We start from the raw sequence: 57,671 nt of genomic DNA, 5'->3' as shown, positions 1-57,671 counted from the left end.
TTTTTCAACATTGATTTCATCTGATGAATAAATTAAGACGACCATTTTTCCGGGATAGGTTTTCGCCCGGATCAAGATTGGCTGGCTATGTTTGTTTTTAAAAGTAAAATCCGGGCCATACCAGCTGACAGTCGCGTCTCTTCCAGGGGGTACATAAGGGACCTGCTTGCTGTGTGAGTATCGCTCAAGGATTTTCAAACCTGAGCGGTCCGCAGCATTGAATAAAGTCGAAGACACTTGGCAGATGCCTCCGCCAATTCCTTCCGATAGTTCTCCTCTCACAATAATCGGTGCAGGTTGATAACCACGGGAAGCTGTTCGTTTTCCGACAACTTTATTAAAGGAGAATATTTCACCAGGAAAAACGACATGGTTATTGATTGCTTCGGCAGCAAGGGAAATATTATGGGTTCTTTCTTTATTGGCACTGTTGAAATAGGTTATGTAATGGCCAATTAGTTTAGTCCTGATGTTGGCGATTATTTCACTGTCGACCTTTGGATACACGCGACGTGTTGGAACAAGGATCTGTGAGGGCCCGTGATCAAAAAAACTTTCTGCGAACTTTTCTTTGAATTTTTTTTCGTCAAGAGTGTAGCCAACCTTTTCAGGTATGATATTTCCATAATCATCAAGTCCTGCATTCTTCGGTTCTTTTTTTATTTGATTGGAAAGTTGCATATTCAAGGTGTGAAGCAATGTATGGTTAAGAATCGGAAATCCGAACCATGGTATGGAAAAATCCGTTCGATGGACTTCCGCAACCGGCTCATCTTCCCAAATAATAGATATATCATCATGGCTGTCCGAGGTACTGCTCGATAGTATAAGTCCAAATGCCAGCAACCATTTCATAGAAATTCACCTCCCGTAATATTATGGTTTAATAAATTGGGTTTAATGTATTATGGGATTGATGGTGTTTAATGGAAAATGGAAAAGGAGTTTATTGAATTTGTCGAGATACAAACATCAGCGTCAAGTTTTTTCCGAATAGCACGCACGATAGATAAATACATTTTTCGTTATCACTCCAGCTCAATGCTAGGGTGGTTTTTTTGAAAAAGTAAGGAATTCCAAAAATTTCTAAAAAAACTATTGAGACGTATGTTAATAATCGTGTAAAATTACACCTGAGTAAGTAGCGTTTAAAAACACCTTCCTCGCATTTCTTAATTTTTCTTAAGAAATTATTAAGAAAATTCCCCCTATCTTTCTGGAAGAGGTTGGCATATAATTTAACTGTATTAATAATAATAGTACACTTAGTACAGATTGGGGGTCATTATGTTTGAGCTTGACCTGAGGAGCCGAAAACCGATATACGAACAGCTGGTTGATAAGATGAAAGAGTTGATTATCAATGAAGTGCTCAAACCTGATGAACAATTGCCTTCCGTACGACAGATGGCACAGCAGTTGACTATAAACCCGAACACAATCCAGAAGGCATATAGAGAACTTGAAACACAGGGGTTCATTTATTCATTAAAAGGCAAGGGGAGTTTCGTCAACCCCATGGACACTGGTAAAGATTTCGATAAAATACTGCAGGTAAAGCAGGAGTTGGAAAAACTCCTGAATGAGGCATTATACCTTGGTGTATCTGCAGAGGAACTCCATGAATTGGTCAAAAGCGTGGAAGGTACGAAAGGGGGACACGGGCAGGATGATTCAAATGATCGAAATAAATAAAGCATTTGAAAAACAAGAAGCTGTAAAAAATGTCAATATGACCATCAATAAAGGTTCAATCTATGGGCTGATCGGTTCCAACGGTGCAGGTAAGACCACCATCATTAAATTGCTTGCCGGCATTTACAAACAGGATTCGGGGAAAGTGATGCTTGAAGGAAATTCCATATATGAAAACCAGGCATTGAAGCAAAAAATCTTTTACATATCAGATCAGCCGTATTTTTTTCCTCAATATACAGTCAGGCAGATGGCCAATTTTTATAAAAGCATTTTTCCATCCTGGAATGAGGAAAGATTTGTAAAATTAGCTGAGGTCTTTGATTTCAGCATAAAAAAGAAATTGCACACTTTTTCAAAAGGAATTCAGCGGCAGGCAGCATTCTGGCTTGCATTATCGACGATGCCAGAAGTCTTGATTCTTGATGAACCAATGGACGGGCTCGACCCTGTAGCAAGGAAAAAAGTTAAAAACCTATTGATTCAGGATGTAGCAGATCGGGAAATGACCATTTTGATTTCTTCTCATAATTTGCGTGAAATCGAGGATATCTGTGACCATATTGGAATTTTGCATCAAGGCTCACTGCTTTTGGAAAAAGACCTTGATGACCTCAAGTCTGATATTCATAAAGTACAGGTGGCCTATAAGGGGGAAGCACCAGGATATCTTGGACAACGCCTGACAATGCTCCATTGCGAAAAAAGAGGAAGTGTAATGGTATGTATTATCCGGGGGAAAGAAGAAGAAATCGTAAAGGTCTTCAGTCAAACCCAGCCTGTTATCTTCGACCTGCTTCCATTGACATTAGAAGAAATCTTCATTTATGAGATGGGGGATATCGGTTATGCCATCAAGAATATCATTGTTTAATAATAAGGAAATGATCCTCCAGGTTGGAAGGAATATCGGCTGGATATCCGTCATCTATTTTCTTGCGTTATTCTTTGCCATACCATTAAGAATCATGATGAACTATTCCGGTGATGACTACCGCTATTTTACACCTGTAGAAGGATTATTCGACTTCGACTTTGCGATCCAGTTTATCATGATCATCACGGTACCTGTGGTGATGGCAATCTTTCTTTACCGTTTCTTACATGTTAAACAGGCAGCTGATTTAATGCATAGTCTGCCTTTGAAACGGGAACATATTTTCCACTTCTATACACTGACAGGGTTTGTGTTTCTGATTATCCCCGTTGTATTGAATGCTTTGATTGCGGTCATTATCCACAGTGCATTTGGGTTGGGTTTGTATTTCCAGCTTGGGGACATTCTCAGTTGGACTGGAATTGTCATTTTATACAATGCTGTATTTTTCCTATCCGGAGTATTAATGGCAATGGTTACTGGGATATCAGTGGTACAGGGAGTTTTAACATATATCATGCTGTTGTTCCCGGCAGGCTTTACCTTGTTGATTATCTATAATCTTGGTCTGTTGTTATATGGTTTTCCTAGTGATTATTTCCAAATCAGGAATATTGAATATCTTTCACCTATTTCGCATCTCGCTTTGCTTGAGAGTAAATCTATATCTGCTAAGGCCGTTCTCCTTTATCTAGTCATAGTGATAGCAGCTTACATATTGTCACTATTAATCTATAAAAAGAGGAATATAGAATCCGCGTCAGAAGCCATAGCTTTTAAAGGCTTAAAAAAGGTCTTTAAGTTCGGAGTTGTTTTTTGCATGACACTGCTGGGCGGCATGTATTTCGATGCCATGCAAAATGAATTCGCCTGGCTGATCTTCGGTTATGCTGCCGGAGCGACAATCGGTTATTTCGCTGCCGAGATGGTTCTGCAGAAAACATGGAGGGTATTTGGCAGCGGAAGGGGTCTGGTGGCCTATGCAGTCGTACTGGCAATCTTAATCATGATTACCCAGGCATTTGCTCCTTATGAGAAAAAGGTACCTGCACTTAATGACATCAAAAGTGTCATCTATGGGAACGGTATTTATTCCGATCCAAATGACCCTTATGCTCCAAAACCAATGTTCGAGCGGGAAAACATAGTGGCTGTAAGGGAATTCCATAAAAGTATCATTCATAATGAAAAAACAAATGAACAAGGAATGAAATCTCAAGAGTATTCTCTTTTTATCTATGAATTAGAAAACGGAGACAGGTTGGTCCGCCAGTATAGAATCAATCCGAACGACTATGTACCGCAATTAAAAAAGATCTATGAATCATCCGAGTATAAACATGCTCATAATCCAGTATTCAACATTAAAACCGAAGATGTTAATTCCATCCAGATCAATAAGAATATTACAGATGTGCCGTTGACGATTACAGATAAAGAGAAAATCAAACAGGCTATCTCCATCCTGAGGAAAGAAATTGAGCGGGAACCTTATACCGTGAACAATTATCCAGTCGGAAATACGTCATCGATTGAAATCATGTCCGGTATCAATAGCTATGAAAATGTAGAACTAAAACAGTCTTATTCAAGCTTCATCAAGTGGCTGGAGGATAACGGCATGCTTGAGGAAGCCATAGTGACTCCCAAGGACTTAGACTATATTGTCGTAACAAATGAATCTATAAAATCAGATCAATTCAAAGAATATCAAGAAGAAGAATTATTAAATCGAATATTGAATGATGGAAATACGCTTAAAATAACGAACGATGACCAGCTGCGTGCCGCAATAGAGAAAGCAGGTTATGGGTGGTTTAATGAGGAACCTTATACCGCTGTTTTTGTCTACAAGAAAGGAAACCACAAAGAAATACGGACATTCAGCAGTAAAGATGTTCCAACGTTCATTAAGCAGTACTTTAAATAGGGTACTGTAAAGGCACAATGTTGATATTTTATTGGATAGCAAATCGCCAGTAACGAAATCAACAGCCTTGCTTTACAGCTTTAATAATAGACAAATAGAGACAGGAAAGGTTGAAGTTGAAATGAATTTCAGCTTCTGGGCAAGGGGGATCGATATGGCTTATATTGATTTTGATGAACTCTATAGGATACATGGCAAAAAACTTCAGCAAATCGCTTTCAGGATTACTAAAGATCGACATTTAGCTGAAGACGTGGTCCAGGAAACTTTTATAAAGGCATATAAAAAAGCTGATACCATTGTTGACGAGTATAAGATTGGTTCCTGGTTAGCGGCAATCGCAGCCAGGACCGCCATTGATTATTTGCGGGCAGAGAAGCGGAGAAGATGGCTACCATCCGATCAAAGCATCATGGAACAGATTTTTAGCGATCACGACGTTGAACAATCACTAGAGAAGGAAGTAGAAATACTTCTGTTCAAGGAGCAAATCCAGCATCTTCTATATCTTTTGACCCAAGAATATCAGCAGGTGCTTGTACTTAAACTCCAGTACGGCTTAAAGGAAAATGAGATCGCCAGTAAGTTGAACATCAAATCCGGGACAGTCAAAACAAGGCTGCATAGAGCCAGGAAACAATTGAAAAAAGTCATGTCAGAGAAATATCCAGCTTGATACAGGATTTAGGCGATGAAAGTAATCGCCTATGTTTTTCATCGTAGGTACTGGCATTTAATTACTAATATTCAATAAAATGTATGAGGAGTAGAGTTATGATTTCAATAAACCATTTGAGTCATGAATTTGAAATTGGTAAAAAAGGGCGGAAGACAGTCATCCCTGTTTTAAAGGATGTTTCTTTGCAAGTTGGGAAAGGGGAAATCGTCACCATTGTAGGCAGAAGCGGTTCGGGAAAATCAACACTACTCAATCTAGTCAGTGGCTTCATTCGCCCAAAACATGGGGAAATAACCATCAATGGGATCAAAACATCGACCTTGACCGAGGCGAAGTTTGCAGATTTCCGAATTCACCATCTCGGTTTCATCTTTCAAAGCTTTCAGTTGATTCCAAGTATGACTGCCTATCAAAATATTGAGCTGCCTTTGATTTTAAAGGGCGTGAAAGAGCAAGAAAGAAAACTGCGGACAAGCGAAATTCTGGATATGGTTGGATTGGCAGACTTTCAGGATCATTACCCCGGAGAACTATCGGGTGGTCAACAGCAAAGAGTGAGTATTGCCCGCGCTTTGATTGTCAATCCGCCGATCATATTGGCGGATGAACCGACTGGAAGTCTGGATTCAGAAACGGAAGAGGATTTGCTTAGGTTCATAAAAAAATTAAATAGTGAACTTGGCATAACCTTTTTAATCATTACCCATGATGACAAGGTTGCAAGGATTGGCCATCGGACCATTGAATTAAAAGATGGAAGAGTAGTTGAAGAGGTGATTGCAAATGAGGCTTAAAGATCAATTTCGTTTCGTCAGGCAAAACATGAAGAAGAACAGGACAAGGCTGTTCATGACCATCCTGGCCACAGCGATGAGTGTTGCATTCCTCATTGTCCTTGCTTCTGTAGGATTTGGGCTTCATAAATCGATTGTGAAAGAAACGCTGGAAAGAAGGATTGTGACAGAGATAGAAGTACCAGGAAAAGAAGATCCTCAAAATGGATTTAAACAGCTGAGCGAAAAGGATATTGCATTTTTTGAAAAAATTAAGGATGTTAAAGCTGTTACCAGAAGGAAAAACCTCCAGGATTATCAGTTTGAAGTTGGTGAACACCAGACCTTTGCGCGGGCAGTGGTTGCCGATATGCCTTCCGAAATGAAGTCCGGGCTTGAATTATCAGATGGGCATCTGCCGAAATCAGACAATGAGGTGCTTGTTGGCTACCATTTTGTTGAAGATTTGCGACCTAACGGAGGTGCAACAGAAGACATATATAATGAAAACGGCCAGATAAAAGAAGAATATCAATACAAAGGTGAACTTGTAGGAAAGAAAATCATCATGAACGTAATCAAGTTTGAAGATGGCAAAGAAATAAAAGAGAAGCTGGAAGTTACCATTGCAGGAATCCGTAAGAAGCCCACGAAGGAATGGGTCTATGACAATGTGGTATTTGTTTCCGAAGGGGTCCTTAAGCAAGTAGAGGAGTTTACAGGAACACCGCGGGGAATGATGAAGGACCCGAACAACCCAGACATGGAACTGCCAGCAATAGCGGCTGACCAGTTTGACGAGGTTAAAATATACGCTGAAGATATGGAAGCAGTAAAAGATATTACAGTTAAGCTTGAAGAAAACAATTTTCCATCCTATTCGGTCATTAATGAATTGCAGGATGTGAATGTAATGTTCACGATCGTGAAGGCTGGACTTATTTTCATCGGAACGATTGCCATCATCATTGCCTCGATAGGAATTTATAACACAATGACTATGGCCGTTACAGAAAGGGCACCAGATATCGGAATCATGAAAGCGATTGGTGCCAATCCAAAGACAATCAAAAAGATCTTCATACTGGAAAGCAGTTATATCGGCTTGATCGGAGCAGCGATCGGCACGCTCGTAGCCTATGTTATAAGTATAATTGTTAATTTTGGATTGCCGATCATCATAAAGCAGGCATTTGGTGAAGAACCGCCCGAGGGCTTGATATTTAGCCATATTCCCTTTACACTGCCAATAATCAGCTTCATAATTTGTTACCTTGTCACAATCCTTTCTGGTTTGCGTCCAGCACAGAGAGCTACAAAAGTAGATGTGCTCCAGGCTTTGAGAAGAGAAGTATAACAGGATGCGCTACATCTTTATAACTCCTGACTAGGAATGAATAGATTTGTTGCCTTTGGAAAAATCTAAACCTATCGACCATTTTACAGGGGGATAGGATATGTCAGTCATTGTTATTCAAACATTTGAATTGAAACAAGATAAGTTCCCGGACGGGATCAAGAATCTGCGCTTGATTCAAAATTTCCGGAACGAACAGTATGACCATAGGGTGGAGCTTTTGTCGCCAATATCAGGAGAAGATCATACCTATGCATTAGTTTCCACCTATGAAGGGTTAGCGGAAATGGAGCTTCAAAATAAGAAAATGTTTGAAGATGAGGAGTATAAAGAGCTAGTTGGTGAATTCTTTCTTGAAAATATCGTGCAAGGAAGCATGTATACACAGTTGTATCGCACAATGACTGGATTGAGCAAGGAATCGGATACCGATAAAGGCAAGAATTAACTCTAAAAAAGTCATTCCTTAGGGAATTGGCTTTTTTTTTTGCCTTATCACTCAATACATAATATCAGGTGGATTCTCTAATGATAATACTTATCGAGAAAGGGGAGAAAGGAATGGATTTTTTTCTGCCATCTGTAAAATCCAAAGGCGGGGATCACTCAAATGAAGGAGATTTAAAATGGTGGCAATTATCCCTTATCGGTGTGGGATGTACGATCGGCACAGGTTTTTTCCTGGGTTCAGCCATTGGAATCAAAATCACCGGGCCATCAATCGTCATCTCATTTATCCTTGCGGCTATTGGTACTTACCTGGTCTATAATTTATTGGCAAAAATGACAGCCGAAGACCCACAGGATGGTTCTTTTTGCTTTTATGCCAAAAAGGCTTACGGAAAATGGGCTGGGTTCAGCTGCGGCTGGAATTATTGGAGTTCCAATATCCTGATTATGGGAAGCCAGCTAACCGCTCTTTCGATCTTATCCCAATTCTGGTTTCCCCATATCCCTTTATGGATTTTTGCAACTGGTTACGCAGTTCTCTCAATCGGCGTTGTCCTAACCGGAAATAAAGGCTTTGATAAGGTTGAAGATTTGCTTGCGGTTATTAAAACGGCAGCCATCATCATGTTCATCCTTATTGCTGCAGCAGCTCTTTTCGGATTGTTCAATCTTGAAACGCAGGAAGTTTATATGCCGAACTCAGTAGATAAACTTTTTCCTGGCGGACTAAAAGGCTTTTGGTCATCGCTGATTTATGCTTTTTACGCATATGGAGGAATAGAGGTAATCGGATTGATGGCGACAAGATTGAAAAATAAAGAAGATGCCCCAAAAGCGGGTGTGATCATGCTGATTTTACTGGTCATTGTGTACGTGCTTTCATTGGGCTTTGCTGTCATTCTGGCTGCACACGGAGCTTTTAACGATAAGGAAAGTCCATTTGTAACTGCCATGGGTCAGTTCAAGTTGGATTTCTTTCCGCATGTATTCAATGCTGCAATCATTCTCGCAGGTTTTTCGACTATGACAGCTTCTTTATTTGGTGTTACAACCTTGCTCGTCACACTGGCCGAGGATGGGGATGCTCCGAAGATTTTCTCCAAGAAAATTGAAAAGTGGAAGCAATTGCCGCTTCCATCTCTGGGACTTGCAGTAGTAGGACTGATCGCTTCCATAATTACCGCGTTGCTGCTTCCGGGAAAAATATATGAGTATATTACTACTGCCGCAGGAATCCTGATTCTATTCAATTGGGCTTTCATTATCCTGTCGGGGCTTAAATTAGTTGAAATGAAGGTATGGGGGAAAACACTCTCCACATTGGGCATATTCCTTATTCTTGCTGCAGTTACAGGAACTCTGGCTGAGAAGAGCATACGAATGGGTTTCTTTATCAGCATTATTGTTGTTTTGTTAATTGGATTGATCTCTGTTGTTTTGCAGAAAAAAGTATGGAATAAATAGAATGGAGAAAAATAATATAAATCTTAAATATTGGTGGAGATGGAGTGGGAACACCTTAGAGCCTGGCCTTGCTGTATACCATCCTTGGGGTAATATATGAAATGCCATTTACTAACGTACTATTGATTTCTCTGATCCTTATTATTGCTTCATACTTAATAGGGGACTTATTCCTTCTGTCAAAGACTAATAATACGATCGCAACATTAGCAGATTTCGGACTTGTCTTTATGATCATTTGAATAATAGGAGAAAGCTTGACCTATGGAGAGCGCCTATTGCTCCCATCCTTAATAGAAGCTGGCGGAATTGCCGTTACTGAATACTTTTTCCATAAATACGTATCCCGAAGTGTTTTGGAAGTTGGCGAAAAGTATAACAATGGAAATTACCGATACAAAACAGAGGCATCTGAAGAATTATACCCTGTCAAACCGGATGTCAGAAGCGATGAGGATACAGGTAAATAAAGAGGTAAATAAAAAAGGCCGCAAAAAGCTGTGCTTTTCAGCTCTTTTGTGGCCTTGTTGTTTCTTCAATCTTTTACATATACGGTTTCCGAGCTTTTAGCGACCTTGAATTCCAGTACATCAAAAACAATGCCATAGATGAATGAAGTCAAGAACATGGAACCAAACATATCCAGGATATAATGCTGTTTTACAAAAAGCGTCGAGATGATGATCAAAGATCCCATTAAAGGTATGAAAATCCTGTGGATGATATGCTTGTTTTGAATGTGAAGACTGCCAAGAATGATTGTGAATGTAGTCAACACATGGATACTAGGGAAAGCATTAAAGGGTTGATCGTGGCTATAGATCATTCCGACAAGGTCAATGAGGATCCCATCTCCTGTCAATTCCGGTCTTGGAACGGTTGTTTGAAAGAAGAAATAAATCAGGAAACAAATCAATTCTCCCACAACAATCAGAGTCAATGTCTTTAAATAAACTCGTGTATCCTTATACCAAAAATACACCAAATAACCCAAAATAAAACCGTACCAAATGATATAGGGTATAATAAAAACCGGAAGGAAGGGAATCATTTTATCGAAGTCAGTTGAAAGGATTACTGCCTCCCTTGGATTGTTGTTTATTAATTTGTAAATCATGCCTAATACTGGCATGACCAGTAAAAATAATAGATAAGGCAGATCTTTCTTTTTATTTTTCATGTCCTATCCCCTTTGCTGAATTGCTGATGGTGTATAAATACCACAAACAGTCCATTTTAATCCCCATTCAATTTTTACCTTTTCTGTAATCACTTATATAGACGATTTTCATAGGCTTTAGTTCCACAATTCTTAACCAAATCTATTTTTTATCTACAAGCGTGATTTTTCATAACGGTAATGGAAAGTTCCCCTCAACTGCTCAACCAGTTAAATAAAAACTCTAAGAAAATTATTCTCTAAAAAAAAGAAGCTTATAAAAAGAAGGGAGACAGAGAAAAGAGAGAATAAGTGATTGGATATCGTAAATTTCGTATGGAAATATTAATACTATCTGAAAAAATAAAAAAACCTTGATATATTATCAAGGTTTTTAAGCGTCCCAGAAGAGATTCGAACTCCCGACCTACAGTTTAGGAAACTGTTGCTCTATCCTGCTGAGCTACTGGGACAAGATTAGAAATAAAGTTGAAATTTGAGAAAGTAACTAGATTAGTGTGATATCCCGTCCACATCTCAGAATGAATTCCAAGAAGCGGCTCGATGTGGACGCTGAAGCCGTTTCGATGAAGCGGATTCGAACGTACTGAGCTACTGGGACAAGGTATATTGGTTTTGAATTTCAGCGACTTAATTATTATATGATGAATCCAGAAAAATTTCAAGATGATTTTTCCTGTAAATTTTCAGAGGGCAATCAAGAAGCAGATGATCTGGCTTCTTGATTGCTGTTCAATGTTGTTGTTTTCGATGAAACAGGCCCATTACTTCCAGGGTTTCTGTTATATTCACAAATGCCACAGGGTCTATTTCTTCTATGAGTGTTTTGACTTCGGTAAGTTCATACCGGGATATGACCGTAATGATGACATTGCTTTGCTCATTGGAGTATCCGCCAATAGAGTCGATAACCGTCACACCGCGATAGACATTTTTAAGAAGATGCTGTTTCACTTCCTCGCCTTTTCTGGTAATGATCATTAAAGTAAGCTTCACATGATGTGTATGAACTTTATCAATCACTTTTCCCAGAACGAAAATAGAAACAAGGGTATTCAGTGCTGCATCCCAGCTGAATAAGAAGCCTGATAACAAAATGACGATAGAATTCATCGCAAACAATAATGTTCCCATTGGAAAGTCCTTTCGTCTGGCAAGGAGCATTCCAATGATATCAAATCCGCCTGATGAACCTGATGAGCGAAAGATAATACCTATTCCCAGTCCGACAATAGCCCCTCCGAAAATGGATGAAAGAATCGGGTCCTTAGCGAGTTTAAATACAGGTATAAAATAAAGTGCAATTGAGATGGTAATGACTGAAAGGATTGTATAAATGATGAATTTTCTCCCTAATTTCAAATAACCAATAACAAGCAGGGGGAAGTTCAACAGGAAATTGTAAATGCCCGTATTTATAGATGTGAGCATCGATAAAATGATGGAAAGACCACTGATTCCACTGCTCATGATTCCATGTGGAATCAGGAAGAGGTTGAATGCAAATGAAACGATGAGTGAGCCAATAATAATTCCAGCTGTCTTCAAGTAGGACGCCTCCAATAAATAGTGTGTGAGAAATATTATATCGGTGAAAATAAAGAAATGGATTTAAAAGTTTATTTTAAATTCATATATTATTTTGATTTAGAAGTGCTATTTTCAACCAAAAATCGAATGATGAAAATTATATATCTGCCAGAGAAGGGAAAAATAAGATGATTTAATGTTGGAGGTGAGCAGCTATGGACAATGATTCAGTCAGGGACCTGGTAACCGTAAGAGATGAGATGGGAAATGAGAGACAGTTCGAAGTAGAAGCATTGTTTGAAATGAATGGACTATCTTATGCGATGTTGAGAGAAGGGGAAGAAACTGTGGTAATGAAAGTAGAGGACCAAGGTGAGGACCAATTTCTCGTAGGACTTGAAAGTGAAGGTGAAAAATCCAACTTGCTAGATGCCTATCAAATTGCTGTTGATGCAGCACCAGCGGAAGAGTGATGGGGCTAACAAATTACTTGATGATAAACGAAAAGCCCAGATGTTCTCTGGGCTGCACTTTTTTCCCTGCGGTTAAAATAATCACTAGTGGATATTTCGTTTCTTGAACCTTCCTCCTCGTACTTCAGCAATGTTACCTACAGCAAGGAAGGCAGTTTCATCCAGCTCTTCGACAATTGATTTTAGTTTCGCTTCTTCCAGACGGGTAATGACACAGAAAATTACTTTCTTGTCATCCCCGGTGTATGCTCCTTCACCTGTTAAATAGGTTACACCCCGGCCAAGCCGAGCAAGAATCGCTTCGCCGATTTCCTTATGCTGGTCACTGATGATCCACGCTGCTTTTGATTCATCCAGTCCAGCAATCACAATATCAATTGTTTTAAAAGCGATGAAGTACGCGAGAATCGAATACATTGCACGATCCCAGCCAAACACAAATCCTGCGGTTCCAAAAATGAAGATGTTAAAAAACATGATGACTTCACCGACTGAAAATGGGAGTCTTCGATTTGCGAGGATTGCCAGAATCTCAGTACCGTCCAGAGATCCGCCGTAACGGATGACTATGCCTACACCAGCCCCGAGAACGATCCCTCCGAATACGGTGGCAAGCAGCAAATCTTCTGTAAAAACAGGTACTTCATGAAGAAAGCTGGTTGTTAATGAAAGAACAGTAATCCCCAAAAGGGTGGAAAGTGCGAATGTTTTTCCAATTTGTTTATAACCAATGAAAAAGAAAGGAATGTTTAATACAAAAATAAAGAGGCCGAGGCGCCAGCCTGTTAAATGAGAGAGGATAATTGAAATGCCAACAATTCCGCCATCCAAAATTCTGTTTGGGACGAGGAATTCCTCAATTCCTACACCCATCAGGACAGCTCCCAAAATGATGAAAAAGATTCTTTTAGCTAGTTTTGTTTTTGTAATGCCCTTATGCTGCTGCCGGGCAAGAACTGCTTCTTGACTGCTGTTCATTTGTTCCCCCTTAGTAGAATCAACCGTTTGAATATATAATCTATTTTATCATAAAAGATGTAAATGTACTGTTTGAAAGTATGTTTCTATTTAATGTGTGAATCTTCAATAGTTCTTATCCAGACAGTAAGTAAGCCAGTAAGTAGTTCAATTTTCCAGGGTTGAAATGTCATGAATTGGGTACAAAATAGGAAGGTAAATGCTTTTTTAAAAAACGAAAAGGTGATGTATTGAATTGAATTTGACTTTATTCATTGGAATATTTCTGTTGGTGCTTTTTCTGATCGGCATGGTTGGCATCAAATTGATTAAAATTCCAGATATATTATTATATATTTTACTTGGACTGGTATTATCATTAGTTATTAAAGAATCCAAAGTAATTGAAGTGGTAGGGGAGATTGGATTAGTCCTGCTGTTTTTTATTCTTGGAATGAAATTCCCTGTAAACAGGTTAATATCGAACAGTTCCAGGGTTTGGAAGGGCGGCTTGCTGGATGTGGTGCTGGGGGTTTTGGTAACTGCTGTGATCAGCTCGCTGTTCGGACTGGATTGGGTATCATCCTTGATTGTAGGTGGAATTGTCTATGCTACCAGTTCGTCTATTACGGCAAAACTGTTGGAGGACAAGAACAGGACTGAGAATAAAGAATCCGAGTTCATGCTTCTGATCCTGGTTTTTGAGGATTTGATTGCTCCCGTCCTTGTAACAGTACTTATTGGACTCTCTGGAAAAGGATTGACGGTTACTGATTTTTTAATAATTTTAGCGAAGATAGGCATTCTCGCCGGGATTGCCGTGTTCTTTGCAAAGGTTGTCTTTAAAAAGGCGGAATCAATTCTAAAAGAAATCAACCAGGACGATATATTCATCGTTTTGATTACCGGCATTGCCCTCACCTACGGAGGAATTGCCATAATGCTGGAGCTATCAGAGGTAATCGGTGCCTTTCTCGCTGGTATGATGCTATCTGAGTTAACAATAAAGGACAAGGTTGAAAAAGCAGCATTGCCAGTAAGGAATATATTCCTTCCATTCTTTTTCCTGAATTTTGGTCTTCACATTGAATTGACTAGCGATATTCCTTATTTAGGACTGCTTGTCGTGCTCGTTCTGTGGTCGTTGATCCATAAATTGATTGTTGGGTATATGGGAGGGCAATGGTTTGGCCTGTCAAGAAGCGATTCGCTAAAAGCGGGGCTATCGCTTACTCAGCGGGGTGAGTTTTCCGTAATCATAGCTGCACTTGCAACTGGAGAGTTAAAGGTTTTCGCCAGTATATATATCTTGGTTATTGCTTTTATAGGAACAATTTTGTTCCAGTTGGCACCGAGGTTAAATACATTGATCGTTGATAAAGTTAAAGAAAAAAGAAGTTAAGCATTAAAGGGTCATCCCTTTAATGCTTTTTTATGTGGCCGGTACTTGGCAGGAATAATCCCTTATTCCAGGATTTCTTTTACACGCCCAACCTGACCGTCCTCAAGCCTAACCTTAATTCCGTGTGGATGTGTGCCCGAATTGGTAAGGAGATCTTTAACGACTCCCTGAGTGAGTTTTCCTGTTTTCTGGTCTGCCTTGAGAACTATATTTACTTTTAAACCAGGTTTGATGTCATTTCGATTTTTTCCATCTTTACTCTTTGTCATCAATCTTCACCTCACTTCATTTCAAGTATTCTATTCTACCATCTTTTGCTTTATTATATAGGAAAAAAGCAAAGAGGGATTGCCTTGAAGGTTGGGAGATTGCCATGGTTGATTTTTTTTGTTCTTTTGTTTGCCGCCATACTGATTTATTTTCAACAAAATCAAAAAGAAAAATACGAAGGGTTTGATCTGATTCCTGAACGCACTGAGGATATTCCGCTATATAAAGGGCTGGAGGCAGATAGCCCAGTCTATAAAATAGAGGGAAATCATTGGAGTGAGGTCATGAAGTTTTACGAGGAGGAGCTCCCGAAAAATGGTTGGAGTTTAATTATGCAGCAGGCCTCGTCAGATTCCAATGAGGATGGAGCTGGCTTCACATCAAGCTGGGAAAAGAAAGGGACAGATTGGGCATTGTCAATCAGCGGGTCATATTTCATAAATATGGACCAGACGGAGGTCACATTCGATAGAACAGTACCAATAAAAGCTGCAAAATGGGTCGAATCTGAAGTGCCTGAGGTCTGTATAAATGAGCAGCCAGACCGAAGTGGTGATTGCTTCAAGATGACTGACAAAAAAATAATCAGTCAAATTGGAGAAATGATCAATGAAGCACCAGAAGCAGGAAATCAGCAACTTTTATATAAAGAGAAAAGCACTATTATGTTTGGAACTTTGACTATTACTGTCTATTATGACTTGGATAACGGGATTTATTTAGTTTCAGATAAGGGAACAAAATGGATGAAACCAGAAAAAGAGTTTTTTGAATTGACCCGAATTTCAAAAGAATATTAAACGTGTGATTAAATGGAAGTTGAATCTTGTTTGTTACTATTTAACTAGGCCGACCCGATTATTTTCTATTCCCTGTTCAAAATAACGATTTAAAAAGAGATTATTTTTCGCTTAAAGTGTATCCTATTGATAGTAAGTAATAGACTTTTATTAATATGAAGAAAAGGGAAGTGACCTTTGTGAATCCAACAGCTGCGGTGGCAAATGAATTACAACTAAAAGCCGAAACTATCGCAAAGGAAATGGTAGATTCAATAGTTGAAATTGTTGGTGTCGAAATCCCAAAGAAGGAAATTGACCAGGCAATTGTTGTTTATACTGAGTATCTTGGGTTTCTTGGTGACTCAATCAGGAATGCAGATGAAACCACTCCACATGGGTTGATTGAATGGAGCAAGGACAATGGAGAGAGGGAAGCTGCAAGAGGAGGACAAATTTCTGACATACTTCTCAGATATCCGCCAACAAGAATAGTGTTTATCGATAAAATGGCAGATATAAGTCTCAAACATGGTGTAGACACTGAAGATTTAATTTGGATCAATAAAAAAGTAAACAATATGCTTGATATCAGCATTAATGAAACTGTATTTGCCTTTGAAAGGAAAGCTTCGAAACTGATGAAGGAAGTCCAGGACGAAGTGGATATCTTGTCGGCCCCTGTGGTTCCAGTCCAGGAGAATATAGCCGTCTTGCCTTTAGTCGGAAAAATGGACCATGATCGGGCGAGACTAATCATGGAACGGGCGATTCCACAGGTTGCTCAGCAAAAGGTTCAATCGTTGATCATTGACTTTTCAGGAATTGTCACGATAGATGCAGCGATTGCCAAGCATATTTTTGATATTCATAATGTCCTGCGGTTGTTGGGAGTGGAATCGTTCGCAACTGGGATGCGCCCCGAACTAGCACAGGCTGCGGTAGAAGGTGGAGTTGATTTCTCGAGGATCAATACATTCGCAACTGTAAAACAGGCAATTGACAGCATCAATAACCAAAATTAATGGTTTATAGGAGGATGGATTTGAATAAAAAAGGATCAAATATTAAATTAATTGCACTCGATATGGACGGAACTCTCCTCAATGAAAACCATGAGGTTACAGATGAAAATAGACAGGCAATCAAGGAAGCTGAACGAAGAGGGGTATTTGTGGTACTCAGTACCGGACGCAGTCTCAAAACAGCGCGAGATTATGTTATATCCCTCGAATTATCTTCTTATCTTGTGACAGTTAATGGTGGAGAAATATGGGGACCAGATGGGGAGCTCGTTGAAGTTAATCCGGTCGATACAGAACATATCCAATGGATGTTTGAGCTGTCTAGGAAGCACAAAACGGGATTTTGGGCTACAAGCAGTGAAGACGTTTGGAGGAATAACATGCCAGAGGACTTATTTTCACAAAAGTGGCTCAAGTTTGGCTTCCATATTGAAGAGGATGAAATCAGGAAAAGTGTATTAACAGAGTTAAAAGAAAAAGGTTTATTTGAAATAAGCAATTCCAGTCTGAAAAATATTGAAGTCAACGCATTAGGAATCAATAAGGCCAAGGGCTTGCAGAAGGTCTGTGAATTATTAGGGATTTCAATGGAAAACGTGATGGCCGTTGGAGACAGCCTGAATGACATTGCAATGATCACTGAGGCTGGATTGGGAATCGCGATGGGAAATGCCCAGGATGTTGTCAAGGAAGCTGCGGATGATGTTACAGGTACGAATCGTGAAAGCGGAGTCGCTCAGTCAATTCATAAATGGGTGCTCGTTTGAAGAGAGGAAGCAGTTGCACTGCTTCCTCTCTCTGTTTCATACCGTCACACCTTAATCTCACTTCCGAAGTGTCTCGATATATTTTGCCTGAAGCCTTTTGATTGAATATCCTTTACCATGGCCTTATTTTCAGATATTTGTACAACTGTCCTGCCATTGATTGCCTCAGCGAAAACCTTCTCAACTGATGATTCTGTTACGCCCTTCCCGATTTCTATTGTTTTAGGAGCAGAATGTGTTGTGACCACATTTCTAATTTTTACATTGTCAGCATGATTATTGCCTCCGAAAACCTTGATGTCTGAACCAGCGTTTGAAAAACCCCTTAGTTCTATATTTTTTAGCATGACATTTCGGGCTCTGTACTGGATGGCCAAGACAGGTTCGCCATTATAGTCATAGGATGGATCGCCAATTGCCGTGAAATGGTTGACGGCAACGTTTTTGTACGCAGATACAACCATGGCTCTAGGTGCTGAATGGGCATATAGTTCAGTGTAAACCGGATGGATGGAGATGATGTTGGCTGCTGTTATGTTAATGGCTGTTTTTGATTCAGGATCATTCTCCTTGTGATGGCCAATATGCCGAAAATTATAAGATCGATTATCGTTCACTGATAAATGGCCTATAATGACAACATTATTTGCTGCAGAAGATGTATGGTGGGCCTTAATTTCAATACCGCCGAAGCATCTGGTGGTAGAGTTGTTCAATAGCCATACATTTCTTGAACCATCATCTATTTCTATTCCGTTGGAGTTTGAAAATCCTTTTTTATGTGCTTTTCCGCTTGGATCACTCATATGGCAATTTGAAATGAAAATGTTATCGCTATGATGAGTGGTAATCCCATCATCGCCAAAACCGTAGCCTGTCAGATTGTCCAGCCAGATAAATTCACTTCCGCCCCTTGCCCGGTACCCATCTCCATAGTAATTGTAGAGAGGTGACGAAATGTCGAAGCAATGAAGCCCGGGGTTGATTCCTTCAACATCCTTTACCCAGCCGTATTTTACATTGGCATACAGCAGGCAGCTGGAGTGGTTTCCCCAGGTGCTTGTTTTTTCAACATTTCCGAGCCGTTCAACATTCCAGTCCAGGGTCATTCCGCTGACATAAATGTTGCGATTTCCCGTTCGGTGATGTTTATTCGTTACTAGCCTTTTTCCTTTTGGGGAAGAGTCATGAAGCTTGATGACTGTTTTTCCCTTTCCTGCGCCGACAAGACTGGTATAGGATGGCAGTTTTATCTCCTTCACGATAAATATACCTTCTGGTACATATACCTTTACATGTCCACGTCCAACAGCCATCCTGAAAGCTTCGGTATTATCTGTCTTACCATCTCCGACCGCTCCGAAGTCTTCAATATGAACCTCCCGATTAATTTCTTTTACGAGGTGTTTATACTCTTCATTCAATTTTCCTATCCAATCGGGAAAGACATTTCCATTTCTGTCAACAATCGTGTCATATTGAACAGCGTCATCAAAGGCTGATTTAGTCTGGAAAACTCTTCTTAGGCTAGTCTGGAAATTAGTGAAAATAGACGATATTTTTTTATTTGAATTCATTAATAGAGGCTTGTAATCCTCGCTGACTTCTCTGAATAACTGGTTAGTTTCACTGATCAATTGAACCATCGATAATTTTTTCCCGGAGATGCGTGAGATCATTTCAGCATTTTTCCTGGGGTCATGATTTCTTTCTAATTTCAGCATCTTATTCCCACCTTTTAAAAAAGCTGCTAGAATATTATTCCCGATGGAGGGAAAGATAACCTCTTTGTATGTTAAAAACATGATATTTAAGAGAGTATTAAGACCCAATGAGTTTTTATCCTGCCTATTAAGGTAATCATAGAATAGATAGATTTTCTTTTAAAAGAAAGTGGGTTTTCCATGATTACTTTAGGTCCAAGAGTGCTGAAAACTGGAATCGCAGTGGCCCTGGCCCTCTACTTAACAAAATGGATTGGATTAGAGCCGCCGGTTTTCGCGGCAATTGCAGCTTCGTTTACAATCCAGCCATCGATTTATCGCTCCTGGAAACAAGTTTTAGAACAATTCCAGGCTAATTTGGTCGGTGCGCTCATCGCCGTTGCCTCCATATATTTATTCGGAAACAACCCTGTTGTCATCGGCCTGGTAACAATGATTGTCATCATATTAAGTCTTAAGCTTAAAATGGAAAGTTCAATATCCTTAACAGTTATCACGGTCTTAATCATGATGAGTTCACAGGAATTTGAAGGTATCATTACAGCTGCCAACAAGTTCCTGATTGTCCTTGTAGGAATGGGATCGGCATTTCTCGTGAATCTCATCGTTTATCCGCCTAATTTCAATAAAAATTTCACAGGTAAAATGGATAGCAGCTTTAAAACATTGTCATTGCTGATCAGGACGGCAATATCCAATGAACTTACCGAAAAAACTTTTCAAACACAGTGGGTCCAATTGCGAAAAGATATCGCTAAATTGGAAGAACTATATAAAATACTCGACGAAGAGAGAGAGAAAATATCAAAGTTCAAACGCCTTGATGTTAGGGAACTGGTCGTGTTTAAACAAATGCTGGCTTGTCTTCATCACGGCTTGAGACTCCTTGATATTGTCGAGGGCCATTTCTTTCAGAGCCGGCCACAGCAGGAGGAGAGCAGAGAGTTTGATGATCATCTTGAAGAACTAATCCAATACCATGAACTGATTCTCCTGAAATACTCTGGCAAAATCAAGGAATTTAATGTAGATCCGATTGTCGAGGAAAGCGGGAATTTCCTTGAAACAATCATGGAGGATAAAGCAATGGACCGAGATGACAGACTGCGTCTGACGATAATAGGTTCAGCTATTTATGATTATGCCTTTCAACTCAAAAGGCTCGATGATTTGATTGATCAGTACCAAAAAAGAAAAATATGAATGGATTGAAGGAAATAAGCAAATAGACCGGCAGAGCCTAAAACAAAAATAAGAATAAATAATCCTTATTTGTATTAAGTATTAATATGTATGACCACAAGAATGCACTCATTGCATTCTCACGTGTAAATACAGGGAATTCATTTTACTTCTAGGAGGGAATGCATTGGGCAGACCAGCAGGTTTTTGGGTGAGACTAGGTGCAGCAATTTTGGATGGATTAATTATCGGTGTACCACTTTCAATCATTAGTTACCTGATAACAGGCAACGCGGAAGACAACATATTTACTTCCACAATGAACTTGATATACACTGTTCTTGTGCCAGTAATATGGTCTGGGTATACCGTTGGAAAGAAAATTGTAGGGGTAAGGATCGCGAAAGTCAATGGCGAAAAACTTGGTTTTGGGACGATGCTCATGCGTACAGTAGTCGCTGGGCTTGTTTATCTATTGACTTTAGGGATTGGTGTAATTGTCAGTGCCTTCATGGTAGGTTTGCGCCAGGATAAAAGAGCGATTCATGATTTTATTGCTGGAACTTATGTAACCTATGAAAAACCTGATGAAATAAATTATGAACAGTAATACCATTAGCGGCTTTAGGCACCTGGGATACCAGGTGTCTGTTTTTGTGTGGAAAAGCCTGGATTATGGTAGTATGATAGATTGAAATAGATTCCGAATAAAGAATGGGAAGTGAACCAATGGGTCCAATTATGTTAGGTGTTTTAGCTGCCTTCTTTTTTGCTTTTACCTTCGTCCTTAATCAGTCAATGGAATTATCAGGTGGAAGCTGGATATGGAGTGCTTCATTAAGATACATATTCATGGTCCCGTTCCTATTGGCAATAGTAGCTGCAAGGAAGAATTTAAAGTCATTAATCCAGCATATGAAACAAAATCTATTCCCGTGGTTTTTATGGAGTTTTATTGGATTTGTCCTTTTTTATGCACCACTGACATATGCGGCTGCCTATTCTCCAGGATGGCTGATCGCAGGTACATGGCAAATCACGATTATATCAGGCGCTTTTCTCAGTCCCTTGTTTTATGAAATAAAACAGACAAACGATGGTTTAGTAGCTGTCAGAGGAAAAATCCCTTTTAAGGGACTGGGGATGTCCGTTGTCATCATATTGGGCATCATGTTGATGCAAATCGAACATGCACGGCAGATTCCTCTCCAAATGGTATTGCTTGGAGTGATTCCAGTCTTGATTGCATCTTTTGCTTATCCACTTGGCAATCGAAAAATGATGGAAGTTATTAATGGAAGTCTCGACGCCTATCAGCGAGTGCTTGGAATGACTTTGGCCAGTCTGCCATTCTGGCTCGTTCTTGCTGTTTTTGGTTATGTTACAGAGGGAGCTCCATCCATGAGCCAAAGCCTGCAATCCCTTCTTGTTGCCATTGCCTCAGGAGTAATCGCAACCGTATTGTTTTTCAGGGCAACAGATTTAGTTAGGGGGAATATGGCCCAACTTGCTGCTGTCGAAGCAACCCAGTCAATGGAGGTTCTCTTTGCGTTAGCTGGTGAATATTTAATCCTTTCGATGCCGCTGCCTTCTCCTTTATCCTGGGCAGGTAGTGGACTTGTCATGCTTGGAATGGCATTGCACAGCTACTCTACGCTTAGCAGAAAAGAAGAAAAGCTGAAAATAAGTGCTTAATCTGAGAACAAGTTATTAGTAATTTAGCACTCTTTAAAAGAGGTGGATGCGGGATGCAGTACAAACTTACTGAACAAATGGAAAAGGCATTGGAAATCGCGGAAAAAGAGCGCAAAGGTTCTTTAAGTCCCTGCATTTTGCCCGGTCATCTATTGCTCGGCTGCCTGAACGACGGTTCGTTCCCAGTCTGGGAGGCAAAGCAAAAAAGCTTAATTGACCCTTCGTTCGTGAGGGAATCTTTAATTCCTCATGAAGAGACGATGTCGTATGAGTTTTGCCAACCATTTAATCTGCCAGTCTGTCTATCAACAAAACTGGTACTCAAGCAAGCGGTCAACTATATGAAAAACTACAATCAAATTTTTCTCAATGAGGGACATGTCCTGAAAGCACTGATCAAGACAGGGCAAACAAAAGGATTATTAACCAGGGATCAGGAAAATGCCCTTTTGAATATAGCAACTATTTCAAGGGACATGATACTATCTTTAAAAAGATATAACTCAACCGGAGGAGAATACAAATATATCAGGATGTTAAGTAATCAGGACGGGGAAAAACTGATTCGTTTCATCCAAGAAGAATTCGGGTCCCGATGGACGGACTCGATTCAGCAATCCATAGTACAGCAGAAATCATCTATATGTGTTGCCCTGGATCAGGATGGGGAAGAGATTGTAGGGTTTGCAGCCTTTGACATTCAAAAACCAGGCTTTTTTGGACCGATGGGCGTTGTAAAGAACAGAAGATCGAAGGGCATTGGAGAGTCATTATTGCATTTTTGCCTGAAAGAAATGAGCAAGATGGGCTACAAGGAAATCATCATTGATCAAGCCGGACCGATTGAATTTTATGAAAAAACCTGTAACGCTAAAGTGATTCCTTCAATCGACTTAGACTGCTATTGAGACCATTATATGGTCTTTTATTTATGACCAGCTGTTACTTATTTACTATATATTCCAGCATAGTTATAATGCTTTTTAATCATTTTAATCTGAAAAGTATAAATATTCAAAATAATTAAAGGTTTTTACAAAATTTTGCAGTATTTCTTCGGTAATTAAATTTTCAGGGGGTGCAAGAAACTTGGGAAGATTATCGAAGCAAAAGACTGCTAGAAAGCTCTGGGCGGTAATACTGGCATTCATAATGGTATTTTCGACTTTTTCATCACAGCTAGCCATTGCTGCATCACAGAAGCCAGCTAGTTTTTCAAAAGAAGAACTCGTACTGGAGAAAAAACGGGAAAAAGAATATGAATCAGGCAATACAGGAGAGAATGAAACTAAGTCAGCAGACCATAAAGAGCTGACGAACCTGTTAGATGGACTGGGCATTGAACCGCCACCATTGAAAGGTGATAAACAAACAGCTGCTGAAAAGGAAAAGGATGCTGTTCTCCTTAAAGCCTTTGAAAGGGAGCAAGTAATTGATGTCATCATCAGGATGAAGGACCAACCTGATCTCAATAAGATTTATCCCCAGGTAAAAGAAAAGAAAAACCGGGCAGAAAAAATAAAATCAATTCAAGACCACCTCAAAGAAAAAGCGGACAATTCCCAAAAGGGATTACAACAGGCACTATCAGCAATGGAGACAAAGGGAAAAGCCAAAAAGAAAGAGACTCTATGGATTATCAATGGAATAACCGCTTCCGTCACAAAGGAAGCTCTGGATGAACTGAAAAAACGTGAAGATATTGCGGAAATCTCCCTTGATGAAACCCTCAGCTTACCTGAGGTGACTGTGGAAGAGTCTCCCCCGCGACTGCCTGAATGGGGACTCGAAAAAATCTATGCTCCTAAAGTGTGGGGACAATACGGGTTAAAAGGAAAAGGGATTGTTGTTGGTATCATGGATTCCGGAGTAGATGGAAACCACGAAGCTCTAAAGAAAAATTACCGCGGTCGGGACGGAAACGGTCAGTATTCCTGGATTGACCTGTCAGGTCAGGGGTATAAAACGCCAAATGACGGATTTGGCCATGGAACGCACGTAGCGGGTACTGCCGTTGGCGGAGGAGACGGAGAGCCGATCGGCGTAGCACCTGAAGCTGAATGGATTGCCGCCAAAATTTTCAACGACGGCGGTTCGACAACACTATCAGCCATCCATCAGGCATTCCAATGGTTCATGGCTCCAGGCGGGGACCCTTCAAAGGCTCCGGATGTGGTCAATAATTCATGGGGGAATGCCAATACTTATAATCTCGAATTTTATGAAGATGTCAAAGCATGGGTATCAGCAGGGATATTCCCAGCTTTCGCAGCTGGAAACGATGGCCCTGGCTCACAAACAATCGGTTCACCGGGAAGTTTTCCGGAAACTTTCGCGGTCGGGGCAACGGATATTTATGATCAAACAGCTTATTTCTCAAGTCGGGGTCCGGTTTTTTGGAAGGATGAGAATGGAAATGAGCATAGACTTATCAAACCGGATATCTCTGCGCCTGGCCACAAGATCTATTCAGCATGGCCATCCAAGCGAAATGAAGGAAAATACAATACAATCAGCGGTACTTCGATGGCCACTCCTCATGTCACAGGGGCAGTCGCGCTTTTATTGCAGGCGAATCCCAGCCTGACAGTCGACCAGATAAAAGAAACACTTAAACAGACTGTCAGAGTTGAACCGCATATGGGTACTCTGCCCAATGATTCCTATGGCAGCGGAATCATCAATATTTATCAGGCTGTCACCGAAACAGCCTTTGCGGGTGAACTTGCCGGAAAGCTTACAGACAAGGCTGGAAAGCCAATACCAGGGAAACTTGAGGTTGCAGAAGAAGGGCTGTCCTATGACATTGGCAAAGATGGAACTTTCAAGTTCAAAATCAGGGAAGGCAGCCATAAGGTTAAGGTCACTTCCTTTGGCTATAAGGATTTGCAATTCACAATACAGCTGAAGAAGGGCGAAACAGAATCTGTGAACTGGGTATTGGAGAATGCAGATACTTTTAGTGTAAAAGGAAATGTATCAATTGAGGACGGGGAAACAATCCCTTTTGCCTTTGTAAGGGTAAAAGGAACTCCTCTATCCACTTATCGAACGGATGCAAGCGGAAAGTTTGAGGTCAAGAATCTGCCAGCAGGAAAGTATGTTCTGCAGATTTCGGGTGAAGGAATAACTGGCCTGGCAAAGGAGATAGAAGTCAGCAAGGATCTCTCTCTTGAACTGAAGGTCAAAGCGAACGCCACACTGACAAAAAAAGAATGGAGTATGGCGAATGGGAATATGCACAGGAATGCAGTATCCGGAAATGCCATAGACCTGGATGCGCTTGTTGAAGGATGGAACTACGATACAGGAGGTAAAGGAAAAATTTTATTTTCCACTCCTGCAACAGCCAAAGGGAAATTGATTCTGGTTACCGACAGCGGGTCTGTTATTGCAGTGGATGCTGTAACCGGAATAGAGCTATGGACAGTGAAAATTGGAAGCTCGAATAGGTCTTCACCAACGATAGAAGGAGACAAAGTCTATCTTTCAGGCGGGCAGGACGGAAAGATGTATGCACTCGATTTAAAATCAGGCAGCATTGTATGGACTGCAAACACAGGTGCAATAGGAGTCTATGAATCTCCTTTATACATTGATGGGACACTGTTTGTTGCTTCCGATCTTGGAGATCAAGCAAAGCTGATTGCGTTGAATGCTGAAACAGGCAAAAAGAAATGGATCGTCGAACTTGGAGGCCCTGCCTATTTCGGGCCAAGTGCAGGCGACGGGATGCTATTTATCGGCAGCTATGATAATCAAAAACTAAGAGCTCTTCGTGTAGAAGACGGAAGCGAAGTATGGAGCAAAACTCTTGTAAATGAAGGAATTGCATCCAAGCCGGTATACGATAAAGGAACACTATATGTTGCAGGTACCAATTTCAATACAGAAGGCGGCACACTTTATGCCCTTGATGCGAAAACGGGCGAAGAAAAGTGGAAAGCAGGCGGAATTGGAGATACTCAGGCTGGGTCTCCAATCGTCTATGAAAATATCGTTGTGATCGGTTCAGCTGTACAGCCTGCATTGCGCGCTTTTGACTCGAATACTGGCGAGGAACTCTGGAACAACCGGGCTGTCGGAACGACGCTGAACAATGGTTCTGTATCTGCTAATGGGCTTCTGTTTTTTGCAGGCACAAGCGGAAACCTATCTGTCATTGATGTGTATACCGGTGAAAGATTGAAGGATTTCAGCCTTCCAGTTTACAGTACTTCTGGTATACCGATCCTGCCAGGACAAATTTTCGTGCCTTACCAGAACGGTGTTCAAAGTTACAATTCACCAGCTTCTGTAAAAGGGACATTGAAAGATACAGGTGGGAATGCCATTAAAGGTACTGTTACTGTTGCCGAAACAGGAAATTCTATTGAAACAGATAAAAATGGAGAATTTCTGCTAAAACAGACTCCGGGAGATTATACGATCCGGATTTCATCTTACGGCAAAAAGCAAATTACCGAACAAGTTGGGTTATCTTCCGGGTATGTTTTAACAAAAGACTATGAACTTGAAGATGCAGCAAAAGGGTCAATCTCCATCCTGGTAAAAGACCAGCGAACTGGCAAGCCTGTAGAGGGAGCAGGGATTGAATTGAAGGGCTCACCAGTGAAAGGTCAAACAGACAGCAAAGGGTTATTTTCAGTTGAAGAAGTGTTTGAAGGAACCTTCACTGTGTCGATTTCTATGAAAGGATTTAAGGCTGGCAGCAAGGAAATCGTTGTAAAAGCCGGTGAAAATGCGGATATGACATTCGAATTGCAGCCAATTGATATTGCGGTCTTGAATGATTACAAGAGCGAAATCACCACCATGCTGAACGTTAATGGGTATACAGCTGAAGAGCGGGAATGGGACGTGATTGAGGAGATCGGCCGTTATAAAGTGATTTACTTGAATGGAGGCTATGGTTCAGATGGAATCAAGCCAACAGAGGCACAGTTTAAAGATTTAGTCGATAAAGCAGAAGCGAATGATGTCAGCATCATCTTCACCGACCAGTGGGGCTCAAATTATGGGTCCATTCATCATTTGAAAGACTTCTATAATAATCCTAAAGAGCTGGGCCATGATTATGATGTTGGGGAAATCAGAATCCAGGTTGAAGCTGAACATCCTATTTTCAAAGGATACAAAGCGGGGGACAGAATCAATGTGTTAGAAAGGAACGCTGATTTTGCCTGGTTCAACGATTATTCTGGAAGGACAATTGGAAAAATCGGAAGCACCGATCAGGGTTTTGTCGGGGCGGGTATCGCTTATAATGCTGTCTCCGAAGACAGTGCCCATTTATTGTTGTCAAGTCATGCTACAGTTCCGTGGAAATCATCGAAAGCATGGCTGCGAGGACAGCAGCAAATTTTGTTCAATAGCATTGACTACCTGTATAACGTGAAATATGGAAAGGTCACTGGTAAAATAACCAATTCATCCGGACAGCCTATTGAAGCATCTATCGAAGTATTGGAAACTGGCGTAAAAGCGGAAACTGACGAAAACGGAAGCTTTACCATTTTTCATGATGAAGGAACCTTTAAGCTGGAAGTGCGTTCGAAGGGATTGGGATCCAAGTCAGAGACAATCACAGTAGCCAATGAATCCCCAGCAACTGTTCAAATCGCACTTGGTGAATCAGAAAAAGGTGATCTGGAAGGCAGTGTCAAGGATTCAGTATCTGGCATGGAGCTTTCCGACGTCCTTGTTTCTGTGAAAAACCAGGCGGGAGAAATAGTAGAACAAGTACAGACCGCAACGAATGGACGTTATAAAATATCAGGATTAGCGGAAGAGGTATTTGAAATTACTTTCAGCAAGGAAGGATACATCACGAATAAGCAAAGCATTGATGTAGCACGTCATACTGGAGATTTGGATATCAAAATCATCCCTATGCCATCTGTCGGAGTTGTAGGTGACTACTATTCAACAGATAAAAACTTTAAGGCATTATTTAAAGAAATCGGGGTTGAAGTCAGGGATGTACAGCCTGCAGATTTAATTGAAAAGATGAATGAGTTTGATGTTATTTTCTTCAATGATCCGAGTTCATCAGCTTTAAACGATGAGATGTTTGCTGCTGCCGACAAAGCACAGACCAGCCTGATCTTTGGTGATGCGGTATGGGGTGGCGGAATCAAGCAGCTCGTGAGTTACAGGAATGATCCAAAAGAGCTGAAAACAATAAGGAAAACGACAGAAGCGGCTCAATATAAAGTTCTCGAAGAGCATCCTGTCTTCAATGGAGCAAAGGAAGAAGAATTGGTTGAAATCCTGTCCCCGGCTGCCAGCTATATCGGATATTTCAAGGACTACAGCGGTTATCCTCTGGCTGAAATCAAGCATGAAGGTTCTGATGTCCCTCATGGTCTTGGCATGGCTTATAAGCCACGGTCGGCCGGAAGTGCAGAATTGCTGATGAGCGGCCATGGTTTTGGTTATTATCATGGAGCGAAAGACTACACCGAGGAAGGAAAGCAGCTTTTGATCAACTCGGTATTATGGGCAGCCAATGTCGAGTATCCCGTAATCAGCGGGAAGGTTGTCGATGAACAAGGCAATCCATTGAAAGCGGATATCAAAGTAAAGGGACAGCCGTTCCAGACCCAGTCAAGCAACGAGGATGGGGGCTTCACGATCGCTATACTGCCAGGGGAATACGAAATTGAAATCAGTGCCTATGGGTATGGTGCAAGAACAGTGAAGGCTAGTGCAGAAGTGGATAGTGAACCAAAGGAAGTTATTCTTTCTCCAGCTGAGAATGTCGGAGTGATTTCTGGAACAGTTGAAGATTCCATGGATGGAAATGCGCTAGAGGGTGCCAAGGTAACCATCCTCGGAAAACCAAGAGAAGCAGTGACAAATTTGCAGGGACAATATGTTATCACCAAAGTTGAGCCGGGAGATTACACAGCAAGGATTGAAAAGGATGGATATGTACGCCAGGATGTCAGCCTGAAGGTGACTGATAAACAAAAAGTTTCCCTGAGTGTGAAATTACGTCCTTCACCAACAATAGGAGTGATCGTGGACCTGACTGCTTCGGGAACATCGTATAAGCAGTATCTTGAGGAAAGAGGTTACAAGGTGTTGTACCTCAATTATCAGGATATAGAAAAATTGGATGAGGTGGATGTTGTTTTCGCCAACTCGGATTATGCACCGAGCCTCGTCCCGTCAAAAGAGGATTTCCTCGCATTCCAAAAAGCCCTGGATGAAAAGCGTAAATCGGTCATTTGGACTGGCCAGGCTGGCGGAAGAGGTTCCATTCGCTATTTGCAGGAATTCAACCAAGATCCAAAGACAATCTTTGAACATAATAACAAAGCCGGAGCACAAGGGGTTGTACTTGAAGACCATCCATTGACAACAGGATTCAACACAGGGGATATTATCGAGATTCCAGGAAAATCGGGTTACTATTATGGCTTTGACGGTTATTCAGGTAAAACTGTCGTAGACTTCTCGCATACAGCAACCGGAGAAAAGGGCAGCATGGTCGCATACAAGGGCAGAACAATCGATTCAGTCGAAATCCTGCTCGCCAATATGACAATCAGCCATGTTTTCAAGCCGAATGATTCCTTTGACCCTGCAAGGGAGCGTCTCTTGAATAATGCACTGAACTGGGCACTCGACGAAAAAGACGCCCTTGTCGGGGAACTCCTGGGTACTGTCCAGAATGAGAATGGACCAGTCATGGCGTCGATCAAAGTAAAAGAAACGGGCAAAACTTATCAGACAGATGATAAAGGGAATTTCTTCGCCGCATTTGAGGAAGGAACTTATTCTCTGACTGTGGAAGCTTTTGGTCACGAATCAAAAGATTTTACCATCACAATTTCCAATGGTCAGGCAGTGACTGAAGCTTTCGCCATCAAACCTGTCAATTCCGGTATTCTGGCAGGTAAAATAGTTGATGCATCTACTAAAGAAGAGATTGCCGGGGCAAATGTCGAGGTAATTGGCACACCAGTGACCGTGAAGACAAATGAGGAAGGGAATTATCAGACGACACTGCCTGCAGGAACTTATGAAGTTAGAGTGATTGCGACAGGCTATAGCCCGATTTACCAGTCAGTCGAAATTACAGAAGGGCAGCAAACTGATTTTAATGCCTCTCTTATTGAATCCGAGAAGATTGCTATTCTTGCCAATCCTACTCAGAAGGATAGAATCATGCCGTTCCTTGAGACAAATGGTTATGATATTGAATTCTATCCATATAAGGAATACGAACGGTTGATAGAGAATATGCAAAATTATAAAGCAGTCATTGTCAATGACACTTACATGAATGAAGACCGCTTCAAGGCTATGGTTGAGAAGGCGAACGAAAATGAAGTCAGCATGATTTTCACTGCGAATTATGGAGGGACAATTGGTGATCTTAGCAACGCTTACGGTGATCCGGAATCCCTTGAAAGAAGTTACGTTGATAGAGAAATCAGTTTGAAAGTGGCAGAAGATCATCCTATCCTGAAAGGTTTCAATAAAGGGGATGAGGTCCAGCTCCTTGTAAATCCAAAAGGTGTTGTGCAGTACTCGGTGTATTCAAATTATAGTGGAACAACGCTTGCATCTCTGACGAATCCGAATAAGGGGGAGCTGGGAAGCACGATTGGCTATAAGTTCAGTTCATCGAATAGTGTCCACATCCTGCTTTCTGCACTACAAATTAGTGCATATGGCCACCCGAACGATCGCTGGACTGAAAATGCTAAAAAAGTATACTTGAATGCGATTGATTATGCGTTGACAGCAAGCCAGGGAGAGATTACTGGGGAAGTCAAGGACAGTCAAGGGAAGCCGATTGCAGGAGCTTTTGTCACCATTGAGGGAACCAGCCACAAAACGACAACTAATAAAGCTGGCCAGTATAAATTTGGCATTGGTGTTGGTGAGTATAACTTAAAAGTCCAGGCAAGAGGCTTTAAAGAACAGACCAAGGAAGCGAAAGTCGAAGATGTGGGAAGCAGGGTTGAGCTGCACTTTACCCTTGAAGCAATTGATGGATCAGAATTGAAGGGTGCCATTACATCCAAGAAAAGCAAGAAACCGATAGCTGATGCACAATTGATTTTGATTCCGAAAGATGAGCCGGACTTTAAGACCGAAAGCTCCGCCAAGGATGATGGAACCTATCTATTTAAAGATTTATTGCCTGGTGACTATACTCTGCAGGTAACTGTCGATGGTTACCTCAAGGAAAGTTTCGAGTTCACTATAGGCTCAGATGATTTGGAATTTAACCTGGAATTGAATCCATTTGAAGCAGCCGTGCTTGGAGATGTAAACGGAGCACTGTCAAAGCTGCTGAATGAACAAAAATTGTATGCAGAAGAAAAAGGCTGGGACATCCTCGGAAATGTCGAGAAATATGAGATCATCCTGGTCAATACGAGCAAAGGTACTAGAGAACAGTTCCAACAGCTGATAGAAGAAAGCGATGAACATAAAACCAGCTTGGTGTTCACAGGAACATGGGGTGTCGATGAAGGTTCCATTCCAGTGCTCAACGAGTTAGTGGGAAGTCCTGAAATCGATCAGCAAGGGTATAATGAAGGCGCTGTTTATATCGATGGAGTGGATGGACACCCAATTTTTGATGGCATTAGTTTTGATGAGGACGGTCTGGTCAAAATCCATACCGCAAAAAGTCCATACTCAACTTTCAAAAATTACTCAGGTGTACCACTCTCGAGCTTATATATCGATAGTGAAAGAAAAGGTAATTCGATTGAGTTTGAATTCAGAAGCAAGGAGCATATGCATTTGCTGATGTCTTCATTTGCGGTCACCAATATGATCGGACCTGATTATGGATGGACGAAGAATGGGCGAAAATTATTCGTAAATGCATTGCGCTGGTCGAAGGATGCAGAGCAGGAAATCCCTGAAGAACCATTATGGGATCAAGAAGAAATGATGGTGAAAGGAGAACCTGCCTTGGTAAAGGGTACAGCAACCAATGGCACCTCTGTGAATATCTACGAAAAGCGCGGAAACGAAATCTTCCTGATTGATTCTGTTAAAACTGGACGTGACGGAATCTTCCAGGCAGAACTGAATTTGGATAATGGTATCCATACTTTGATTGCAGAAACTGAAAACTACGCAGGTAAAACGAAGGCAATAAAGGCAATGAAATTGATTGTGACCGGGAAACCTGAGAAAAAAGACAAAGCAAGCTGACAGCAAAACTTATAATTTAAAGACCAATTCATATTGGCTCCCTTTCTGGGGGAGCCTTTTCTTTTTGAAAAGAGCATTTAAGGGTACTATGATAATGTAATACTTAAACTGAAAATTAAGGATTTTGAGCATCAAATTTTTTAATCCATTTTCAGTCCATATGCTTATCATTTCACAAACTGGGTACTTTTGTGATAGATTAATATTTAAAATATTCTCACAAGTTTTAGGAAGGTGACAAAATGACATCAGGAATTGAAGTAAATGACAGCAGTTTGCCATTGCGCCGGGATGTGAAAATGCTTGGAAACATCCTTGGTGACATACTTGTCTATCATGGCGGAGTGGAATTGTTTGAAAAAGTAGAAAAGATCAGGGCAATGTGTAAAACACTCAGAAATCAAAATGACCCTGAAACATACACGGCTTTAAAAACGGAAATTGCAGGATTGTCTGTTCCGATGAGAAAAAATATCATTCGCGCGTTTTCAGTCTATTTCCATTTAATCAATGCAGCAGAACAAAACCATCGGATCCGCAGACGCCGCGACTATCTGCTCGATTCGGACATAAGCACACAGCCAGGTTCAATAGAAGCAGCCATCCTTTCACTAAAAGACAATTATATATCCTCCGATATTATTCAAAATGTCATCAATGCCATATCGTTGGAATTAATCATCACAGCCCACCCTACAGAAGCTACTAAGCGCTCTATCCTTGAAATACAGAAAAGGATTGCGGATATCCTTAAAAGCCTTGATAATCCGCTGTTATCCCGGAAAGAGCGTGAGAAGGTAGAGGAAAGCTTATTCAATGAGGTTTCTGTCCTGTGGCAGACAGATGAACTGAGAGACCGCAAACCGACAGTCATTGATGAAGTCAGGAATGGACTATATTATTTTGACAAGACATTGTTCGATGTCCTGCCTGAAATCCATCAAGAGGTGGAAACTAGTTTGAAAGAACATTATCCGGAACATGAATGGAAAGTCCCTCATTTCCTGCGCTTTGGATCTTGGATTGGCGGTGACAGGGATGGGAATCCAAATGTCACACCTGAGGTCACATGGGAAACATTGCAAAGACAAAGACGCCTTGTGTTAAAAAAATACAAAGCTGTATTAGTTGATTTGATGAAACGATTCAGCCATTCAACTACAAGAGCAGCTGTAAGTGAAGAATTACTGGAATCCGTCAAACGGGATGAAGAAAAATACCTTGCCGACGATCAAAAATGGAATGTTGAAGGCGAGGTGTACCGCCGGAAATTCGCGGTCATTATTCAAAGGCTTAAGGAAGCAGGCAGATCAGAGATTGGCTACAAAGCATCAGAAGAATTACTCGATGACCTTCTTGTCATAAAACGAAGCATTTATCAGCATCACCCGGTACATCATGAACTGAAAACATTACAAAAATTGATCAGACAAGTACAACTATTCGGATTCCATCTTGCCACGCTTGATATACGAAACCACAGCGGGGAACATGAAGCGGCAATCGCCGAAATATTGAAAAAGGTGGGGATCACTCAAGATTATTCAGCACTATCAGAAGAGGGAAAACAGGAACTGCTTGTCAAGCTTCTGGAAAACCCAAGACCACTGCTGCTGCTTCACGAGGATTACTCAAAAGAAACACAGGAAATGATCGAGGTATTCCAGATGATCAAGCGGGCGCATCAAGAATTCGGCAAACGTTCAATTTCCGTTTATCTAGTGAGTATGACGCAATCTGCGAGTGATTTGCTAGAGGTACTTATACTGGCAAAAGAAGCAGGTATATACAGGCTCCATGCTGACGGAACCCTGGAATCTGATCTTAATGTCGCTCCGCTTCTTGAAACAATCGATGATTTGACAGCCGGTCCAAAAATTATGGAAACATTATTCAATCTGCCATTATACCGCAATCACTTAAATAAAATGGGAGATCAGCAGGAAATCATGCTGGGATACTCAGATGGAAGCAAGGATGGCGGAACTTTGACAGCAAACTGGAAACTTTACAAAGCCCAGCTTGAGATTAATGAAATGGCAAAGAGATATAACATTGCTCTCAAGTTCTTCCATGGTCGAGGGGGGTCACTAGGACGGGGAGGCGGACCTTTGCATAGAAGCCTTCTTTCACAGCCGGTCGAGACACTTGGACAGGGCGTGAAAATCACCGAACAAGGGGAAGTTCTCTCATCCCGTTATCTTTTGAAAGACATCGCTTATAGAAGTCTTGAGCAGGCTACTTCGACAATGATGAAGGCGGCAGCCAATGTGTTGAAGGAATCAGAACAGGGGCATGTCCGCGATAAAAGATGGGTAGATGCGATTGAAGAAATTTCTGCTGTTTCGTTAAAGAAATATCAGTCCCTGGTATTTGAGGATCCCGATTTCCTAGTTTATTTCAATCAGGCGACCCCGCTGAAAGAGCTTGCGGAGCTTAATATCGGTTCGAGGCCAATGAGCCGTAAAAACAGCAGCAAATTCGAAAATTTGCGTGCTATTCCATGGGTATTCGCCTGGACACAGAGCAGGCAACTGTTCCCGGCATGGTATGCAGCTGGATCAGGCCTGCAGAGCTTTGCGCAGGAAAATTCGGGAAATCTGAAGCTATTGCAGGAAATGTACGCTGAATGGCCATTCTTCCGCAGTACGATTGATAATCTGCAGATGGCTTTGATGAAAGCGGATATCACCACTGCCCAGGAATATACTTCCTTAGTTGAGGACAAATCCATTGCCGACCGTATCTTCAGCAATATCCTGGAGGAATATGAACGGACAAGGAACATTCTTCTCCAAATTTCGGAGGATGAAGAGCTGCTTGACCATACACCGAACATCAAAGATTCTGTCCATAGGCGAAATCCGTATGTCGATCCACTAAACTTCATTCAAGTGGAATTGATTAAAGAACTTCGCAAGGATGAAAATCCGGATGATGAATTATTGACACAGGTTTTATTGACAATCAGTGGCGTTGCCGCTGGTTTAAGGAATACTGGTTGACAGGATGACCCGCCGATTGGCGGGTCTCTTTAGTTATTAGTAAAAAACTGGATGGGTTTTTTAAGGTTCAAAATGGCAGTTTCATTTGCCTTTCCATGGTCATTTGCGTTAAAATTTCATGATTAAGAGTCTTAGCCATCTTCATCGTAAGATTAAGGATTTTACGGATGCCTTCTTTGTGGCCGTTTTTGATGGCAAGGTTATCGCAATGAATTTCACTATCAATGCTGACTTGCTGCTCGGGGACCGGATGTTCAATATGCCCAATTTCATGCCAGATGATTGCTTCCTTTATGTCATTGTCAATACAGAAAGAGGGATAGTCGTATACAACGATGAACCAATCACACTCATCTTCATAAGATCGATAAAAGAGGGTCAGAACCCGGGGATCGATATCCCATAAATCAAGCCACTTTCCATTTTTGAATCCAAATACCTTCAAGATGGCTTCCTTATTTTCGATGATTGCGATTCTTCCATAGGCATTGTACTTCTCATGTTCCAAAAATTCGCCAATGCACTTCAAAAAAATCCTCCCTTTTCTATAATACCTTGTTAATATTGTTAAATATATTAGTCGATCCTAATCAACATGCGTAAAATAAAAAGGGCAGGGAAAATGAAAATGTGAAAGGGGGAAGCTGTGTATGCTTTGTTCACATGGTTATTTGAAAGTGAATCGAAGAATAGTGGATAATGAGCAAATTTATGAAGAGAATGAACAGTTCATCACAATGTATCATGATCGAATAACCACAGCTTCTGATATTTTTTACCTCCATGATATCCTTGATATTACCTTTAAAAATATGTCAGGAATGAAAGGATTCCTTTATCTCCATACCACAAGAGGGGTGTATTCCTTTTATACAAATGCCAAGCCGGACCGGCTGATTAGGGCTTATAAAGAAATAAAACATCAAAGTTAACTGCTTACATATAAAACAGCATAAAATCACACCCTATATACAAAGGGTGTGATTTTATGCTTTCTTCCATTATTTGTGCAGCAGGAGAACCGTTGAATAAATATCTTATTGTTTTAGGCACCATCTCGCTGCAGGAAGTATTGGATGCCGAGGCAAAATATCATAAGATATTAAGGGCATATTGGCACGAGAATAATTTTTTGACATATGAATGGTGGTTCCTTGTTGTCCTTTCCATTGTTCCGGCTATTATCTGGTGGATGAAGGTCGATAAAACAAGACTGATTGAAAATACTTCATTTGGTCTTTTTTATGGAGTCACAGCCATCTTCCTGGATTCAATTGGCACCAATGCCATGGTGTGGACATATCCAGTCAGGCTGACTCCATATTTAAATCCGCAGTTATATCCCTATGATGTTGGAGTTGTCATCATACCTTTCATGCTCGTATATCAAAGGTTCAGCAGTTCGTTTAAGAAATTTTTCATCGCAACTGGACTGTTATCTCTTTTCCTGGCATTTATGGCAGAGCCATTTATGGTCCATCTTGGAATTTATAAAGAATTCACATGGAAACATATATATAGCTTCCCAATTTACTGGTTATTGGGATTGATGTGCTGGGCAATCATTAAAAAATTCAAATCATATTCCACATAATCGAAAACCCTGGCTCTTGAGCCAGGGTTTTTCATGGTATATTGTTGTGAGAAGGATGTGGCACAATGACGCAGTTTACAAAAAATGTGATTAATATCATTAAAAATATTCCATCTGGAAAAGTCATGACATATGGCCAAATCGCAAAAGCCGCTGGAAGCCCAAGAGCAGCAAGACAGGTTGTCAGAATCCTGCATTCCATGTCAGAAAAATATAACTTGCCATGGCATAGAGTCATTAATTCCAAAGGGGAAATTGGTTTCAAGGATGAGGAGATGTTTCAAACCCAGAAATCTTTGCTAATCTCAGAAGGTGTTCAATTTAAGTCTGATCGAGCAATTTCCCTTCTTGTTTATTTATGGGATATAGATTGGGAATTTGGTGAACAACCTTGAGGGAAAATTAAGTATTCCTTATCCATTTATAAAGGCAGCGAATGGATATTATTTACAATCCAATGCGGCAACATTAGGGTGAAGAATAAACAGGGCATAAAAAGCCGTCATATTAACAGCAAAGCCCCCAAAAAGGTCTAAATACCCATCGGGGGTCTTAATCTAAATTAACTTTTGGTAAGATCCTTTCGGTCAACTGATAAGGGTGGCTGCTCAAGCCATTCGTTCGCAATCATGATATTAATACCATCTTCTGAATATTTGAGGACCTCTGCATTCACTCGGGAATAATCCACGACGAGGTCACTCCTTTGGCTTTCCGCGATTCTGGCAGATGGGACAAGGTACAGAAACAACCGTTATTTTAAGTCGTTAGAGCAAAAGTTAGCAAAAGCCCAACAGATCCTGTCAAGGCGAATCATCGGCTCTGGTAATTGGAATAAACAACGAAAAAAGGTTTCCCGAATTCACGAAATGATTGAAAACAAACGGACAGATTTCCTACATAAGACCTCTACGGATATCATCAAAAACCACGATCTTATCGGAATAAAGATTCTGCAAGTATCAAACATGATGAAAAATAAGAAGACAGCTGGGTCTATCGCGGATGTGTCTTGGTATCAATTCAAAACGATGCTAAAATACAAGGCTGAATGAATGGTACGGCAAGACAGTAGTGGAAGTGAGTAAAACCTTCCCTAGCTCTCAGCCGTGTTCGAGCTGCGGTTATAAAAATAAGGATGTTAAAGATCAAGGTTTGCGTGAATGGACCTTTATATGTGGTGTGCATCACGACCGCGATATTAATGCAGGGTTAAATCTCAAATACGAAGCCATAAGACTTCTAACCGGGGCTAGCCTAATCCATAACTGGCGGTTACGATGGTGTTCTTAGGAATCCCCCGCTTCAACGGTTCGCAAGAGCAGTTAAGTGGCGGGTAGTTCAACATATATAGTCGATTTCTTTTAAACACAGGTAATGAAGACGGTGCCGCCAGGAGACCCTGCTGTAAATAGGGGGGCTGCCCGTCTGCCTTCGCTTTGATTAGCTTTCCAGCTCAAGATATTGCCGGGAGGTAGTTATAAATTCACGGACAGTAAAGGGTAAGTATTTATTTTTTTTCCAAATCATCCCCAGCTCTAGATTAACATTTGATTGAACAAGAGGAATGACAGCAATTTCATCATTGCTTATATTTTTGCAAATTTTACTAGGCAATAGTGCTATTCCCATTTTTCCCTCGACCATTCCAAGCAGGAAATCCTTTTGTGAACTTTCACAGACGATATTGGGCTGGAAGTGATTCTTGGAACACTCCTCAATGATTAGGTCATAAAGCGTGAAGTCTTTCCGGTATAGTATAAACGGCTCATTATCCAATTCAGAGAAGTGCACCTCTTTTTTTAAAGCTAATCCATGGTCCCGATGGACAATTAACATCAAAGGATCCTTTATTACATTTATGATTTCAAAGCTGCTGTTAGGGGCAGGCAATGTGCAAATCAGACCTATATCCAAAGTTCCTTCCTCTACACCCAGCTTTATTTTCTTGGTCCCTACTTCTGTTAAAGTTATTTTCACTAGAGGATATTTCTCTTTATATTGGCTTATGAACTTTGAAAAGAAGGCAGCACCCACAATAGGAGGAATGCCGATTCTTATTTCCCCGCTTTTCAGTTCCATAATGTCAGTTAACTCAAGTGTGAGGTTTTTGAATGCCTGTAAAACTTCCTTTGCATTAATTAATACCGCTTTTCCTGCATCCGTTAATTCCAGCTGCTTTGAGGAACGGTAAAATAAAGGAACACCCAATTCTCCCTCTAAATTTTTAATTGCCTTGCTGATTGAAGGCTGGGTTACATGCAATGTTTGTGAAGCTTTCGTGAAGCTTAAATGCTTCGCTACCTCTGTAAAGTACTCCAAATGACGAATGTCCATAAATCTTCCCTCCCTTGAAAATGGATTAATGTTTTATTGTTTTTTTATAATATTCTAACATTTTAAATGATAATACCTCATTGAGTCTACTGTGTGAACCTGCTGTTTCTATTGTGAGTAACTGCTTTATAGCTAAAAAGCATAAAGGATATAGATTATATGTATTTCATTTATAACTGCAACCCATTATATAATGAACTAAATTTATCAGGTGCATTGTAAAATCTGAATACAGAAAATTAAAAATTTTCTGCAGGAAAAGGAGATGTAAAGATGAGCAATTTACAAAAAGAGGCGCTTTTCATTCACGAGAAGTTCAAAGGAAAGTTGTCGGTAGAAGTAAAAATGCCATTAAATAGCATGAAGGATTTAAGCTTGGCATATTCCCCTGGGGTGGCTGAACCGTGCAAGCAGATCTATGATCAACCAGAAAAAGTCTATGATTATACCATCAAAGGCAATTTAATCGCAGTTGTTTCTGACGGAACATCGGTCTTGGGTTTAGGCGATATTGGCCCCGAGGCGGCAATGCCAGTAATGGAAGGGAAGTCTGCCCTATTCAAGTCGTTCGCAGGGATTGATGCCGTTCCTATTTGCCTGGATACGAAAGACCCTGAAGAAATCATTAAAACAGTAAAGCTGCTGCAGCCAGCCTTTGGAGGAATCAATTTGGAGGATATCGCATCACCCAATTGTTTTTACATCGAGGAACGGCTGAAAAAAGAAATGAATATCCCGGTATTCCATGATGATCAGCATGGAACCGCAATCGTAACAGCAGCGGGGTTGATTAACTCTTTGAAGCTTGTAGATAAAAAAATCGATGAAATAAAAGTAGTTATCAATGGAGCAGGTGCTGCAGGGATTGCCATCGTAAAGCTTTTAATCACAATGGGTGTAAACGATATTATTATGTGTGATACAAGGGGCGCAATCTATGAAGGCAGACAGGAAGGCATGAATCCGCTGAAAGAATCCATCTCAAGGATTACCAACCACCGCAAACTTAAAGGACAGCTGGCAGATGTGATTGTTAATGCCGATGTTTTCATTGGAGTTTCCTCCGCCGGTGCCATGACTAAGGAAATGGTAGAAACAATGGCTGGCGAGGCAATCATTTTTGCCATGGCCAACCCGGTGCCTGAGATTATGCCTGAAGAAGCAAAGGCTGCCGGAGCGAGGGTAGTTGGAACAGGTCGTTCTGATTTGCCTAACCAGGTAAATAATGTCCTTGCGTTCCCTGGTATTTTCAGAGGAGCTTTGGATGTTTTGGCTACCGATATAAATGACGAGATGAAGGCTGCAGCTGTTAAAGCAATTGCAGGTTTAATTCAGAGTGAGGAGCTAGAAGAGGATTATGTGATACCAGCGCCATTAGACAGCAGAGTCGTTCCTGCAGTAAGAGAAGCGGTGGCGAAGGCTGCCTGGGAAACAGGTGTAGCGCGCAAAGAGGTTTTATCCAATCAGTTGGTCAATACCCAGCAATAAATCACTTTATTTCTGTAGAGATTGTTTCCTAAACAGACTAGTGTTCAGTTTTGCAAGTTGGATTTATCAGTGACGAAGGCATTCCAGATCAATCGGCGGTATTTTGACGGAATTTAAATTATGTTGAATGAGAGAGTGATTAAGTTGAGAATTTATGAAGTGCTTGACACAAAGGAAATGCTTCGTTGCGAATTTATCGAAAACTATCATGTCTTATACGAGAAAATTGAACTTAGAGACTATGAGATTAAAGATGATTGCTTATTAGAAAAGGGCTGCACTATACAAAAATATATTACTATTTTTAAAGGCAGTTCGTTTTCTTCTCTAATGAAAATCAAAGCATATCCGATTCAAGTGGTGGATATCATTGAAATTCGAAAGATGGTTGCAAATGACTTCCCTGAACTATTCAAAAATGTTCAATTTTCCCCCAAAGCTGTTTAAATAAGGCCAGTATCCTAAAATTTGTAGTTCTCACAATGAATTCAAAATTTTCAAGAAGCAACAGCAAAATCAATACTTAAACAGCTTTAACTAAAAAAATTGGATTTGTCCCCTTTAAGTTGTTCAGTTTTTCTGTACAGAAGGAATGTAACTTGAGGGGGAATTTTTACTGGTAATAAGGATCAGTAATTTTTGCAGGTTGATTGATTGACGAGAAAGTTTTTATTGACATAAAATCCTGTGTCATACATAATGTCTAATAAACTGAAAATTTAAATATAATCGTCAACAGTAATGACAGGGAACCAGTAAATAGAAATCAGGCAATAGAGAGTAGGATTCACCGGCTGAAAGATCTTACAGCCTGCAAAGCTATTGAACCTATCCCTTGAACTGTCAGGAAAACCTGACCGGCTTCCGCCGTTTCCGGAACATGAAGTCGGGCACTTGTATGATAAGTGCCAAAGAAGGTGGTACCGCGAAAGACAAGCTCTTCCGTCCTTTTATCAAGGGATAGGAGGGCTTTTTTTTATTCATCAAAAGATCATAGGCTTTTTAATTATTGTTGAACCAATAACAAAAAGAAGGTGGCAGCATATGAAAAGAAAGAGGATTGTCGTAAAGATTGGAAGCAGTTCACTGACAAACTTGAATGGCGGGCTTTGTATCGATATGCTGCGCGAACATGTAGATGCGCTGGCGCGCTTGAAGAAGCTTGGCCATGAAGTGATTTTGATTTCATCAGGAGCCGTTGCCGCCGGTTTTGGCGACCTCGGGTATTCATCCCGGCCTGTAACCATTGCCGGGAAGCAGGCAGCTGCAGCAGTAGGGCAGGGCCATCTTCTCAAGGGATATACAGAGGAATTGAAAAAATATGGACTTGTTGCCGCACAACTGCTGCTTACACGGCAAAATTTCCTTCATAAAGAACAGTATCAGAATGCATATGCAACAATATCCGAACTACTAAAACGAAATGTGCTTCCAATCATAAATGAAAATGATTCCGTATCGATTGAGGAGCTGGCATTCGGTGATAATGACTTGCTTTCCGCATTGGTGAGCGGCCTCATTCATGCAAATCATTTAATAATCTTGACAGATATCAATGGAATATATGATCAAAATCCCAGGACCAATCCAGATGCCAAAAAGTTCAACTACCTTGCGAAAATTCCGGATGAATTATTCGAAAGTGCATCAGGAGCGGGTTCAAAAGTCGGGACGGGAGGAATGAAAACAAAGCTTGAAGCTGCACGGACTGCAACGGCATTGGGAGTTCAGGTTTTTATTGGCTCTGGTACTGGAGCGGAGAAACTGGTAGAGATTCTGGATGGGAAAGGGGATGGCACCTATATTGGATGTACTTCTCATGCAAGCCTGAAAACATCGAAGCAATGGCTGGCACTGCATTCGATTCCAAGAGGAAAGGTTGAGGTGGACAAGGGGGCAGTTCAGGCCATTTTAAAACATGGTAAAAGTCTCCTTCCGGCTGGGATAACAAATATTATTGGCAGCTTTATGGTTAACGATGTCGTGGAGATAGTTGGCCCCAATGGCGAATTAGTAGGGAGAGGACAGGTCAATTTTTCATCAAGGGAGCTAGGCGAAATTAAAGGGTTATCAAGTTCAGAGGCGATGGCCATTGTCAACAGTGATAGAAGCGTTGTTATCCACCGTGATCACTGGGTCAGCCAGCGAAAGGAGAAGAATTAATGAGTGCAATCGAATTGATTCAAAAAGGGGAAAAAGCAAAAAAAGCAGCTGCGTTAATGGGAAAAAAGACAACAGAACAGAAAAATTCAGCTCTAATACTCATTTCCAGCCAGCTGATCAAGGAAAAGGAATTTATCCTTGCAGAAAATAAAAAAGATCTGGCTGCCGGGACAGATAATGGGATGAGTGAATCAGTTTTGGATCGGCTTAGGTTGGATGCGGCGAGGCTTGAAGATATGGCGGAAGCCTTAATATCGTTAACACAGCTAAAGGACCCAGTTGGTGAAGTATTGGAGCAATGGGAACGGCAAAATGGCCTTTTAATTTCACAGACGCGCGTCCCGCTCGGGGTTATTGGCATGATCTATGAGGCGCGCCCGAATGTGACGGTTGATGCATCAAGCCTTTGTTTGAAAACTGGTAATTCTGTGCTTCTGCGCGGAAGTTCAACAGCGATCAAATCAAACAAAGCCATTGTCCAGGTAATCCATCGAGCGCTTGAGAAGAGCGATTTGCCTGTTGATGCAGTTCAGCTTGTTGAAGATACAAGCAGGGACACTGCATCTGAAATGTTCAAGTTGAACCGCTACCTCGATGTACTGATTCCCCGAGGCGGTGCGAAACTGATCAAAACGGTTGTGGAAAACTCTACTGTTCCTGTATTGGAAACGGGTGCGGGTAACTGTCACGTGTTTATCGATCAATCAGCTGACAGAAATATGGCAATCAATATTTCTATGAATGCGAAAACACAGCGTCCGTCTGTTTGTAATGCGTGTGAAACAATCCTTGTCCATGAAGAGTGGGCAGCCATGCATCTGCCCAAACTGGTAGAGACCCTGCAGGACAAAGGGGTAATCATTCACGGTGATGAAATGGTTCCCGGGAGAGCAATCATTCCAGCCACTGAGCAAGACTGGTCGACAGAATATTTGGGATTGGAAGTAGCCATAAAAGTAGTTGGCAGCATAGATGAAGCCATTTCGCATATTAACGGGTATGGGACAAAGCATTCTGAAGTGATTGTTTCTTCCGACCCTGAAAATGTATACAGGTTTTTACAGGAAGTGGATGCTGCTGCAGTTTACCACAACGCTTCAACTAGATTCACAGATGGATATGAATTTGGATTTGGGGCTGAAATTGGAATCAGTACACAAAAGCTTCATGCACGGGGGCCAATGGGGCTGCAGGCCTTGACTTCAACCAAATATATAATTAAGGGTAACGGACAAGTGAAATAATCAACGATCATGTTTTACATAAATAAAAGATAAAAACGCCAAAAGCATGCGTTTTTATCTTTTATCTGCCTAATATTTAATGTGTGTTATTTTTTTCATGAAGAACTTCTTGCAATCGGTCTGGGAAGTTTGTAAACATTCCTGTGACACCCCAATCAAGGAGTTTTCTCATATCTTCCTTCTCATTGACTGTATACGGATGTATCAGCAAATTATACTCTCTGACCTTTTGTACATATGCTTCATCTATACGGTTGAAATTCATGCCCAGTCCGATGCTGTATGTTTTATATTCCTCTAGTTCAGCATCTGTAATGGCTGCTGTCTCGTCATACCATAATAATTGGATAAGCGGGATATCAGGATTTAAATCATGAATCTTCTTCAGGCTTTCAGGGCTGAAGGATTGGATCAAAACTTTGCTGGAAGGAGCATTAACTCCTGTTAACTTATACTCTTCAAGTATTTCTAACAATTTTTCTTCCATCCCTGGGTATACTTCAGGCGATTTTGTCTCGATATAGTAGCGGGCATCCTTGCCGAATTTCTGGATCACTTCTTCAAGTGTTGGCACTTTCAGTCCTGCATATTCCTCTTTTGCATAGTCCGGATATTTTTCATTGAACCATGAGCCGGCATCCAGCTTTTTGATTTCATCCAGCGTATAGTCCTTGACGAGTCCGGTTCCGTTTGTTGTCCGGTCCAATGTTTCATCATGCATGGCAATCAATTGGCCATCCTTTGTCATTTGAAGGTCGACTTCTATGTAGTCTCCTTTCATCTTCTCACCCAATTCATAGGAAGTGAGTGTGTGCTCCGGTGCATATCCAGATGCTCCCCGATGTGCCACATTTAAAATTTGGTTTGCTGTTAAGGATGGATCAACAGGTTCAGCCGCCGCGGCCGAGTCAACTATTCCCGAACCGATTCCAATCAAGGCTGCTGACATTAAGATGTTTCTGAAAATTGGTTTCATATTTTGTAATCTCCTTTCGTGATATTTCTTCTTAATAATAATTCCGAAAGTTTAAGAGAATATGAATTTAAAGTTAAGAAGAGTTTAGATTCTATTAAGTTATGGATTTAGCAAATATCTTTTAAACGTTGACTAATTAGAGGTTCTTTTCATTGTAAGATTAAGGATGAATTTAACGGAGGAATCACTCATAGGATAATGTATTCAGTAAAGTTCCGGGAGGAGAAGGAGATTTGGCAGGAAAAATAGTTACCATCACCATTGCCAGTGTGTTCATTGGGGTCGGGATAAATGGTTTTATTATTCCTTCTCATCTGATTAATGGGGGCGTTTGGGGAATCAGCCTATTGCTTAGTTATTTATTAGGATGGAAATTGGCAATAATCTTTACTTTTTTAAACGTTCCTATTTATTTTATAGCCATTTATTATGATATGAACCTTTTTTTCTACGGCCTAATTGGTACATTTATATCTGCCTTAATGATCAGCCTTTTATCTCCTCTAAATGGAATGTTTCATTTTCCGTTTCTGATAAGTATTTGTTTAGGAGGTATCTTTGTGGGAACTGGAGCCGGCCTGATGTTAAGAATTCATGCGAGTCCTGGAGGTCTGGATTTACTGGCGCTGATGCTATCAAAAATTTTTTCGCTAAATGTTGGAGTGATCATCCTGATGATAGATACTTTCATCATCTTAAGCGGGGCAGTCATCTTTAAACAGACTGTATTTCTTTACTCCCTAGTGATTGTTACACTTGTTGGCCTGATAGCATTACTGTTTACATCAATAAAATCGATAACAATATATAGGTATTGATTGGAAAAGGATAGGGGGGAACCTATCCTTTTTTTACTTTAAAGCTAAAGAGAATATGAATTTTAAAGTTAAGAAGAATTTGTCTCCTATTCCAAATTATGGAAAGTGTAAATTAACTTATTAGATTTTTTAATATTTTCAAACTATTTTGTTGATTCCAACACATTTTAATGCTTAAATAGATTTAAGTATGACACATATCAGATATGTGATATCTGACGATAAGGGGGTGAAGTGGTGAAGGTGGAGAAGATTCCAACTAAAAAAGTGTCTGAGTCGGTTACGGAGCAAATCGAGAAAATGATTGAAGAGGGGACTTTCCTTCCGGGAGAAAAGCTTCCTTCGGTCCGTGAACTTTGTGACATGTTCGGAGTCGGCCGTTCCGCGGTACGGGACGCCATTACAACCCTTAAAGGAAAGGGTGCTGTTACCGTGAAGCAGGGGGAAGGTACCTACATATGTAAGTTCGACTCTGGAAAATTATTTAACAATCACCTTCTGCTTCCAAGTTCAAAGGACATAAGCCAGCTTTTTCAGGTAAGGAAACTCCTTGAGCCAGGCATTGCAGGCATTGCTGCGCAGAACCGTTCTGAGGCCGATTTGGAGTTAATGGCCGAATTGCTTTCCGGAAAAGGGGAAAATAGCTGGGAAGCTGATTATAACTTTCACATGGCGATTGCGAGAGCTGCCGGTAACGAAATCCTTGTTCAGCTGCTTGAATTCATTTCAGCATCCATGAAAAAAACGATGATCGGATTCCATGGCTTTATAGAAGAAGACAGGGCAGTTTTTGAAGAGATCGCCGGCCAGCACTACGGGATTTATCAGATGATCCTGACAAAAAATCCTGCTCACGCAAAACGATTGATGCAGGAACATCTGGACTGTGTAGAAGATCTGCTGAAAAATAGTTCCGTTTTAAATGTTTAAAAAAACAAATTTTGTTTCTTACTCAGAAACAGTTGGAGGGCTGCCATGATTACCGCAGAGCTTTTAACGGAGATAAAAGCTGTTTTTCCTGAAACTCAGATATCGGAAGGAGGAGACGGAAAGCAACCTTTTGGCAATGGAGGGGTGTTGACAGTATTTCCGAATACCGAAAAGGAAATCGCAAGTCTATTAAAATATGCCAATGAGACAAATAAAACCGTGAATGTCATTGGCGGAGGGACAAAAAAAGGATACGGGGGAACAACTGAAAGTGCAGATATCCTTCTGTCACTGTCCAATTGTAAAGGAATCGTCGAGCATGTTCCCGGGGATATGACACTTACAGTTAAACCGGGTACCACCTTTAAAGAAATCCAGGATTATTTGCTGGATTTTAACCAAAAAATCGCACTTGATCCATTCTTGCCTGCCTATGCGACAATTGGCGGTATAATTTCTGCCAATGACAGCGGACCCAAACGGCTTGGCTATGGGTCGGCGCGTGATGCAGTCATCGGACTCCGGATTGTTTATCCAGACGGTACTGTCATCCGCTCAGGAGGAAAGGTTGTAAAGAATGTTGCAGGCTATGATATGAACAAATTGTTTATCGGGGCAATGGGCACTCTTGGAGTGATTTCCGAAATCACCTTGAAGCTTCGTCCTGTGGCAAAATACGAAAGCCTGGTACTTCTTAAATTTCGTCAAGAAAGTCTGGAAGATGCAAGGACTTTTGCTGTAAAACTGCTGGATACGGTAATTGAACCAGTTGCCCTGGAGCTGATCAATCCCTCATTATCAGCAAAACTCTTAAATGAAAAGGTTTACACCATGGCAGTCAGTCTCGAAGATGTGGAAAGCTCCGTGATGTATCAGGAAGATTTTATCCAGAAGCATAAGCCATCTGAGTCCAGTCTGGACATCCTTCGGAATGAAGAGGCAAGATCATTCTGGAATGAATTTTATGGATTCGTGCCAAATGCTGCTGTTAGTAATACTGAAAAACAAACAGAAGCAATATTGAAGATCGGCACTGTGAATATGAATGTAATCAAAATATTGCAGGAATGTCAGGTGGTACAGGATTCCCATAATCTGCTCATAGAAGCGCATGGCGGTCTTGGTCATGGAATAAGCCAGTTGGTACTGAAGGGAGCAGAGGCAGACATTAATTCTGCAATCCATCCTTTAAGAAGCAAAGCTGAAGAACTTAGCGGTTATGCTGTAGTCAGGCATTTACCCCTTGAACAGCGCAAAATGGTAAATGTATGGGGAGAAAAGCAGGCACACCAGTTCATTCTGGATGGAATCAAAACAAAGATTGATCCAAATCGAGTCCTGAATCCTGGACGTTTTGTTGGGGGGATATAATTGTGAGTTTACGAGAGATAGATTTAAAGCAAGAGCCTGCTTGCAGTTCCAAGACTTTAGGCAATTACCTCTGGAGCGACCTTCCAGATGAAAATAAATGGGCCGACTGTGTCCATTGCGGCATGTGTCTAGAATCTTGCCCAACCTATGAACTTACGGGTCAGGAACAGCATTCTCCGCGAGGAAGGGTCCATTTGATCAAGTCGGTTGCAGAAGGCAAACTCTCGGTAAATGAGCAGTTCATGGATCCTGTGTTCGCCTGTCTCGATTGTCGTGCCTGTACAACTGCCTGTCCTGCCGATGTCAATGTCGGTGGCCTGATTGAAGAAGCCCGCGGACAAATTCGCCAGGCGATGCCGCTGACAGGCTGGAAGGGTGCAGTAAACAAACTGTTCCTTCAAGAGTTGTTCCCGCATCAAAATCGCCTTAATTCCTTGGGCAGCCTGCTGAAATTTTACCAAAAGAGCGGCATTCAGAAGGCAGTCAGGAAAACGGGGCTGATCAACATCATGCCGAAACACCTTGTGGAAATGGAAGCAATCATGCCGGAGGTACATGAACCTGTACGCAAAAAATATCAGAATGTCGATGTGATCAAGGCGAAAACAGAAACAAAAAATGAAGTAGCGATGCTGACTGGCTGCGTAATGGACGTCATGTTCAGTGATGTCAATGAAGCAACCATAAATGTATTGACCCGAAATGGCAACGATGTCATCATTCCGAGGAATCAAACATGCTGCGGGGCACTGCATGTCCATGCTGGTGACAGGGAAACAGGCAGGAAGCTTGCCAGGAAAAATATTGAAGCATTCAAGGATGCTGATAAAGTCATTGTTAACGCAGCGGGATGCGGAAGCATGCTAAAGGAGTACCATGAATTGTTCCGCGACGATCCCGAGTGGCATGACAGGGCGTTGGAGTTCTCCAAGAAGGTTGAAGACATTTCTAAATATCTTCATGACACTGGATATGAAAAGCCAAAAGCAGCGATGAACGTCAGGATGACCTATCATGATGCTTGCCACCTGGCACATGGACAGGGAATAAGACAGGAACCGCGGGATCTTCTTTTGAATATCCCTGGAGTGGAAATGGTGCATATGCCTAACTCTGACCGCTGCTGCGGCAGTGCGGGAATCTATAACATCACAAACCCTGATATGGCCGGTGCTGTCCTTGAAAGTAAAATGGAAAATGTCCCGGAAGATGTTGAGATGATTTCGATGGGGAATCCGGGATGCATGCTTCAGATGGCAATCGGAGTCGAGAAGCACGGAAGAAATCAAAAGGTTGTCCATACGATTCAGCTGCTTGATTGGGCTTATCAAAAAGAAGATAGCCAGAAGGAGGGTGAATGATGGCAAAGAAAGGTATTCAATCGAAGGACCCTCATGTCCTGAATCTAGCTAAAATCGTCGGTTATGATCCTGTCCGCAAGTCCGTTCTCTATGAAAAGGAAGATCTTCTTGCCTATGACTGTGACGGTTTCACCATCCATAAGCATCTGCCAAGGGTTGTCGTTTTCCCGAAGAATACAGCTGAAGTTGCTGCCATCGTTAAATACTGTCATGAAAGTGAACTGCCATTTTTAGCAAGAGGGGCAGGAACGGGTCTGAGCGGAGGAGCAATTCCTTTGAACGGAGAGGTAATCATCAGCATGGTCCGGATGAAAAAACTCCTGAGTGTTGATTTTGAAAACAGACGTGCAGTGGTGGAACCAGGATTTGTCAACCTTAAACTTACCAACTCCATTTCAGATAAGGGATATTATTATGCTCCGGATCCATCGAGCCAGTATTGCTGTACGATCGGCGGGAATGTGGCCGAGAACGCTGGGGGAGCGCATTGCCTGAAATATGGTGTTACGACGAACCATATTCTCGGACTTGAGGTTGTCCTGCCAAATGGGGATATTATAGAAATCGGAAAAGATGGTATCCCGGATCTGCCGGGCTACGACCTGCTTGGATTATTGACTGGTTCCGAAGGCACATTGGGGATTGTTACAAAAATAACTGTAAGGATATTGAAGAATCCAGAAGGAAAGCAAACCGTGCTTGCCTACTTTGATAAAGTAGCAGATGGCAGCAAAGCTGTATCAGATATTATTTCAGCTGGAATTGTCCCTGCTGCACTGGAGATGATGGATCAAACGGCGATTGAAGGCGTGGAGGCAGCCGCTTTTCCTGTAGGGCATCCAAAGGACATAGAGGCTGTGCTCCTGATCGAAGTGGATGGAATTGCCGCTGGCCTCGATGAACAGATCAACCAGATTCTTGAGGTATGCAATAACAATAATGTCCGCGAAGTAAAAGCAGCCCAGAGTGAACAGGAAAGAGCAAGATGGTGGGCCAACCGGAAAACGGGTTTTGGAGCGATGGGCGCAATATCACCTGATTATTTAGTACAGGATGGCGTTATCCCAAGAAGCAGGCTCCCTGAGGTTTTAAAGCGGATCAATGAAATAAGCGAAGAATTTGGGCTGAGGATCGCCAATATCTTTCATGCCGGGGATGGGAACCTGCACCCACTCGTTCTGTTTGATGCGAGAAAGCCGGGGGAATCCGAAAGAGCGCTGGAAGCCGGAAGCATGTGTCTGAAGGTTTGTGCAGATGTCGGCGGAACGATAACCGGTGAACATGGAGTTGGAATAGAGAAAAGGGAAGAAATGCGGTTTGTGTTCAATGACGAGGAAATCCATGCACAAACAGAAATCAGGCAGGTATTCAACCCTAAAAATCTCTTGAATGCTGGAAAACTCTTCCCATCTCCTGGACGTTGTGTCGAGGTGAAAAAGGAAATTGCCGCGGCTTCATCTCAATAAAAATCAGAATAATCAAAAGGGATAAAATATTTGAAATGCAACCGAAATTCATGATATGATTTTTTTAAAGAAATTTTGAAACAGCGTTTCGTAATAAGAAACAAATACTTATTAACGAAAAGGTAAAGGGAGGAAAGTATTCGCATGGCAGACTATGTAAAAGCGGGCAACTTACAGGTAGCAGTAGAACTATATGAATTTATCAATTCCGAGGTTCTTCCGGGAACAGGGGTGGATCAGGAACAGTTCTGGTCCGGATTGGGCAGTCTGGTCCAGGAACTGGCCCCAAGAAACAGGGAGCTTTTGAAGGTCCGCGACGAAATCCAGGAAAAACTGAATTCATGGCATAGGGAAAACAACGGAGATTTCGATTTTGAAAAATATAAGTCGTTCCTAAATGAAATCGGTTACCTGGAGCCGGAAACGGAAGATTACCAGGTCACTACAGAAGCTGTTGATGAAGAGGTTGCTTTGCAGGCAGGTCCGCAGCTGGTCGTCCCAGTCAATAACGCACGCTATGCGATCAATGCGGCAAATGCACGCTGGGGAAGTCTGTATGATGCGCTTTATGGCACAGATGCCATCAGTGAAGAAAATGGAGCAGAAAAAGGTCTTGGCTACAATCCGGTACGCGGTGATAAAGTTATCGCTTATGGCAGGGATTTTCTTGACAAGGCTGCCTCATTAGCGGAGGGGTCCCATAAAGATGCAGAGAAATATGCCGTTGTTGATGGAAAGCTGGCTGTTACACTTTCTGGCGGTACCAGAACTGGCTTAAAGGAAGAGGAAAAGCTGGCAGGTTACCAGGGAGATGCTGATGCACCAAAGGCTGTATTGCTGAAAAATAACCGTTTGCATTTTGAAATCCAGATCGATCAGGAACATCCGATTGGCAAGACTGATAAAGCCGGGGTAAAAGATATCCTGCTTGAAGCAGCACTGACAACAATCATGGACTGCGAGGATTCTGTCGCAGCGGTTGATGCTGAGGACAAAGTTGTCGTTTATCGCAGCTGGCTGGGATTGCAAAAGGGTGATCTTTCCGCGACATTCAACAAGAATGGCCGCAGCATGACCAGGACGATGAATCCTGACCGCCAGTACTCAGCTCCTAATGGGGAGGAATTTACCCTTAAAGGCCGCTCACTTATGTTCGTTCGCAATGTGGGCCACTTGATGACAAGCAATGCTGTCCTTGATGCCGAAGGAAATGAAGTTCCAGAAGGTATCCTCGATACGGTCTTTACTAGCTTGATCGCTAAACATTCCGTAATTGGAAATACAAAATACCAGAATTCCTCCAAGGGTTCAGTCTATATTGTAAAACCTAAAATGCATGGCTCAAGGGAAGTTGCGTTTGCCAATGAGTTGTTCGACCGGACAGAGGATTTAGTCGGTCTTGAACGCAATACTCTTAAAATCGGAGTAATGGATGAAGAACGCCGTACAAGTCTAAACCTTAAGGCTTGTATCCGTGAAGTGAAAGACAGGGTCGTATTCATCAACACTGGATTCCTCGACCGTACTGGCGATGAGATGCATACTTCAATGGAAGCTGGTCCAATGGTCCGCAAAAATGATATGAAATCATCCGTTTGGCTTCAGGCTTATGAAAAGTCCAATGTTGCAACGGGACTTGATGTTGGTTTCCAAGAACATGCGCAAATCGGTAAAGGGATGTGGGCGATGCCTGATTTGATGGGACCAATGCTTGAGCAAAAGATTGGCCACTTAAAGGCGGGAGCCAATACTGCATGGGTGCCATCTCCAACAGCTGCGACTTTACACGCGCTTCACTACCATCAGGTGGATGTATTTGAAGTCCAGGACCAGCTGGCAGGCGAATCAAAGGATTACCGTGATGATATCCTGCAAATCCCTGTCGCTGACAATCCTCAATGGAAGGAAGAGGAAATCCAGGAAGAGCTGGATAATAACGCACAGGGAATCCTCGGTTATGTGGTCCGCTGGGTGGAGTCAGGAATTGGCTGCTCCAAAGTTCCTGACATCAATGATGTAGGATTGATGGAGGACAGGGCAACATTAAGGATTTCCAGCCAGCATATGGCAAACTGGCTTCATCATGGAGTTTGCACTAAAGATCAAGTACTTGAGACTTTACAACGTATGGCAAAAGTCGTTGACAAGCAAAATGAGCTGGATCCTTCCTACCGCCCAATGGCAGAGGACTTTGACAACTCGGTTGCTTTCCAGGCCGCATGCGACCTTGTGTTTCGCGGGTTTGAACAGCCAAATGGATATACAGAGCCAATCCTCCATCGCCGCCGGCAGGAAGCTAAAGCAAAGTATGCTGTGAAAAACTAATCTATTTCAACTGGGGCATTCTATCCAGATAAGAGTGCCCCTGTTCCATATGTAAAAAACAGGTCAAGAAAAATAGTTTCTTATTTTAAATAAACATGCAATAAACCATAAACTGCATAGATAACTCTAATGAACCTTAGAGTCTGAGAGGAGCAAAAGGATGAAATTCGCTAGATTTACAGTTGATACAAAGGAGTATTCAGGTGTCGTTACGGATGAAGGCATCAAGGGCATTTCAGGAGATATGTTGGGTAGCTGGGATTATTCAGGAGAAGTCTTTTCAGCTGAAGAGGTTAAGTTCCTTGCCCCTCTTGTTCCAAACCAAATAATTGGAATCGGCGCCAATTTTGTTGCGAAAAAGGAGGATCTCCCATCTGAACTTCCGGAGATTCCTGTGTTTTTCTTTAAACCTGTATCTTCTGTTATCGGGACTGAAGAAGAAATCATCATACCTGAAGGAACAGAACAAGTTAAATTTGAATCTGAACTTGCCGTCGTGATTGGGAAAGAAGCAAGGAATATTTCAGAATCGGAAGTTTTAGACTATGTGTTTGGTTATACGATCGGCAACGATGTCACAGCACCAAGCTTTTTCCACCAGGATGGACATTGGACAATCGGCAAATCCTTTGATACCTTTACACCACTTGGACCAGTAATCGAAACTGAACTCGACCCTTTCAAAGTAAATGTAAAGGCAAATTTAAACGGTGTTGAAAAACAAAACAGCCCTGCTGAGTTGATGATCATTCCAATCCGCAAAATGATTTCTTATTTGACAAAGGTCATGACGCTTAAACCCGGGGATGTCATCCTTACAGGCAGTCCAGTAGGTGCAGAGCTAGTGGGCTCAGAAGATGTAATTGAGTGTCAGATTGATGAGATAGGAACGCTTAAGAATGTTTTTACAGCTGTCAAGGAAAAAACAACTGCCAGCTGACAACACCGCAAACTAATCAAGGGGCAGCAGTACATGAGGTGAGGGAAAGTGGAAAGGGAAAATGTTGTTAAATCAGTCAGCCGTGCACTTGATATCATCCAGTTGGTCAGTTTGAAAAAGGGCGGATTAGGAGTAACAGAGATTTCAAAACAAATAGATATTAATAAAAGCTCTGTTTACAGAATACTTTCAACTCTTGCTCAATATGGTTATATTGAACAAGACGAGTCAACAGGCCGTTATAAACTGGGGTATAAATTTCTGGAAATCAGCTCTAAACTGCTTGATTCAATCGATTTGAGAGCAGAAGCTAGACCATTCCTCCAGGAGCTGGAGAATGAGACTAATGAAGTCATCCATCTTGTCGTATATGATCAGGGAGAGGTCGTTTATATTGAGAAACTGGAAGGAACTGAGACATTAAGGATGCATTCAAAGGTTGGAAAGCGTGCTCCTATGCACTGTACATCCGTAGGAAAAGCGATTCTTGCTTATCAGCCAACTGCCATCGTCCAGGAAATCATTGACCGTAAAGGCCTGCCAATACACACAGATAAGACCATTACTGAAAAAAATGTCTTGTTCGAGGAGTTGATCCGGGTAAAAAAAGCGGGATATGCTCTTGACCTTGAAGAGAATGAAAGTGGAATCACCTGTATTGCCGTCCCTATTTTCGACCATCTTGGAAAAGTTGTTGCTGCTGTCAGTATTTCAGGACCATCAATCCGGATGACCGAGGAAAGACTTGAGCAGCTGAAAAAGAAGATGGTCAATGTGGGGCTGAGGATTTCTTCACGACTTGGCTACTCAAAACCAAATCAACTTAATTAAGAAGAGTCAAAAAATTTGTTCGATGTTATATCGGGCAAATTTTTTTGTTTTTTTTAGATATAAAACCCAACCCGCATTTAACCTGCTGTTCTTTTGAAAAATCATCCATACCATTTAACTTCAAAAAATATTTAATCTTTGACAAAAACATCTGTTTCCCAGCTTTATATGCAATTGAGACCTGTTAATTTATAAAGGCAAAAAAATCCTTTTATTAATATAATAATCTAAATTTTCTTAAAATTGTTGAAATTCGGACTGGATTGTTTGTATAATAAGAAATAGGTGTTATATAACATGAATCTTATAGTTATATAACAATGTTGCGTGATTCGCAACAATAAAATTCATTGTTTTTTATTATCAAACAAAAGGGAGATGGTGTTTTGTGAGTACTGGATTGTTAGCGTTTTTATCCTTGCTGCCGATTCTTGCGGTAGGTATTTTTCTGGTCGGACTAAGATGGCCAGCAAGCAAGGCGATGCCAATTTCATATTTGGTGGCCATAGGCCTTGCCTTGTTCGTATGGAAAGTGCCTGGTGCCAATGTTGGTGCTGCCTCAGTTCATGGGTTGATTGTAGCAGGAACTCTTCTTTACATTATTTTTGGAGCGATCTTGCTGTTGAACACTTTACAGGAAAGCGGCGGGATAAAAACAATCCGCCAGGGATTCACCGATATTTCAGCGGACAGAAGGATACAGGTTATCATTATTGCCTGGCTGTTTGGCTCGTTCATTGAAGGCTCCGCAGGATTCGGCACTCCAGCAGCGGTGGCTGTACCTTTACTGGTCGGACTGGGATTTCCGGCTATGGCGGCGGTAGTGGCCGGTATGGTCATCCAGAGTACCCCAGTCTCGTTTGGTGCAGTTGGGACTCCGATGCTTGTAGGCGTTTTTACAGGATTATCCGCAGACTCAAGCATCACGAGTGATTTCCTTGGCCTCGTGGATCTCATTGCTGTAAAGGTTGCTCTGCTGCATATGATTGCAGGAACCCTGGTACCATTGTTTGTTGTTGCCCTGATGACAAGGTATTTCGGGAAAAACAAATCGTTCTCGGAAGGAATCAAAGTCTGGAAATTTGCACTGTTCGCTTCGTTTGCGATGACGATTCCATATATAATTGTCGTGAACATCCTAGGACCAGAGTTCCCTTCAATGATTGGCGGCCTGGTTGGATTGGTGATTGTCATTTTTGCCGCTAAAAAAGGATTCCTGATGCCATCGAAAGAAGAAGAATGGGATTTTGAAGAAAAATCAAAGTGGGATGCTGAATGGATCGGCAATCTTGAAATCAAGGATGTTACCCATAAAAGCGGCAGCATGAGCATGTTTCGTGCATGGACACCTTATGTTCTCGTTGGTGTGCTATTGATCCTGACAAGGCTCAATTCCCTTCCGATAGCAGGGTGGTTTAAAGCATGGACCGTATCATTTGAAGACATATTCGGCTCAGGAATTACATCCAGCTTTCAGCCGTTGTACTTGCCGGGAACCATTTTCATCATCGTCTCCCTGATTACCTATTTCCTGCATGGAATGAATGCAAGCGCATACAAAAAAGCATGGTTCCAGTCCGGCAAAACGATGATTTCTGCTTCAACTGCACTTATTTTTACCGTGCCAATGGTTCAGGTTTTCCTGAACACCGGTGGCGGGGCTGCGGGATTTGATAAGATGCCGATTGAACTTGCAAATGGGGTGGCTGCCCTGGCAGGAGATAATTGGCCGCTGTTCTCAACCTTCATTGGAGGTATGGGCGCGTTTATCGCCGGCAGCAACACGGTCAGCAATATGATGTTCTCTTTATTCCAGTATAACGTAGGATCAAACATCGGTGTCGATCCTACCTGGATCGTTGCTCTCCAGGCAGTTGGAGGCGCAGCTGGAAACATGATATGTGTGCATAATGTGGTAGCTGCATCCGCGGTCGTTGGCCTGGTAGGAAAAGAAGGCGCTGTCATCAGGAAAACTCTCTTCCCATTCACATATTACGCATTGCTTACCGGATCGGTTGGCTACTCAATTGTCTGGTACTCACAAAAAGGAATATTCAACCTCGGTTCCTATATTGCCGTAGCCATCGCCGTTGCCGCGGTATACATCATTGCTACTAATAACAGAAGATCTGGTCTCTTATTGCAGGAGACACAGCCAGTGGTTAAACAGTAGAACTTTAGAAAGGGTCTCCATCAAGGTAACGGAGACCCTTTTTAGGATAGTTTTAACAAAAGTGTCTCCATCAGGAAAAAAAGGGAATAACCAAGGATTAATGCACTCAAGCGTTGAGTGCATTATTTTTATCATTATAAGACAGCAGACTCCCTCTTCAATCGAGAGAAGTTCATTTAGCCTTGAGATAAGGGGAGATGAATGTCGGTTGGCGAGAGCCAAAGCACTAACTGGCATGATATAATT

At 41.5% G+C, this 57,671-nt stretch carries 45 protein-coding genes, 1 tRNA gene, 2 pseudogenes and 1 other annotated feature (1 of these 49 running past the window's edge); of the genes and pseudogenes, 37 read left to right on the top strand and 11 right to left on the bottom strand.

Translation table 11 applies throughout. From position 1 onward, the window contains the following. Positions 1 to 855, bottom strand: partial view of a VanW family protein gene (locus QNH36_RS13630; RefSeq protein WP_283903661.1) — the 5' portion only. Its footprint begins 54 nt before the window's first position; only the first 855 of its 909 coding nucleotides appear in the window; it begins with the start codon at positions 853 to 855; its stop codon lies off the left edge, out of view. Positions 856 to 1,287: 432 nt separating this feature from the next. Between QNH36_RS13630 and QNH36_RS13625 the strand changes: the two genes are divergently transcribed. The 9 genes and pseudogenes from QNH36_RS13625 (at position 1,288) to QNH36_RS13585 (ending at position 9,695) form a co-directional block, all read left to right on the top strand. Beyond that, positions 1,288 to 1,695 carry a GntR family transcriptional regulator gene (locus QNH36_RS13625; protein WP_283903660.1) on the top strand — a complete coding sequence of 136 codons (408 nt, stop codon included), beginning with the start codon at positions 1,288 to 1,290 and terminating at the stop codon, positions 1,693 to 1,695. After that, positions 1,670 to 2,569 (top strand): ABC transporter ATP-binding protein, encoded by a 900-nt coding sequence (locus QNH36_RS13620; RefSeq protein ID WP_283903659.1) that lies wholly within the window; start codon positions 1,670 to 1,672, stop codon positions 2,567 to 2,569. Before QNH36_RS13625 ends, QNH36_RS13620 begins: the two co-directional genes overlap by 26 nt. Beyond that, a complete protein-coding gene (locus QNH36_RS13615) occupies positions 2,544 to 4,502 on the top strand; it encodes a DUF6449 domain-containing protein (RefSeq protein ID WP_283903658.1) in 1,959 nt (652 codons plus the stop codon). The genes QNH36_RS13620 and QNH36_RS13615 overlap by 26 nt, the downstream gene beginning before the upstream one ends. A 154-nt stretch (positions 4,503 to 4,656) precedes the next feature. Further along, positions 4,657 to 5,178 (top strand): RNA polymerase sigma factor, encoded by a 522-nt coding sequence (locus QNH36_RS13610; RefSeq protein ID WP_251540351.1) that lies wholly within the window; start codon positions 4,657 to 4,659, stop codon positions 5,176 to 5,178. 98 nt (positions 5,179 to 5,276) lie between these two features. Next, positions 5,277 to 5,975 carry an ABC transporter ATP-binding protein gene (locus QNH36_RS13605; protein ID WP_283903657.1) on the top strand — a complete coding sequence of 233 codons (699 nt, stop codon included), beginning with the start codon at positions 5,277 to 5,279 and terminating at the stop codon, positions 5,973 to 5,975. After that, positions 5,965 to 7,311 carry an ABC transporter permease gene (locus QNH36_RS13600; RefSeq protein ID WP_283903656.1) on the top strand — a complete coding sequence of 449 codons (1,347 nt, stop codon included), beginning with the start codon at positions 5,965 to 5,967 and terminating at the stop codon, positions 7,309 to 7,311. Before QNH36_RS13605 ends, QNH36_RS13600 begins: the two co-directional genes overlap by 11 nt. Before the next feature lie 100 nt (positions 7,312 to 7,411). Beyond that, complete coding sequence (locus QNH36_RS13595; RefSeq protein ID WP_144480627.1) at positions 7,412 to 7,759, top strand: hypothetical protein; 348 nt, start codon at positions 7,412 to 7,414, stop codon at positions 7,757 to 7,759. A 113-nt stretch (positions 7,760 to 7,872) separates the two neighbouring features. Continuing rightward, complete coding sequence (locus QNH36_RS13590) at positions 7,873 to 9,225, top strand: amino acid permease (RefSeq protein ID WP_251541223.1); 1,353 nt, start codon at positions 7,873 to 7,875, stop codon at positions 9,223 to 9,225. A gap of 68 nt (positions 9,226 to 9,293) precedes the next feature. Continuing rightward, positions 9,294 to 9,695: pseudogene (locus tag QNH36_RS13585) on the top strand (DUF2512 family protein). A 65-nt stretch (positions 9,696 to 9,760) separates the two neighbouring features. Here QNH36_RS13585 and QNH36_RS13580 read toward each other — a convergent pair. From QNH36_RS13580 to QNH36_RS13570, 3 genes are all read right to left on the bottom strand, one after another. Then, positions 9,761 to 10,405: a phosphatase PAP2 family protein gene (locus QNH36_RS13580; RefSeq protein WP_251540347.1), complete on the bottom strand. Its 645-nt coding sequence runs from the start codon at positions 10,403 to 10,405 to the stop codon at positions 9,761 to 9,763. Between the two features lie 378 nt (positions 10,406 to 10,783). Next, positions 10,784 to 10,857, bottom strand: a tRNA-Arg gene (locus QNH36_RS13575). Between the two features lie 280 nt (positions 10,858 to 11,137). Next, the gene (locus tag QNH36_RS13570; RefSeq protein ID WP_283903655.1) at positions 11,138 to 11,953 is read right to left on the bottom strand and encodes a YitT family protein; all 816 of its coding nucleotides are present in this window, start codon (positions 11,951 to 11,953) and stop codon (positions 11,138 to 11,140) included. A 197-nt stretch (positions 11,954 to 12,150) separates the two neighbouring features. Between QNH36_RS13570 and QNH36_RS13565 the strand changes: the two genes are divergently transcribed. After that, positions 12,151 to 12,408 carry a DUF1292 domain-containing protein gene (locus QNH36_RS13565; RefSeq protein ID WP_144480637.1) on the top strand — a complete coding sequence of 86 codons (258 nt, stop codon included), beginning with the start codon at positions 12,151 to 12,153 and terminating at the stop codon, positions 12,406 to 12,408. Between the two features lie 84 nt (positions 12,409 to 12,492). Here QNH36_RS13565 and QNH36_RS13560 read toward each other — a convergent pair whose 3' ends face one another. Next, positions 12,493 to 13,386, bottom strand: a complete 894-nt coding sequence (locus QNH36_RS13560) for a YitT family protein (RefSeq protein WP_144480639.1) — start codon at positions 13,384 to 13,386, stop codon at positions 12,493 to 12,495. A 235-nt stretch (positions 13,387 to 13,621) separates the two neighbouring features. Between QNH36_RS13560 and QNH36_RS13555 the strand changes: the two genes are divergently transcribed. Further along, positions 13,622 to 14,767: a cation:proton antiporter gene (locus QNH36_RS13555; protein WP_283903654.1), complete on the top strand. Its 1,146-nt coding sequence runs from the start codon at positions 13,622 to 13,624 to the stop codon at positions 14,765 to 14,767. 62 nt (positions 14,768 to 14,829) lie between these two features. On the opposite strand, the gene QNH36_RS13550 is transcribed toward QNH36_RS13555, so the two are convergent. Further along, on the bottom strand, positions 14,830 to 15,036 hold the full coding sequence (locus tag QNH36_RS13550) for a YwbE family protein (RefSeq protein WP_144480643.1): 207 nt from the start codon (positions 15,034 to 15,036) through the stop codon (positions 14,830 to 14,832). Between the two features lie 108 nt (positions 15,037 to 15,144). Here QNH36_RS13550 and QNH36_RS13545 point away from each other — a divergent pair, with 108 nt between their 5' ends. The 3 genes from QNH36_RS13545 to QNH36_RS13535 all read left to right on the top strand — a co-directional run bounded on the left by QNH36_RS13545 (position 15,145) and on the right by QNH36_RS13535 (position 17,608). Next, positions 15,145 to 15,837, top strand: coding sequence for a hypothetical protein (locus QNH36_RS13545; protein ID WP_283903653.1), 693 nt, complete (start codon positions 15,145 to 15,147; stop codon positions 15,835 to 15,837). A gap of 179 nt (positions 15,838 to 16,016) precedes the next feature. After that, positions 16,017 to 16,841: an STAS domain-containing protein gene (locus QNH36_RS13540; RefSeq protein WP_251540341.1), complete on the top strand. Its 825-nt coding sequence runs from the start codon at positions 16,017 to 16,019 to the stop codon at positions 16,839 to 16,841. 14 nt (positions 16,842 to 16,855) lie between these two features. Beyond that, positions 16,856 to 17,608 (top strand): Cof-type HAD-IIB family hydrolase, encoded by a 753-nt coding sequence (locus QNH36_RS13535; protein ID WP_144480649.1) that lies wholly within the window; start codon positions 16,856 to 16,858, stop codon positions 17,606 to 17,608. Positions 17,609 to 17,652: 44 nt separating this feature from the next. Here QNH36_RS13535 and QNH36_RS13530 read toward each other — a convergent pair whose 3' ends face one another. Then, the gene (locus QNH36_RS13530) at positions 17,653 to 19,332 is read right to left on the bottom strand and encodes a glycosyl hydrolase family 28-related protein (RefSeq protein ID WP_283903652.1); all 1,680 of its coding nucleotides are present in this window, start codon (positions 19,330 to 19,332) and stop codon (positions 17,653 to 17,655) included. 180 nt (positions 19,333 to 19,512) lie between these two features. On the opposite strand from QNH36_RS13530, the gene QNH36_RS13525 reads away from it, so the two are divergent. The 6 genes from QNH36_RS13525 to ppc all read left to right on the top strand — a co-directional run bounded on the left by QNH36_RS13525 (position 19,513) and on the right by ppc (position 35,408). After that, on the top strand, positions 19,513 to 20,535 hold the full coding sequence (locus QNH36_RS13525; RefSeq protein ID WP_251540339.1) for an FUSC family protein: 1,023 nt from the start codon (positions 19,513 to 19,515) through the stop codon (positions 20,533 to 20,535). A 166-nt stretch (positions 20,536 to 20,701) separates the two neighbouring features. Then, the gene (locus tag QNH36_RS13520) at positions 20,702 to 21,124 is read left to right on the top strand and encodes an RDD family protein (RefSeq protein WP_251540336.1); all 423 of its coding nucleotides are present in this window, start codon (positions 20,702 to 20,704) and stop codon (positions 21,122 to 21,124) included. Positions 21,125 to 21,243: 119 nt separating this feature from the next. Beyond that, positions 21,244 to 22,209 carry a DMT family transporter gene (locus QNH36_RS13515; RefSeq protein ID WP_283903651.1) on the top strand — a complete coding sequence of 322 codons (966 nt, stop codon included), beginning with the start codon at positions 21,244 to 21,246 and terminating at the stop codon, positions 22,207 to 22,209. A 53-nt stretch (positions 22,210 to 22,262) separates the two neighbouring features. Further along, the gene (locus QNH36_RS13510; RefSeq protein ID WP_283903650.1) at positions 22,263 to 23,117 is read left to right on the top strand and encodes a GNAT family N-acetyltransferase; all 855 of its coding nucleotides are present in this window, start codon (positions 22,263 to 22,265) and stop codon (positions 23,115 to 23,117) included. Positions 23,118 to 23,298: 181 nt separating this feature from the next. Further along, a complete protein-coding gene (locus QNH36_RS13505) occupies positions 23,299 to 32,403 on the top strand; it encodes a carboxypeptidase regulatory-like domain-containing protein (RefSeq protein WP_283903649.1) in 9,105 nt (3,034 codons plus the stop codon). Between the two features lie 242 nt (positions 32,404 to 32,645). Continuing rightward, the gene (ppc, locus tag QNH36_RS13500; protein ID WP_283903648.1) at positions 32,646 to 35,408 is read left to right on the top strand and encodes a phosphoenolpyruvate carboxylase; all 2,763 of its coding nucleotides are present in this window, start codon (positions 32,646 to 32,648) and stop codon (positions 35,406 to 35,408) included. A 67-nt stretch (positions 35,409 to 35,475) separates the two neighbouring features. On the opposite strand, the gene QNH36_RS13495 is transcribed toward ppc, so the two are convergent. Continuing rightward, a complete protein-coding gene (locus QNH36_RS13495; RefSeq protein ID WP_144480662.1) occupies positions 35,476 to 35,937 on the bottom strand; it encodes a hypothetical protein in 462 nt (153 codons plus the stop codon). Between the two features lie 121 nt (positions 35,938 to 36,058). On the opposite strand from QNH36_RS13495, the gene QNH36_RS13490 reads away from it, so the two are divergent. From QNH36_RS13490 to QNH36_RS13480, 3 genes are all read left to right on the top strand, one after another. After that, positions 36,059 to 36,340 (top strand): hypothetical protein, encoded by a 282-nt coding sequence (locus QNH36_RS13490; RefSeq protein ID WP_251540330.1) that lies wholly within the window; start codon positions 36,059 to 36,061, stop codon positions 36,338 to 36,340. Between the two features lie 92 nt (positions 36,341 to 36,432). Next, entirely contained in the window at positions 36,433 to 37,002 is a 570-nt protein-coding gene (locus QNH36_RS13485; RefSeq protein WP_144480666.1) for a CBO0543 family protein, read from the top strand. A 65-nt stretch (positions 37,003 to 37,067) separates the two neighbouring features. After that, on the top strand, positions 37,068 to 37,397 hold the full coding sequence (locus QNH36_RS13480) for an MGMT family protein (RefSeq protein ID WP_251540329.1): 330 nt from the start codon (positions 37,068 to 37,070) through the stop codon (positions 37,395 to 37,397). A gap of 167 nt (positions 37,398 to 37,564) precedes the next feature. Here QNH36_RS13480 and QNH36_RS13475 read toward each other — a convergent pair whose 3' ends face one another. After that, on the bottom strand, positions 37,565 to 37,693 hold the full coding sequence (locus QNH36_RS13475; RefSeq protein ID WP_251540328.1) for a DUF3231 family protein: 129 nt from the start codon (positions 37,691 to 37,693) through the stop codon (positions 37,565 to 37,567). A gap of 25 nt (positions 37,694 to 37,718) precedes the next feature. On the opposite strand from QNH36_RS13475, the pseudogene QNH36_RS13470 reads away from it, so the two are divergent. Further along, positions 37,719 to 38,295 (top strand): annotated as a pseudogene (locus tag QNH36_RS13470) (RNA-guided endonuclease TnpB family protein); the annotation flags it as partial. A gap of 150 nt (positions 38,296 to 38,445) precedes the next feature. On the opposite strand, the gene QNH36_RS13465 reads toward QNH36_RS13470, so the two are convergent. Beyond that, the gene (locus QNH36_RS13465; protein WP_144480670.1) at positions 38,446 to 39,339 is read right to left on the bottom strand and encodes a LysR family transcriptional regulator; all 894 of its coding nucleotides are present in this window, start codon (positions 39,337 to 39,339) and stop codon (positions 38,446 to 38,448) included. 273 nt (positions 39,340 to 39,612) lie between these two features. Between QNH36_RS13465 and QNH36_RS13460 the strand changes: the two genes are divergently transcribed. The 4 genes from QNH36_RS13460 to QNH36_RS13445 all read left to right on the top strand — a co-directional run bounded on the left by QNH36_RS13460 (position 39,613) and on the right by QNH36_RS13445 (position 44,234). Further along, positions 39,613 to 40,827 carry an NAD(P)-dependent malic enzyme gene (locus QNH36_RS13460; protein WP_251540326.1) on the top strand — a complete coding sequence of 405 codons (1,215 nt, stop codon included), beginning with the start codon at positions 39,613 to 39,615 and terminating at the stop codon, positions 40,825 to 40,827. Between the two features lie 144 nt (positions 40,828 to 40,971). Continuing rightward, positions 40,972 to 41,274, top strand: coding sequence for a hypothetical protein (locus QNH36_RS13455; RefSeq protein ID WP_251540324.1), 303 nt, complete (start codon positions 40,972 to 40,974; stop codon positions 41,272 to 41,274). Between the two features lie 285 nt (positions 41,275 to 41,559). Beyond that, positions 41,560 to 41,780, top strand: a binding site (T-box leader). A gap of 91 nt (positions 41,781 to 41,871) precedes the next feature. After that, positions 41,872 to 42,990 (top strand): glutamate 5-kinase, encoded by a 1,119-nt coding sequence (proB, locus tag QNH36_RS13450; protein WP_251540322.1) that lies wholly within the window; start codon positions 41,872 to 41,874, stop codon positions 42,988 to 42,990. Further along, the gene (locus tag QNH36_RS13445; RefSeq protein ID WP_251540320.1) at positions 42,990 to 44,234 is read left to right on the top strand and encodes a glutamate-5-semialdehyde dehydrogenase; all 1,245 of its coding nucleotides are present in this window, start codon (positions 42,990 to 42,992) and stop codon (positions 44,232 to 44,234) included. Before proB ends, QNH36_RS13445 begins: the two co-directional genes overlap by 1 nt. Positions 44,235 to 44,310: 76 nt before the next feature. Here QNH36_RS13445 and QNH36_RS13440 read toward each other — a convergent pair whose 3' ends face one another. Beyond that, positions 44,311 to 45,210, bottom strand: coding sequence for a glycerophosphodiester phosphodiesterase (locus QNH36_RS13440; protein WP_251540319.1), 900 nt, complete (start codon positions 45,208 to 45,210; stop codon positions 44,311 to 44,313). A gap of 233 nt (positions 45,211 to 45,443) precedes the next feature. Between QNH36_RS13440 and QNH36_RS13435 the strand changes: the two genes are divergently transcribed. From QNH36_RS13435 to QNH36_RS13395, 9 genes are all read left to right on the top strand, one after another. After that, positions 45,444 to 46,028, top strand: coding sequence for a YitT family protein (locus QNH36_RS13435; protein ID WP_144480680.1), 585 nt, complete (start codon positions 45,444 to 45,446; stop codon positions 46,026 to 46,028). A 237-nt stretch (positions 46,029 to 46,265) separates the two neighbouring features. Beyond that, positions 46,266 to 46,958 (top strand): FadR/GntR family transcriptional regulator, encoded by a 693-nt coding sequence (locus QNH36_RS13430; protein ID WP_144480682.1) that lies wholly within the window; start codon positions 46,266 to 46,268, stop codon positions 46,956 to 46,958. Between the two features lie 45 nt (positions 46,959 to 47,003). Then, positions 47,004 to 48,329: an FAD-binding oxidoreductase gene (locus QNH36_RS13425; protein WP_144480684.1), complete on the top strand. Its 1,326-nt coding sequence runs from the start codon at positions 47,004 to 47,006 to the stop codon at positions 48,327 to 48,329. Between the two features lie 2 nt (positions 48,330 to 48,331). Next, the gene (locus QNH36_RS13420) at positions 48,332 to 49,690 is read left to right on the top strand and encodes a (Fe-S)-binding protein (protein WP_144480686.1); all 1,359 of its coding nucleotides are present in this window, start codon (positions 48,332 to 48,334) and stop codon (positions 49,688 to 49,690) included. Next, complete coding sequence (locus tag QNH36_RS13415; protein ID WP_144480891.1) at positions 49,690 to 51,156, top strand: FAD-linked oxidase C-terminal domain-containing protein; 1,467 nt, start codon at positions 49,690 to 49,692, stop codon at positions 51,154 to 51,156. The genes QNH36_RS13420 and QNH36_RS13415 overlap by 1 nt, the downstream gene beginning before the upstream one ends. Positions 51,157 to 51,300: 144 nt before the next feature. After that, positions 51,301 to 53,481: a malate synthase G gene (locus tag QNH36_RS13410; protein WP_283903647.1), complete on the top strand. Its 2,181-nt coding sequence runs from the start codon at positions 51,301 to 51,303 to the stop codon at positions 53,479 to 53,481. Between the two features lie 160 nt (positions 53,482 to 53,641). Next, on the top strand, positions 53,642 to 54,421 hold the full coding sequence (locus QNH36_RS13405) for a fumarylacetoacetate hydrolase family protein (protein WP_144480690.1): 780 nt from the start codon (positions 53,642 to 53,644) through the stop codon (positions 54,419 to 54,421). 48 nt (positions 54,422 to 54,469) lie between these two features. After that, complete coding sequence (locus tag QNH36_RS13400; protein WP_144480692.1) at positions 54,470 to 55,252, top strand: IclR family transcriptional regulator; 783 nt, start codon at positions 54,470 to 54,472, stop codon at positions 55,250 to 55,252. Between the two features lie 388 nt (positions 55,253 to 55,640). Next, entirely contained in the window at positions 55,641 to 57,425 is a 1,785-nt protein-coding gene (locus QNH36_RS13395) for an L-lactate permease (RefSeq protein WP_283903646.1), read from the top strand. The last annotated feature ends 246 nt before the right edge of the window (positions 57,426 to 57,671 follow it).

It is taken from the genome of Mesobacillus sp. AQ2 (assembly GCF_030122805.1).
GTDB lineage: Bacteria > Bacillota > Bacilli > Bacillales > Cytobacillaceae > Mesobacillus > Mesobacillus oceanisediminis_A.
Note: the sequence above shows the minus strand (reverse complement) of the source record. Positions and strands in the feature narration are given on the sequence as shown.

Excerpts from the sequence above, each read along its gene's own strand:
- QNH36_RS13625 (WP_283903660.1), top strand. The coding sequence starts at position 1,288 with ATGTTTGAGCTTGACCTGAGGAGCCGAAAACCGATATACGAACAGCTG.
- QNH36_RS13620 (WP_283903659.1), top strand. The coding sequence starts at position 1,670 with ATGATTCAAATGATCGAAATAAATAAAGCATTTGAAAAACAAGAAGCT.
- QNH36_RS13615 (WP_283903658.1), top strand. The coding sequence starts at position 2,544 with ATGCCATCAAGAATATCATTGTTTAATAATAAGGAAATGATCCTCCAG.
- QNH36_RS13610 (WP_251540351.1), top strand. The coding sequence starts at position 4,657 with ATGGCTTATATTGATTTTGATGAACTCTATAGGATACATGGCAAAAAA.
- QNH36_RS13605 (WP_283903657.1), top strand. The coding sequence starts at position 5,277 with ATGATTTCAATAAACCATTTGAGTCATGAATTTGAAATTGGTAAAAAA.
- QNH36_RS13600 (WP_283903656.1), top strand. The coding sequence starts at position 5,965 with ATGAGGCTTAAAGATCAATTTCGTTTCGTCAGGCAAAACATGAAGAAG.
- QNH36_RS13595 (WP_144480627.1), top strand. The coding sequence starts at position 7,412 with ATGTCAGTCATTGTTATTCAAACATTTGAATTGAAACAAGATAAGTTC.
- QNH36_RS13590 (WP_251541223.1), top strand. The coding sequence starts at position 7,873 with ATGGATTTTTTTCTGCCATCTGTAAAATCCAAAGGCGGGGATCACTCA.
- QNH36_RS13580 (WP_251540347.1), bottom strand. The coding sequence starts at position 10,405 with ATGAAAAATAAAAAGAAAGATCTGCCTTATCTATTATTTTTACTGGTC.
- QNH36_RS13565 (WP_144480637.1), top strand. The coding sequence starts at position 12,151 with ATGGACAATGATTCAGTCAGGGACCTGGTAACCGTAAGAGATGAGATG.
- QNH36_RS13560 (WP_144480639.1), bottom strand. The coding sequence starts at position 13,386 with ATGAACAGCAGTCAAGAAGCAGTTCTTGCCCGGCAGCAGCATAAGGGC.
- QNH36_RS13550 (WP_144480643.1), bottom strand. The coding sequence starts at position 15,036 with ATGACAAAGAGTAAAGATGGAAAAAATCGAAATGACATCAAACCTGGT.
- QNH36_RS13535 (WP_144480649.1), top strand. The coding sequence starts at position 16,856 with ATGGATTTGAATAAAAAAGGATCAAATATTAAATTAATTGCACTCGAT.
- QNH36_RS13530 (WP_283903652.1), bottom strand. The coding sequence starts at position 19,332 with ATGCTGAAATTAGAAAGAAATCATGACCCCAGGAAAAATGCTGAAATG.
- QNH36_RS13525 (WP_251540339.1), top strand. The coding sequence starts at position 19,513 with ATGATTACTTTAGGTCCAAGAGTGCTGAAAACTGGAATCGCAGTGGCC.
- QNH36_RS13515 (WP_283903651.1), top strand. The coding sequence starts at position 21,244 with ATGGGTCCAATTATGTTAGGTGTTTTAGCTGCCTTCTTTTTTGCTTTT.
- QNH36_RS13510 (WP_283903650.1), top strand. The coding sequence starts at position 22,263 with ATGCAGTACAAACTTACTGAACAAATGGAAAAGGCATTGGAAATCGCG.
- ppc (WP_283903648.1), top strand. The coding sequence starts at position 32,646 with ATGACATCAGGAATTGAAGTAAATGACAGCAGTTTGCCATTGCGCCGG.
- QNH36_RS13490 (WP_251540330.1), top strand. The coding sequence starts at position 36,059 with ATGCTTTGTTCACATGGTTATTTGAAAGTGAATCGAAGAATAGTGGAT.
- QNH36_RS13480 (WP_251540329.1), top strand. The coding sequence starts at position 37,068 with ATGACGCAGTTTACAAAAAATGTGATTAATATCATTAAAAATATTCCA.
- QNH36_RS13465 (WP_144480670.1), bottom strand. The coding sequence starts at position 39,339 with ATGGACATTCGTCATTTGGAGTACTTTACAGAGGTAGCGAAGCATTTA.
- QNH36_RS13460 (WP_251540326.1), top strand. The coding sequence starts at position 39,613 with ATGAGCAATTTACAAAAAGAGGCGCTTTTCATTCACGAGAAGTTCAAA.
- proB (WP_251540322.1), top strand. The coding sequence starts at position 41,872 with ATGAAAAGAAAGAGGATTGTCGTAAAGATTGGAAGCAGTTCACTGACA.
- QNH36_RS13445 (WP_251540320.1), top strand. The coding sequence starts at position 42,990 with ATGAGTGCAATCGAATTGATTCAAAAAGGGGAAAAAGCAAAAAAAGCA.
- QNH36_RS13440 (WP_251540319.1), bottom strand. The coding sequence starts at position 45,210 with ATGAAACCAATTTTCAGAAACATCTTAATGTCAGCAGCCTTGATTGGA.
- QNH36_RS13425 (WP_144480684.1), top strand. The coding sequence starts at position 47,004 with ATGATTACCGCAGAGCTTTTAACGGAGATAAAAGCTGTTTTTCCTGAA.
- QNH36_RS13415 (WP_144480891.1), top strand. The coding sequence starts at position 49,690 with ATGGCAAAGAAAGGTATTCAATCGAAGGACCCTCATGTCCTGAATCTA.
- QNH36_RS13410 (WP_283903647.1), top strand. The coding sequence starts at position 51,301 with ATGGCAGACTATGTAAAAGCGGGCAACTTACAGGTAGCAGTAGAACTA.
- QNH36_RS13405 (WP_144480690.1), top strand. The coding sequence starts at position 53,642 with ATGAAATTCGCTAGATTTACAGTTGATACAAAGGAGTATTCAGGTGTC.